This window comes from Vagococcus martis (assembly GCF_002026305.1).
GTDB classification, from domain to species: domain Bacteria; phylum Bacillota; class Bacilli; order Lactobacillales; family Vagococcaceae; genus Vagococcus; species Vagococcus martis.
On sequence record NZ_MVAB01000001.1, the window covers coordinates 403,700 to 461,370 of the forward strand.

General features: G+C 30.9%; 64 protein-coding genes, 1 tRNA gene and 1 pseudogene (2 of these 66 running past the window's edge). 8 read left to right on the plus strand and 58 right to left on the minus strand.

Translation table 11 applies throughout. From position 1 onward, the window contains the following. From holA to BW731_RS02060, 17 genes are all read right to left on the minus strand, one after another. Positions 1 to 318 carry the start of a DNA polymerase III subunit delta gene (gene holA / locus BW731_RS01980; RefSeq protein WP_079345236.1) on the minus strand. The gene continues 702 nt to the left of window position 1, outside the view, so only the first 318 of its 1,020 coding nucleotides appear in the window; it begins with the start codon at positions 316 to 318; the stop codon falls past the left edge of the window. A 49-nt stretch (positions 319 to 367) separates the two neighbouring features. Then, positions 368 to 2,671, minus strand: a complete 2,304-nt coding sequence (locus tag BW731_RS01985) for a DNA internalization-related competence protein ComEC/Rec2 (RefSeq protein ID WP_079345238.1) — start codon at positions 2,669 to 2,671, stop codon at positions 368 to 370. Further along, positions 2,664 to 3,140, minus strand: a complete 477-nt coding sequence (locus tag BW731_RS01990) for a ComE operon protein 2 (protein ID WP_071456551.1) — start codon at positions 3,138 to 3,140, stop codon at positions 2,664 to 2,666. Before BW731_RS01990 ends, BW731_RS01985 begins: the two co-directional genes overlap by 8 nt. 66 nt (positions 3,141 to 3,206) lie before the next feature. Continuing rightward, on the minus strand, positions 3,207 to 4,418 hold the full coding sequence (locus BW731_RS01995; protein ID WP_233120417.1) for a Y-family DNA polymerase: 1,212 nt from the start codon (positions 4,416 to 4,418) through the stop codon (positions 3,207 to 3,209). A 129-nt stretch (positions 4,419 to 4,547) separates the two neighbouring features. Next, complete coding sequence (gene ltrA, locus BW731_RS02000) at positions 4,548 to 6,410, minus strand: group II intron reverse transcriptase/maturase (RefSeq protein ID WP_079345242.1); 1,863 nt, start codon at positions 6,408 to 6,410, stop codon at positions 4,548 to 4,550. Between the two features lie 807 nt (positions 6,411 to 7,217). Further along, the gene (locus BW731_RS02005) at positions 7,218 to 7,598 is read right to left on the minus strand and encodes a hypothetical protein (protein ID WP_079345244.1); all 381 of its coding nucleotides are present in this window, start codon (positions 7,596 to 7,598) and stop codon (positions 7,218 to 7,220) included. Between the two features lie 81 nt (positions 7,599 to 7,679). Next, entirely contained in the window at positions 7,680 to 8,294 is a 615-nt protein-coding gene (locus BW731_RS02010) for a helix-hairpin-helix domain-containing protein (RefSeq protein WP_079345246.1), read from the minus strand. 48 nt (positions 8,295 to 8,342) lie between these two features. Then, on the minus strand, positions 8,343 to 9,368 hold the full coding sequence (locus BW731_RS02015; RefSeq protein WP_079345248.1) for a SepM family pheromone-processing serine protease: 1,026 nt from the start codon (positions 9,366 to 9,368) through the stop codon (positions 8,343 to 8,345). A gap of 13 nt (positions 9,369 to 9,381) precedes the next feature. Further along, positions 9,382 to 9,870, minus strand: a complete 489-nt coding sequence (coaD, locus tag BW731_RS02020) for a pantetheine-phosphate adenylyltransferase (RefSeq protein ID WP_079345250.1) — start codon at positions 9,868 to 9,870, stop codon at positions 9,382 to 9,384. Between the two features lies 1 nt (position 9,871). Then, positions 9,872 to 10,429 carry a 16S rRNA (guanine(966)-N(2))-methyltransferase RsmD gene (rsmD, locus tag BW731_RS02025; RefSeq protein WP_079345251.1) on the minus strand — a complete coding sequence of 186 codons (558 nt, stop codon included), beginning with the start codon at positions 10,427 to 10,429 and terminating at the stop codon, positions 9,872 to 9,874. A 67-nt stretch (positions 10,430 to 10,496) separates the two neighbouring features. Next, the gene (locus tag BW731_RS02030) at positions 10,497 to 10,829 is read right to left on the minus strand and encodes a YlbG family protein (RefSeq protein ID WP_071456544.1); all 333 of its coding nucleotides are present in this window, start codon (positions 10,827 to 10,829) and stop codon (positions 10,497 to 10,499) included. Beyond that, positions 10,816 to 11,247, minus strand: a complete 432-nt coding sequence (locus BW731_RS02035; protein ID WP_079345253.1) for a YlbF family regulator — start codon at positions 11,245 to 11,247, stop codon at positions 10,816 to 10,818. Before BW731_RS02035 ends, BW731_RS02030 begins: the two co-directional genes overlap by 14 nt. After that, positions 11,244 to 12,389, minus strand: coding sequence for a CAP-associated domain-containing protein (locus BW731_RS02040; protein WP_079345255.1), 1,146 nt, complete (start codon positions 12,387 to 12,389; stop codon positions 11,244 to 11,246). The genes BW731_RS02035 and BW731_RS02040 overlap by 4 nt, the downstream gene beginning before the upstream one ends. Positions 12,390 to 12,412: 23 nt before the next feature. Further along, a complete protein-coding gene (locus tag BW731_RS02045; protein ID WP_079345257.1) occupies positions 12,413 to 15,841 on the minus strand; it encodes a pyruvate carboxylase in 3,429 nt (1,142 codons plus the stop codon). 21 nt (positions 15,842 to 15,862) lie between these two features. Then, on the minus strand, positions 15,863 to 17,062 hold the full coding sequence (locus BW731_RS02050) for an FtsW/RodA/SpoVE family cell cycle protein (RefSeq protein WP_079345259.1): 1,200 nt from the start codon (positions 17,060 to 17,062) through the stop codon (positions 15,863 to 15,865). Positions 17,063 to 17,087: 25 nt separating this feature from the next. After that, the gene (locus BW731_RS02055; RefSeq protein ID WP_079345261.1) at positions 17,088 to 17,375 is read right to left on the minus strand and encodes a DUF1507 family protein; all 288 of its coding nucleotides are present in this window, start codon (positions 17,373 to 17,375) and stop codon (positions 17,088 to 17,090) included. Between the two features lie 127 nt (positions 17,376 to 17,502). Next, complete coding sequence (locus BW731_RS02060; protein ID WP_079345263.1) at positions 17,503 to 18,114, minus strand: superoxide dismutase; 612 nt, start codon at positions 18,112 to 18,114, stop codon at positions 17,503 to 17,505. 174 nt (positions 18,115 to 18,288) lie between these two features. On the opposite strand from BW731_RS02060, the gene BW731_RS02065 reads away from it, so the two are divergent. Continuing rightward, complete coding sequence (locus BW731_RS02065) at positions 18,289 to 19,086, plus strand: DUF1189 family protein (protein ID WP_079345265.1); 798 nt, start codon at positions 18,289 to 18,291, stop codon at positions 19,084 to 19,086. A 34-nt stretch (positions 19,087 to 19,120) separates the two neighbouring features. Here BW731_RS02065 and BW731_RS02070 read toward each other — a convergent pair whose 3' ends face one another. The 7 genes from BW731_RS02070 to mltG all read right to left on the minus strand — a co-directional run bounded on the left by BW731_RS02070 (position 19,121) and on the right by mltG (position 24,600). Beyond that, positions 19,121 to 19,408, minus strand: coding sequence for a HesB/YadR/YfhF family protein (locus BW731_RS02070; protein ID WP_079345267.1), 288 nt, complete (start codon positions 19,406 to 19,408; stop codon positions 19,121 to 19,123). 79 nt (positions 19,409 to 19,487) lie between these two features. Beyond that, a complete protein-coding gene (locus BW731_RS02075; protein ID WP_079345269.1) occupies positions 19,488 to 20,150 on the minus strand; it encodes a potassium channel family protein in 663 nt (220 codons plus the stop codon). Between the two features lie 29 nt (positions 20,151 to 20,179). After that, positions 20,180 to 20,812: a response regulator transcription factor gene (locus BW731_RS02080; protein ID WP_079345271.1), complete on the minus strand. Its 633-nt coding sequence runs from the start codon at positions 20,810 to 20,812 to the stop codon at positions 20,180 to 20,182. Further along, positions 20,805 to 21,881 carry a sensor histidine kinase gene (locus BW731_RS02085; protein ID WP_079345273.1) on the minus strand — a complete coding sequence of 359 codons (1,077 nt, stop codon included), beginning with the start codon at positions 21,879 to 21,881 and terminating at the stop codon, positions 20,805 to 20,807. The genes BW731_RS02080 and BW731_RS02085 overlap by 8 nt, the downstream gene beginning before the upstream one ends. Next, positions 21,878 to 22,609 carry a cell wall-active antibiotics response protein LiaF gene (gene liaF / locus BW731_RS02090; protein ID WP_079345275.1) on the minus strand — a complete coding sequence of 244 codons (732 nt, stop codon included), beginning with the start codon at positions 22,607 to 22,609 and terminating at the stop codon, positions 21,878 to 21,880. Before liaF ends, BW731_RS02085 begins: the two co-directional genes overlap by 4 nt. A gap of 134 nt (positions 22,610 to 22,743) precedes the next feature. Further along, the gene (greA, locus tag BW731_RS02095; RefSeq protein ID WP_079345277.1) at positions 22,744 to 23,214 is read right to left on the minus strand and encodes a transcription elongation factor GreA; all 471 of its coding nucleotides are present in this window, start codon (positions 23,212 to 23,214) and stop codon (positions 22,744 to 22,746) included. Between the two features lie 168 nt (positions 23,215 to 23,382). Beyond that, positions 23,383 to 24,600, minus strand: coding sequence for an endolytic transglycosylase MltG (mltG, locus tag BW731_RS02100; protein WP_079348521.1), 1,218 nt, complete (start codon positions 24,598 to 24,600; stop codon positions 23,383 to 23,385). Between the two features lie 242 nt (positions 24,601 to 24,842). On the opposite strand from mltG, the gene BW731_RS02105 reads away from it, so the two are divergent. Then, a complete protein-coding gene (locus BW731_RS02105; protein ID WP_071456530.1) occupies positions 24,843 to 25,181 on the plus strand; it encodes a zinc ribbon domain-containing protein YjdM in 339 nt (112 codons plus the stop codon). Between the two features lie 41 nt (positions 25,182 to 25,222). On the opposite strand, the gene BW731_RS02110 is transcribed toward BW731_RS02105, so the two are convergent. The 5 genes from BW731_RS02110 to BW731_RS02125 form a co-directional block, all read right to left on the minus strand. After that, positions 25,223 to 25,295: transfer RNA gene (locus tag BW731_RS02110), tRNA-Thr, on the minus strand. A gap of 165 nt (positions 25,296 to 25,460) precedes the next feature. Next, entirely contained in the window at positions 25,461 to 26,699 is a 1,239-nt protein-coding gene (locus BW731_RS02115; protein WP_079345279.1) for a tyrosine-type recombinase/integrase, read from the minus strand. 310 nt (positions 26,700 to 27,009) lie between these two features. Then, positions 27,010 to 27,150 carry a hypothetical protein gene (locus BW731_RS12575; RefSeq protein ID WP_158080138.1) on the minus strand — a complete coding sequence of 47 codons (141 nt, stop codon included), beginning with the start codon at positions 27,148 to 27,150 and terminating at the stop codon, positions 27,010 to 27,012. A gap of 63 nt (positions 27,151 to 27,213) precedes the next feature. Next, positions 27,214 to 28,272 carry an IS30 family transposase gene (locus BW731_RS02120; protein ID WP_079345281.1) on the minus strand — a complete coding sequence of 353 codons (1,059 nt, stop codon included), beginning with the start codon at positions 28,270 to 28,272 and terminating at the stop codon, positions 27,214 to 27,216. 84 nt (positions 28,273 to 28,356) lie between these two features. Beyond that, the gene (locus BW731_RS02125; RefSeq protein ID WP_079345283.1) at positions 28,357 to 29,004 is read right to left on the minus strand and encodes a hypothetical protein; all 648 of its coding nucleotides are present in this window, start codon (positions 29,002 to 29,004) and stop codon (positions 28,357 to 28,359) included. A 220-nt stretch (positions 29,005 to 29,224) separates the two neighbouring features. Between BW731_RS02125 and BW731_RS02130 the strand changes: the two genes are divergently transcribed. Then, a complete protein-coding gene (locus BW731_RS02130; protein ID WP_079345285.1) occupies positions 29,225 to 30,502 on the plus strand; it encodes an ISL3 family transposase in 1,278 nt (425 codons plus the stop codon). Between the two features lie 538 nt (positions 30,503 to 31,040). Here BW731_RS02130 and BW731_RS02135 read toward each other — a convergent pair. The 15 genes and pseudogenes from BW731_RS02135 to BW731_RS02215 all read right to left on the minus strand — a co-directional run bounded on the left by BW731_RS02135 (position 31,041) and on the right by BW731_RS02215 (position 42,691). Further along, positions 31,041 to 31,439, minus strand: a complete 399-nt coding sequence (locus BW731_RS02135) for a hypothetical protein (protein ID WP_079345287.1) — start codon at positions 31,437 to 31,439, stop codon at positions 31,041 to 31,043. 231 nt (positions 31,440 to 31,670) lie between these two features. Beyond that, entirely contained in the window at positions 31,671 to 31,937 is a 267-nt protein-coding gene (locus BW731_RS02140; protein WP_079345289.1) for a hypothetical protein, read from the minus strand. A 716-nt stretch (positions 31,938 to 32,653) separates the two neighbouring features. Beyond that, entirely contained in the window at positions 32,654 to 32,875 is a 222-nt protein-coding gene (locus tag BW731_RS02145; protein ID WP_079345291.1) for a hypothetical protein, read from the minus strand. A 3-nt stretch (positions 32,876 to 32,878) separates the two neighbouring features. Next, positions 32,879 to 33,838 (minus strand): IS30 family transposase, encoded by a 960-nt coding sequence (locus BW731_RS02150; protein ID WP_079344899.1) that lies wholly within the window; start codon positions 33,836 to 33,838, stop codon positions 32,879 to 32,881. An 83-nt stretch (positions 33,839 to 33,921) separates the two neighbouring features. After that, a complete protein-coding gene (locus BW731_RS02155; RefSeq protein WP_079345293.1) occupies positions 33,922 to 34,161 on the minus strand; it encodes a hypothetical protein in 240 nt (79 codons plus the stop codon). Between the two features lie 102 nt (positions 34,162 to 34,263). After that, positions 34,264 to 34,821, minus strand: coding sequence for an RNA 2'-phosphotransferase (locus tag BW731_RS02160; RefSeq protein ID WP_079345295.1), 558 nt, complete (start codon positions 34,819 to 34,821; stop codon positions 34,264 to 34,266). 60 nt (positions 34,822 to 34,881) lie between these two features. Further along, positions 34,882 to 35,328 carry a hypothetical protein gene (locus BW731_RS02165; protein ID WP_079345297.1) on the minus strand — a complete coding sequence of 149 codons (447 nt, stop codon included), beginning with the start codon at positions 35,326 to 35,328 and terminating at the stop codon, positions 34,882 to 34,884. A gap of 18 nt (positions 35,329 to 35,346) precedes the next feature. Beyond that, the gene (locus BW731_RS02170; protein WP_079345299.1) at positions 35,347 to 36,102 is read right to left on the minus strand and encodes a DUF1266 domain-containing protein; all 756 of its coding nucleotides are present in this window, start codon (positions 36,100 to 36,102) and stop codon (positions 35,347 to 35,349) included. Between the two features lie 27 nt (positions 36,103 to 36,129). Continuing rightward, entirely contained in the window at positions 36,130 to 36,549 is a 420-nt protein-coding gene (locus tag BW731_RS02175; RefSeq protein ID WP_079345301.1) for a hypothetical protein, read from the minus strand. Between the two features lie 85 nt (positions 36,550 to 36,634). Beyond that, a complete protein-coding gene (locus BW731_RS02180; protein WP_079345303.1) occupies positions 36,635 to 37,090 on the minus strand; it encodes a hypothetical protein in 456 nt (151 codons plus the stop codon). 170 nt (positions 37,091 to 37,260) lie between these two features. Continuing rightward, positions 37,261 to 37,590 (minus strand): annotated as a pseudogene (locus tag BW731_RS13110) (DUF6630 family protein); the annotation flags it as partial. A 24-nt stretch (positions 37,591 to 37,614) separates the two neighbouring features. Next, a complete protein-coding gene (locus tag BW731_RS02190) occupies positions 37,615 to 37,935 on the minus strand; it encodes a hypothetical protein (RefSeq protein ID WP_079345307.1) in 321 nt (106 codons plus the stop codon). 985 nt (positions 37,936 to 38,920) lie between these two features. Next, positions 38,921 to 39,748 carry a YwqG family protein gene (locus tag BW731_RS02200; RefSeq protein WP_079345311.1) on the minus strand — a complete coding sequence of 276 codons (828 nt, stop codon included), beginning with the start codon at positions 39,746 to 39,748 and terminating at the stop codon, positions 38,921 to 38,923. A gap of 608 nt (positions 39,749 to 40,356) precedes the next feature. Next, positions 40,357 to 40,566, minus strand: coding sequence for a YcxB family protein (locus tag BW731_RS12455; RefSeq protein WP_143592721.1), 210 nt, complete (start codon positions 40,564 to 40,566; stop codon positions 40,357 to 40,359). Between the two features lie 1,396 nt (positions 40,567 to 41,962). Then, positions 41,963 to 42,691, minus strand: a complete 729-nt coding sequence (locus BW731_RS02215) for a DNA alkylation repair protein (RefSeq protein WP_079345315.1) — start codon at positions 42,689 to 42,691, stop codon at positions 41,963 to 41,965. A 175-nt stretch (positions 42,692 to 42,866) separates the two neighbouring features. Between BW731_RS02215 and BW731_RS02220 the strand changes: the two genes are divergently transcribed. Continuing rightward, positions 42,867 to 43,925: an IS30 family transposase gene (locus BW731_RS02220; protein WP_079345317.1), complete on the plus strand. Its 1,059-nt coding sequence runs from the start codon at positions 42,867 to 42,869 to the stop codon at positions 43,923 to 43,925. 44 nt (positions 43,926 to 43,969) lie between these two features. Here BW731_RS02220 and BW731_RS02225 read toward each other — a convergent pair whose 3' ends face one another. The 12 genes from BW731_RS02225 to BW731_RS02280 all read right to left on the minus strand — a co-directional run bounded on the left by BW731_RS02225 (position 43,970) and on the right by BW731_RS02280 (position 52,272). Continuing rightward, on the minus strand, positions 43,970 to 44,350 hold the full coding sequence (locus BW731_RS02225; protein ID WP_079345319.1) for a hypothetical protein: 381 nt from the start codon (positions 44,348 to 44,350) through the stop codon (positions 43,970 to 43,972). Positions 44,351 to 44,477: 127 nt separating this feature from the next. Next, positions 44,478 to 44,774, minus strand: coding sequence for a DUF3784 domain-containing protein (locus BW731_RS02230; RefSeq protein ID WP_079345321.1), 297 nt, complete (start codon positions 44,772 to 44,774; stop codon positions 44,478 to 44,480). Between the two features lie 272 nt (positions 44,775 to 45,046). Next, positions 45,047 to 45,370: a hypothetical protein gene (locus BW731_RS02235; RefSeq protein ID WP_079345323.1), complete on the minus strand. Its 324-nt coding sequence runs from the start codon at positions 45,368 to 45,370 to the stop codon at positions 45,047 to 45,049. Positions 45,371 to 45,632: 262 nt separating this feature from the next. After that, complete coding sequence (locus BW731_RS02240; protein ID WP_079345325.1) at positions 45,633 to 46,139, minus strand: methyltransferase family protein; 507 nt, start codon at positions 46,137 to 46,139, stop codon at positions 45,633 to 45,635. A gap of 19 nt (positions 46,140 to 46,158) precedes the next feature. Continuing rightward, positions 46,159 to 46,578 (minus strand): cytidine deaminase family protein, encoded by a 420-nt coding sequence (locus BW731_RS02245; RefSeq protein WP_079345327.1) that lies wholly within the window; start codon positions 46,576 to 46,578, stop codon positions 46,159 to 46,161. A gap of 36 nt (positions 46,579 to 46,614) precedes the next feature. Continuing rightward, on the minus strand, positions 46,615 to 47,574 hold the full coding sequence (locus BW731_RS02250; protein WP_079344899.1) for an IS30 family transposase: 960 nt from the start codon (positions 47,572 to 47,574) through the stop codon (positions 46,615 to 46,617). Positions 47,575 to 47,789: 215 nt separating this feature from the next. Further along, positions 47,790 to 48,137, minus strand: coding sequence for a hypothetical protein (locus BW731_RS02255; protein WP_079345329.1), 348 nt, complete (start codon positions 48,135 to 48,137; stop codon positions 47,790 to 47,792). Positions 48,138 to 48,360: 223 nt separating this feature from the next. Beyond that, on the minus strand, positions 48,361 to 48,918 hold the full coding sequence (locus tag BW731_RS02260; protein ID WP_143592723.1) for a hypothetical protein: 558 nt from the start codon (positions 48,916 to 48,918) through the stop codon (positions 48,361 to 48,363). Positions 48,919 to 48,979: 61 nt separating this feature from the next. Then, on the minus strand, positions 48,980 to 49,729 hold the full coding sequence (locus BW731_RS02265) for a DUF1266 domain-containing protein (protein WP_079345333.1): 750 nt from the start codon (positions 49,727 to 49,729) through the stop codon (positions 48,980 to 48,982). Positions 49,730 to 49,754: 25 nt separating this feature from the next. Further along, on the minus strand, positions 49,755 to 50,594 hold the full coding sequence (locus BW731_RS02270; RefSeq protein ID WP_079345335.1) for a YwqG family protein: 840 nt from the start codon (positions 50,592 to 50,594) through the stop codon (positions 49,755 to 49,757). A 28-nt stretch (positions 50,595 to 50,622) separates the two neighbouring features. Beyond that, positions 50,623 to 50,880 (minus strand): hypothetical protein, encoded by a 258-nt coding sequence (locus BW731_RS02275; RefSeq protein ID WP_079345337.1) that lies wholly within the window; start codon positions 50,878 to 50,880, stop codon positions 50,623 to 50,625. A gap of 744 nt (positions 50,881 to 51,624) precedes the next feature. Further along, positions 51,625 to 52,272, minus strand: coding sequence for a DUF6998 domain-containing protein (locus BW731_RS02280; protein WP_143592724.1), 648 nt, complete (start codon positions 52,270 to 52,272; stop codon positions 51,625 to 51,627). Here BW731_RS02280 and BW731_RS12460 point away from each other — a divergent pair. From BW731_RS12460 to BW731_RS02290, 3 genes are all read left to right on the plus strand, one after another. Beyond that, on the plus strand, positions 52,263 to 52,472 hold the full coding sequence (locus BW731_RS12460) for a hypothetical protein (protein ID WP_143592725.1): 210 nt from the start codon (positions 52,263 to 52,265) through the stop codon (positions 52,470 to 52,472). The two genes, BW731_RS02280 and BW731_RS12460, sit on opposite strands and share 10 nt — an antisense overlap. 11 nt (positions 52,473 to 52,483) lie before the next feature. Continuing rightward, positions 52,484 to 53,260 carry a phosphonoacetaldehyde hydrolase gene (phnX, locus tag BW731_RS02285; RefSeq protein WP_079345339.1) on the plus strand — a complete coding sequence of 259 codons (777 nt, stop codon included), beginning with the start codon at positions 52,484 to 52,486 and terminating at the stop codon, positions 53,258 to 53,260. A gap of 361 nt (positions 53,261 to 53,621) precedes the next feature. Continuing rightward, positions 53,622 to 54,221 carry a P-loop NTPase family protein gene (locus BW731_RS02290; protein ID WP_079345341.1) on the plus strand — a complete coding sequence of 200 codons (600 nt, stop codon included), beginning with the start codon at positions 53,622 to 53,624 and terminating at the stop codon, positions 54,219 to 54,221. On the opposite strand, the gene BW731_RS02295 is transcribed toward BW731_RS02290, so the two are convergent. Both BW731_RS02295 and recJ read right to left on the minus strand, forming a co-directional pair. Further along, positions 54,184 to 54,696 (minus strand): adenine phosphoribosyltransferase, encoded by a 513-nt coding sequence (locus BW731_RS02295; RefSeq protein ID WP_079345343.1) that lies wholly within the window; start codon positions 54,694 to 54,696, stop codon positions 54,184 to 54,186. The genes BW731_RS02290 and BW731_RS02295 overlap by 38 nt on opposite strands. Further along, complete coding sequence (gene recJ, locus BW731_RS02300) at positions 54,693 to 57,002, minus strand: single-stranded-DNA-specific exonuclease RecJ (protein WP_079345345.1); 2,310 nt, start codon at positions 57,000 to 57,002, stop codon at positions 54,693 to 54,695. The genes BW731_RS02295 and recJ overlap by 4 nt, the downstream gene beginning before the upstream one ends. Positions 57,003 to 57,149: 147 nt before the next feature. Here recJ and BW731_RS02305 point away from each other — a divergent pair, with 147 nt between their 5' ends. Then, positions 57,150 to 57,671: the 5' portion of a polysaccharide deacetylase family protein gene (locus tag BW731_RS02305; protein ID WP_079345347.1), read on the plus strand. It continues 384 nt past the right edge of the window; the window shows 522 of its 906 coding nt (coding positions 1-522); the start codon lies at positions 57,150 to 57,152; the stop codon falls past the right edge of the window.

The following is a 57,671-nucleotide window of genomic DNA, read 5'->3' on the forward strand; positions in this document are numbered from 1 at the left end:
ATACTCAAGTAATGTGTTTAAATCATGTTCGACATCTGTTTTCTTTTTTTCACCCGTCAAAAAATAAGGCTCTTGAATGAAAATAATTTTCCTATCACCAAAAAAAGGAATCGTTTGTGCCTCAATCATAACATTGTCTAATAAATCTTGTTTCATATCGAATGTCATCAAATTAAAAGATTGTTCTTCTTCATTCATTCCAGACGCAACTAGTTGTTTTTTAAATTGTTTCGTTAAATAGCGTTCTTTTCCAAGCAATACATAAACGGAATCAAATTTTTTCTCTTTTATTTTTGCTAGTTCAGTTTGAAAACTCACTTCTACTCACTCATCCTTTTCATCTTCTCCTACTCATTTTAACAGATTTTCATTTCACTGACCGTATTTTTAACATGTCTTTTTTTAGTGGTAGCCATTTTTGATAAATCATGCCCTGTTCATCCGTTCTAAAAATCTGAATATTTTCTTGATTAAGTGTATCGAGTGTTTCAGGTGATGGATGTCGAAATCGATTTGCTTCTCCTACTGAAATAACTGCTTCTGCAGGATTTACTGCGTTAATGAATTGTAATTGGCTGGATGTTTTACTTCCATGATGGCCTATTTTAATGCAATCTGCTGCTAACTCCCTTTCCGAATATTTAGTTAACAATGCTTGTTCTCCCTCTTTTTCCAAATCCCCCATCAGTAAAAATGTTTTTTCGTGAATACTGAGTTTTAACACCATTGAATCATTATTTTGCCCATCCCCCATGGTATCGGGAAAAAGTATCTTCATATCGATTCCTGGAAATTGTATATTGGTTGCTGATGTTACTTTGTTAATCTTTTTTATCTTAGTGCCTTCTATTTTTCGTCTGACATTTTCTTGTTCATGTGTTCCTAGCGTCACTATTAATTGCTTAATGTTTATCTCTTTAGCTAAACGATCTATGTCACCAAAATGATCTTCATGGGCATGTGTGATAAAAACACCATCTAACCTTGATACTCCCTTACTCTTAAGAAATGGAATCAAGGTATAGTCCGCTTGTCGTTTTGCGTTTCTTTTTTGTTTCCATTCTTCTTGTGGGAAAGACAAACTTCCTCCTGTATCTATCACATAATTTCCTCTATGAAAAGGCAACTGAATAAACATAGCATCACCTTGTCCAACATCAACAAAAGCAATCATTCCCATTGGATTTAAATATTTAAAACTAAAACACAGACAAGGACTAACAAATAAAAATAATACACGAGATTTAGAAAATTTAGGATGACTTTCCCAATACATTAAACAATACAATTGTGCAGTGATGATAGCTAACAATATATAAATAGGAAACGTGCCTGTAGTAATCTTAAAAATCGTTAATTTTTCACACCATTCCGCAAGTAAATGAATGCTTGAAATAATCTGTTCCAATAGGTTAATCAAAATACTTGGTAATGTCATAGAAAACAACAGTGCCAAACACAATATTGGTAACAAACATTGAAATAAAATCGGCGTGAACAGCAAACTAAACACACTAGACAATACATTAAACTCGTAAAAATAATAACTTAATAATGGTATCGAGAAAAAGGTCAAAAGTAATTGAAATAAAATGAGTTGGCTAGATTCTTTTTTGTTCTTCAAAATCGGTTGAATGAACAAAATTAAAAAGCTTAGGTAATAGCTGAGCTGTCCACCAATATTAAATAATAAAGTTGGAACAAATAAACTATGACTAAACAACGTTAGACTCCAACAATCCAACGGGCTAAGTTTCCAACAATGGCGACTATTTGCTTTTTTAATGATGTGTTGGAGGCTTGCCCGGACTACTCCAATACTATATCCAGTTAGCCCAACGAAGACACATAAAAATACGACTTCAATAATCGATACCTTTTCTCTTGTCAAACCGACTCGTAATAGAATTGATTGAATCATGGATATAAAAAATGTCACATGTAAGCCTGATAATGCGAAAAGATGCGCTAAACTAAGTTTATTCCACACTTCTCGGTTATCACCATCACTTATCCCTAGTAATAAACTAGACATATAAAAGGATGTATAAGGCCCAAATGTTTGATTGATTTTTTTTAATAACCTTGTTCGAAAAGAGGATACCATCTCAATTGGGTGTTTAATAGTTAATGATTTTTCTGATACTTTTTCCACCTCTGTCAGTTTATAGACTCCTAAAATTTGCTTATTCTTCAAATAATCTGTATAATCAAACCCATTTAAGTTTCGTCTTGTTTGATTTTTGACTCTTTCTTGGTGACTCGTTACAATCAGAGTATTTTTTACATCTAGCAAACGATCTTTTTCCTCTTTTGTTTTTAATTTGTATTGAAGTAAATATGTTCGATGATGATTTTTAGCCTTAGCTTTAACAAAATCTCCATCAACTTGTATAGCGTCTGGTAATAGTGTCCACGTTTGTTTAGTGTCACTATTTAATGTGTTTTCTCTTAAAGGTTGGGTCACAAAAAAATAACCATTTGCTAGTAAAAAAGATACTAAACAAATCGTTATTAGTCGTTTATTTTTTGAAAAAACTATCCGAAATCCTATCACTAAAAAGAACACAGCTATGCCCCATAATGGCTTTAATAAATACAATAACCATAGCATATAAAATATAACGGGATAAAAAAAATACCCCTTGATAGAAGTATTTTTCTTATTCATTGTCTGTTCCAAAAGCTAATGTGTCAAAATACTCTTGTGATAGAGTGACTTGGTGAATCGTTGCACCAGCTTGCTCAATCAGTTTAATAGCATAATCATCATTACGATAATCTTTTAAATAGTGAATCTTTTTAATGCCTGCTTGCAAAATCATTTTAGTGCATTGAAGACAAGGAAAATGTGTCACATATATTTCTGCACCATCTGTTTCAACACCAAATTTAGCACATTGTAAAATAGCATTCATTTCTGCATGAATCGTGCGCACGCAATGGCCATCAACTAAATAGCATCCTTCATCAATACAATGCACATCTCCTGTAACAGAACCATTATATCCACCTGCAATAATTCGTCTATCTCTCACAATCGTTGCCCCAACGGATAATCTAGTACATGTACTTCTTAAAGATAATAGCATACTTTGGGCCATAAAATATTGATCCCATGGAATTCTTTCTCTGCTCATTTTCTGACCTCTTTTTCTATGAATTAAGTTTATTGTAATGGATTTTACTTGATTTAACCAGTTTATTTATGTCAATCCGTCCATTCCTCCAGCATGACCTCCTACTAAGTGACTTCGTTCAATCGCTGTGGCGCCTTCCAATAAACTCGACGCATGAACAATTGCGTCAAAGCCAAATCGTTTGCGAATCACATCAATCGTCTGATCTAGTAATCGGTCATTAAGTGTTGTCGTCGCTTCTTCAAATAGATTAAGTTGAATTGCTTGATTTCCCACTAGTTTTGAATAACTAACTGCAACACTACGAACAGCTTCACCGTTATAATGAGTATCAAATAGTTGTAAACAATGCATTACTAACTCTTTTGATGAATCCGTCGCATCAATGTTGATTTGTCGTCTAAACCCTGTGCTTTCACTATATTTTGAATACCCTATGGATAAAGCCACACATTCGGTTTGAAACGACTTTGCACGTAGCCTTGTTGCGACTTGTTCTGCTACTTCTCGGATAACAATTTTTATCTCATCTATTTTGGTATAATCTTTTTTTAACATTTGACTATTGCCAATACTTTTAGATACTGGTTTATAAGTTTCATTGATATTCGCTCGATCAATCCCCCAAGCATGTGCCACTAATTGTTGCCCAATTAGTCCTAAAGGATGTTTAATATGGAAAAAATCATAATGTGCTAAATCATAAATACTATAAATACCTAGTTGATTCAATCTTTTTTCCATCGCTTTATTGATACCCCAAAAATCTGTTAGCTTTGATATACGCCACACTGTTTTAGAAACATCTTGATAACGCCATTCTGCAATCATATTTCTATTGTTTTTTGCTTCATTGTCTAAAGCTAGTTTACTGAGTAACATATTATCTCCAATTCCAATTGTACAAAATAGACCTAATTCGTGATAAATCTCTCGTTGAAATTGAACGGCGAACTCATGTGGCGTCATATTGAATAGTTTTTCAGACGCGTCTACACGAACAAACGTCTCATCAATTGAATACACTAAAATATCCTCATCAGCGACATATTCTTTAAACAATTCGTTTATCTTTATATTTTTTTCAATGTATAAATTCATTCTGGGTGGCACAATCAATAAATCTGGATGATGGGGTATTTCAAAACGTCTCGATACATTGCTAATTCCTAATTCTTTTTTTGCCCTTGGAGAAGCAGCTAATGCTAATCCTCCAGGTGAGTCGGCTCCACTCATCACTACAAGTAACGTATTTAAAGGGTCTAGCCCTCTTGCCACACATTCAACAGAGGATACTGATAGGTAAGCTTTTGAAATAATCTCCAGCTTTTCCCCCAGTCCACACCGTACGTGAGACTTTCACCTCATACGGCGTTCCATCAAAGTTTACTAACAAATATCATACAGTTATAGATTCAGCGACAATTCACAATTTTTTGCTTTTTTACGAAACTGATTGATTATCTCAAGTTGAGAGCTAGTAATCCTCATTTTTTTCAAAAGAGGTGATGCTCTTTCTCTATTTTCCTCATGAATAAGTGAGTGTAGATCTCGATGAATGATAACTAAATTCTGAAAGTTATCCTTACCACCAAGATTTCTTGGAATAATACGATGACAGTATATATCAGGTAACTCTAAGAACTCTTTTGTTATCTTACATCTACCACGTTGTGATGAATATTTAGAAACTCTATTGTCTCTAAACTCAACGCTCTCATTTGGATTATTCTTATTCATGAGTTGATTAATTATATCGATTGGAAAGGTGAGGTATTTATGTATTAGTATACGTCCTTCGGGCGTATACTTACAGATTCCCTTCTTTGGTAACGATGTATGACTATGCTTGATAAATCCCAAAGGAATCATCGGATAGCCATTAATCCACCTTAGCTGCTTTGAGCGTGCATAGTTTTTCTTAACGAAGTCACTAGGTGGTTGACCAACTTTTTTAACGTCCAATCGATTTTTGATGATAATCATTATGCGTTGATTGATTCTAGGGCAGTCTACACTAATGTGTGTTGCCTTTTTATAATATTGATGAACTCCTACAACCATAGAATTATACTTAACTAATTGCTTTTGTAATTCTTCCTTATTAGGGGTATGTTGAATTACCTTTATTTGCTTTGCTAGATTATCCGAAACTTTTTTCATAGCTTTAGAACACATGTGGGTTTCAATGACAAAAGTATTTCTTTTCCGTACTAGTTTCATAGTAAAACCGAGAAATTCAGATTTTTGTTTTTTCAGATTAACCACTTTAGATTTTTCTAAACTAATATTGAGTTTTAAGCGCTCTTTCAACCATAGTTTAGTGGCTAAAAATATCTTATCTGCATCATTACGTTTTCTGCAAAATATTTTGAAATCATCAGCATATCTCACAACATAAATTTCTTTTAACTTTGAACTACGCAGGGCTCGATATTTATTGCCTTTATTCCAATAATCCTTCTCAGTATGATAACAGTCGTAGTTATGCCTTGTAGGGTGAGTTTCCCATTGGGACGATATCCACCAATCAAGTTCATTCAGAACAATATTTGCAAGAAGAGGAGAAAGTATTCCACCTTGTGGAGTTCCTTTTTTAGGATGTTCAATCCGCCCATCTTTATGAATGATAGGTGCTTTAAGCATTGCCCTAATTACTCCTAAAAGCCATTTATCTTGGATTCCTAATGACCATAATTGCTTGATAAGTTTTGAATGATTTACATTATCAAAGAAACCTTCAATGTCAATATCCACTACAAATGTAAGCTTAGATAATTGCGCTAATTTAACAGCCTGTGCAAATGCATGATGTGCCGACCGATTAGGTCGGAATCCATAGTTTTTATCATGAAATTTAGCTTCCATAATAGGTTCTAAAACTTGCAATAGACATTGCTGAATAATCCTATCCCAGATAGTTGGAATACCTAACGGTCGAGTTTTTCCATTTGGTTTTGGAATTTCGACTCTTTTTACTGGTTTGGGTCTATATTCGGAAAATTTGGTTTGTACTATTTTAATAAAGTTAGCATTAGTTATTTCTTTTAAATCATCTATATTCTTATTATCAACGCCTGGAGAGATACTTCCAGAGTTTCCTTTAATATTTCTATACGCTAATAGAATGTTACTTGGCGAAGTCACAATTTCCATGAGATTATGAAAAATATGATTATTGCAACTATTTTGGTATAAATTATCAAAGCTATCAATCATGCCATAATATTCCATATGACGGATTGAGTGTGAGGCTGATACATTTTCCATAGCACCGCCCCCTTTCGGATATCGGTGTTTATTTTGTCATACTCGATTCTATGGATTGCATCATAACTGTTAGTAAAACTAATTGACTTGTGGCTATCCCTCCACAGTTTATTATCACTGCTTCATAGGTACTGTGCCACTACTCTCACTAGTGTAAATGAGCTTATTATACTTCGTCTCAACCGCTTCAAAGGAGGTTAGTCCTCCACGTTCACTAGATTTCAACGTTCCAATGATTCTATCCATACATTTACTTTTAGGTACTCACTCTGAACCTGTGACTTTCCAGTGCCTGTAACACTGCACGGTCATTCATATCTACGATTCTTACTAAACCGCAAGTCACACCCTGTGTCACAATTTATAATTTGTGCGGGTAAGATACATTTCTATACCCCAAGCCTATAGATTCGTACATTCGCAAGTTCGTCAGTACTTTTGCACATTCTTACCATGAGTAATTTGTGGACTCCCGACCTATAGGTTACACTATCCACTTCTGGATAGTTTTCGATTGCAAGTAAATTTGCAATTACGGTAACTCTCAGCCGACTTCACCGAGCTTTTGACAATTTTATTCTAACCAAATAGGATTGCCAATCGGAGTATTAGAGGGAGCACTTCAGGTCGTTACACCTTCATTTCACTCCTCAAATCATTAGTTCTACACAAGAAAATATTGTGTGCCTAACCTTTTCAGTTAGGAACGTTTCGCACCATAAAAACTTTTCATATCAACGCATAAAATATCATCTTTCTTCTCTTTTGTGTAATCAAAAAATTGATTATTATTATAACTCATCGGCTCTAGTCTAACCCTTGATACCATTTCACTTCAGATGCTAATTCAATGTGTCGAATTAACGATAGCTCTATTGGCAATTCATCAATATAAATTGTCGTCTCTGTATAGCCTTGTATTTTCCCAAGTAATTCATTTGAAAAACTACCATTATCACTATTTGCAATATTTGGTTGAATGCGAACAGGAACTTGTTTTAAAATCGATTCATTAATGACTGAAAGAATCTCCTCAAAATCCATCATTGATTTACCAACATGATAGGTTGAATGCTTTTCATCCATATGATGTAATTCTCTTGTATGTTCAGATAGATAAAAACCTAAATATTTTTTTATCCCTCGATCATGATAATGATGATTTAACTCAATTGGTTCATTAGCCATATCATTTCATCTCACTTTTCTATTAACTCTCATTTCTTAAAACAATTATACGAACATATGTTCTAAAAGTAAAGAGAAAAATTAGACAGTAATGGATGATTTTAATTGTTCAAAGGTTTTTTCTCCTATTCCATCTACTTCTTTTAACTCCTCAATTGATTTAAAAGAGCCTTTTTCTTCACGATAACGCAAAATATTTTCAGCTTTTTTCTCACCAACACCATTTAATGTTTTTAATTCCTCAATCGTTGCTGTATTCAAATTAACTAGAGTATTTGTTGTTTCATCTTTTGATGACGCATTTTTAGAAGGAGTCACCTCAGCTAGTTCTTCTCCTTCTTTGGGTATATAAATTACCATTTGGTCACTCACTCGTTCGGATAAATTTACTTGTCGATCATCTGCCTCAGGTAAAAATCCACCTGCCATCTCAACGACTGTCAATACACGCATTGTTGCATTGACTTTGTAAATACCGGGCTTTACAACAGCTCCTTTAATATCCACATACATCTCATCACTCATCTCTTCACTTGATGTCACAGTTGAATATGTAGTCGAACTTTGCGTTGTCTCCATCACTAAATCCGGCTTAGGTTTAAACACGTTATAAAGCAGCATGATGAAGACTATTAACCCAAAGATTCCTCCTATAACTATATAGCCCTTTTCTTTTAATTTTTCTACGATGTCCATATCTTTTCTCCTTTCACAGATAAGATACGAAAAAAACACACAACTTTTTTAAGTCGTGTGTTTTTCTAAATAGCCGATAGCATCTTGAATAGTTTTAACTGGAACAATGGTTAAACTCAACTTATTTTTCTTAGCTGATTCTTTTGCTACTTCATAATTTGTTTTCCCATCAGTTTTATTATTAGGGGCAAAAAAGATAGTTGCCCCAGCTTTTTCTGCCGCCACCACTTTTTTATCAATTCCACCAATATCGCCTACTTCGCCTTTATCATTGATGGTACCTGTTCCTGCAATATTTCGTCCTTGTTTTAAATCTTTATGACTTAACATACTATATAATTCTAAACTAAACATCAACCCTGCTGAAGGACCACTAACACCTTTTGTATTAAATTCAATCTTTTTATCTGTATCAATGGTTGTTTGATCAACAACTGTTACCCCAATGCCTGGACGGTCTAGTTTAGGTAATTTAATAATTTTACCTTTAGTACTTTCTTCTTTTCCATCTCTTTCAAACCCAATATTAACTGAGTCATCTACTGATAATTTTTGCAATGATTGAATAAATTCATCTGATTGTAAAACTGTACGATTATCTAGTTTTTGGATCAAATCTCCTACTTCAAGTTTCTTATAAAAACTTGAATAATCAGCCACAGATAATACATAAATCCCTTTATACACACGTTTATACGGTATATCAGCTAACTCAAGTGCGATTTGAATCGCTTCATTTTTCGAATTTTCCATATTATATGTTTGAATTCGGTTATATTCACTTGAATCAGAGTCACCTAAAATATCTTGCTTAGGAACCAGTTCAGAATTTTTATTAAATTGACTTAGTAAAATAGTCAGGACATTGGCATTTTGAACTTGAACGGTGGTCATCATGAATGAGCCTTTCTCTGTATCTTTTTTACCATCTACTGTGATGATATCATTTAGCTTATCAGCACTACCTGGAGACTCAATATAATAAGGGAGGGGATAAACTAAAACGACAATACCTATTAATAAAACAATAAGTTTAAGATAAAATGATTTATTTTTTAAACGCTCTTTTTTCATGACTCTAACCTTCTTATTTAAATTTTAACTGTAATCCTTCATTCACTGTTTTCGGAACAAAGTCTGACACATCCCCTTTAAATTTTGCGATTTCTTTCACCATACTTGAGCTAATATGATTATACTGCTCATCAGAAAGTAAAAAAATTGTCTCAATGTTAGAGGATAAATGTTTATTTAATACAGCGATACTTTTTTCATACTCATAATCGAGTTGATTACGAATACCACGAACTAAATAATCTGCTCCTAGCTCATTGGCTATTCTAATAGTTAAATCATTGTCGCAAACACGAACAGATACATTTGCTAACGAATGAACCTCGTCTTCTATAAACTGTTTTCTTTCTATCGCAGTAAAAAGATTTCTTTTTGTTGTATTTGTAAACACCCCTACCACTACTTCATCAAATAATTTACTGGCTTTTTGAATCGTGTTGATATGTCCCATCGTCACTGGATCAAAACTTCCAGGAAATAACGCCACTCGCTTTTTAGTCATTTCAAACCTCCTTTAATTGATAAATTCTGACTTTCGTCATACCATATTGTTGTTCTTTTTGTAAAACTAATTGGTCAATTATATCTGGTAATATAACATGTTTATCCATCTCACAAATGATTTTTGCGTGTTTTTTTAATAAATTTAATGATTGTAAATCCACCATATTTTTTTCTAACTCTTCTTTAGCATAAGGTGGGTCTAAAAATACATAGTCACACAGCATACCTTGTTCAGATAAGAAATGAAGTGCTTTGGATGCATCTAATTTTTTTACAACAAAAGAATCTGGTTGTTTTGTCATTGCTACGTTTTCTTGTATGACTTTTACAGCGGGGAAAAAAACATCAAAACAATACGCTTTGTCCATACCGCGTGAAACACTTTCTACTGCTAAATTGCCACTTCCACTATATAAATCTAAACACACACCACCATCAAAATAAGGCCCAATCATGTTGAAAATTGATCCTTTTATTTTATCAGATGTTGGTCTAGTATTATCACCTTTTAATGATTGTAATTTTCTTCCCTTAAATTCACCTGCAATCACTCGCATGATATTTCTTCCTCTCTATATAAAACTGGCGATAAAAAAAGTATTTGTCTTATGTCAGACAAATACTTTAATCATCAAATTCTGCTAAGCGAATTTCTGTTTTTTGCTCTTCAAAATCTAACGGTTCATCGTGACAATCTTGGTTTCCTAATCTATTAGTAAAATTCATATTAATATCTGGTCTAAATGATTGCTCTACACTTCTAACAAAAAACTGTTTATTTAATTTTTCAATTGTTTCTTCAACAGACTCTTCATCTACGTATAAAACCACATATTTCATTTTTTTTGATACATAATAAACATAACCAAATCGTTTTAGATTTCTTAATTGTTTTAAACTATAAACCCAAACGACTAACCCACGTCTGGGTGTTAATTCTAACTCATTTGTTAACATGACATGTCCCTCCACAACCTTTTTTAGCAAATTCAAAAAAGGGATTTCCTGCATCAACTTTTATCGTGTCAGATATTGCTTGTGCGATATCTAGACTAATATAGTCTAACACATTTTGAACATTTGTTTCATTTACTTTGAACGTTGCGACTAAATCATTCACATCTAATGAGCGTTTGGCTCGTCGTAATGCTCGTCTTGTTTCTTTAAAATCTGGTGCGTATTTGCCATAAGGTTCAATTTTTTCAAATGCCTCTTTCTTAGCTATAAATTCTTCCATTAGCTCCGACACATTTTTACTTTTAGCCATATGTTTATACGACTCTATATAATCTTGAACAGTCTGACTACTAAGTACATCTTTAGCTACTTGACTGGCTTTATCTTCTAAATCAAATAATTCATCATTATAAATCATCTCTTATCGCTACTTTCAGTGGTTAATGACGTATCTACTGTCTTTTGATTAAATAAGACTAACACTTGATTTTTATTATAGGCTATGCCAATATACTCATCTTTTGAATCTTTAATTTCACGTTGATCAAAGCGATTGACAAACCAATTGGTGACAATAAATGGGACATCTCCCATACTTTGAACAAATAAACCATGTGTATTTTTATCCACTGGTTTCCCTAATTTTAACAAACGTTCCATCTCTTCATTAACTAAAAGGAAACTATCACTTGGATTACTTGATTCAACTTTTTCTTGCCATTGTTCAAACCGAGCCTCTTTTTTTATTACTAACTTAGGATCTTTATTGAATTCTGCTAAGGCTTTTTTACTTTCAAGTACAAGTTCAGTATCAAGTTTATAAGGATTTCGATTAATTCTTTGGCGTACAATATTTAAAATAGTCAATAATTGGTCTGTGTTGGCTTGGTTAAACTTTTCCCACTCATCATCTGTCAGCTCAACAGGTGGATTGGTTGTTTTCTCACTAAACTGATAAGGAATCATATCCACTAACGTGCTTTTACTAACGTATCTCACACCTAGTAACTTACCTGTATCATAGTTAAAATGAAGCAAAGCAAACGTGCCATTGTCAAACGAAATCAATGGTCGATAGTTCATATCGTCTTCTGTTAGTTCGATTTCATATGTTTTGTCTTTATAGTCAAATTCAAAAGTAGGATAGATTGTTGTGATTTCAGAAATATCACCTAAAGTCATTTCTAAATTAAACGGGGCAACATCAACTTGCGTTCCTAAAACAAACACGCTTGATACTTTACCTTTCGTCAGTTCAACTTGATAATAATCGGTTGCATTATCTCCATAAACCAACCACTTTCTATCAATCCCGACTACCCATTCATTTTTAGGGTTTGGCATTCTTTCTTTCAGTTCTTTTTCTGACAAACCAATAATAGTTGCCATTCCAGTCGCATTTAATTGATTATGTGGTGTCGATTTTGTTTGAGGTTTAACTTCATTAACCACTAACTCATCTACAGCTTTAGGAGATTTTTGTGACAAGACGACTGGTTTCATATAAAAAAATGTTAGTACAATAAAAAATACCACTATAAATTCTCCTACACGACGCATCTTGTCACCTCCTAATCTCTACATTAAATCGTTAATTCAACTAATAAATCTCCCGCTTGAATGGCTTCTTCATCTGCAACTAACACACGCTTCACAATCCCATTACGTTTAGCATAAATGGTTGTTTCCATCTTCATCGCTTCTGTAATCATAATTGGATCACCTTTTTGCAATGAATCACCTGGTGCTACTAACACTTTTAAGACAGAGCCTGGCATTGTTGCTGCAACGTGTGCATCATTTGTTGGCTCAGCCTTTTCTTTTGCCATAATAGTTGATTTGATATTACTATCTTTAATCACAATTTCACGACGTTGACCGTTTAAATTAAAGAATAAGACACGATTTCCTTCAAGGTTAGGCTCACCGATTTCATCTAAGGTGATAATCAATGTTTTTCCTTTTTCAATACGCACTTCAACTGTTTCTCCCACACGCATTCCTTGGAAGAAAGTTGGTGTATCAAGTAATTCCACATCGCCATAAGTATTATACATTGTCATATAATCTAGAAATACTTGTGGGTACATGATATAGCTGATTACTTCTTTATCTGTCGGTTCACGGTCAATTTTTCCAGCTAGTTCTTCTTTCACTTGATCAAAATCTACTGGTTCAGCTAAACTACCAGGTCTTACTTCGATAGATGGACGGCCATTTAAAATAGTTTCTTTTAATTTCTTAGGAAATCCTCCAGTTGGTTGTCCTAAATCTCCTTGGAAGAAACTAATCACTGACTCTGGGAAATTTAATTCACTTCCTCTTTCTTCTACATCTTCTTCAGTTAAATTATTTTGAACCATAAATAGTGCCATATCCCCTACAACTTTTGAAGATGGAGTAACTTTAACAATATCACCAAACAAATAATTAACGCGTTCATACATTTTTTTAATCTCATCCCAACGCTCGCCAAGACCAACTGCTTTGGCTTGTTGTTGTAAGTTAGAATATTGTCCACCTGGCATTTCATGTTGATACACTTCTGTTTGAGGAGCATTAATACCATTACCAAATGGTGCATAGAAAGCACGAACATCTTCCCAATAATGATTGATTGTTTGAACAGACTCAATATTAATATCTAAATCACGATCGCCATTTTCTAGTGCGTAATATAAACTACTCATACTTGGTTGACTTGTTGATCCACTCATGGCACTCATTGCCACATCGACAATATCAACTCCCGCTTTAGCAGCAGCAGAATAGGTAATAATTCCATTACCAGCTGTATCATGGGTATGTAAATGAATTGGCACATCAACTGTTGCTTTCAATTCTGAAATCAAATGATACGCTGCTTGTGGTTGTAATAAACCAGCCATGTCTTTAATCGCAATAATATGAGCACCCATATTTTCTAAATCACGGGCCATTTGTTTGTAATAAGCCATATTATATTTTGGACGACTTGGATCAAGAACATCCCCAGTATAACAAATAGCTGCTTCTGCAATTTTATCAACATCTCTAACATATTGAATACTTTTTTCCATTTGAGGAAGCCAGTTTAAACTATCAAAAATACGGAAAACATCAATACCTTCTCTAGCTGCTACCGTTATAAATTCTTTAATGACATTATCAGGATAGTTTTGGTATCCAACAGCATTAGAACCTCTAAATAACATTTGGAACAAGGTATTTGGCATTAATTTACGTAATTTTTTCAGTCTAATCCATGGGTCTTCATTTAAGAAACGATATGCCACGTCAAACGTCGCACCACCCCACATTTCAAGTGAGAATAATTCTGGTACAAGCTCACTTGTTTCTTTCGCGATACGTTTTAAATCAGTTGTTCTAACGCGAGTCGCCAGTAAACTTTGATGTGCATCTCTAAAGGTTGTATCTGTTACTAAAACAGATGATTGATTTTTAACCCAATCAACAACAGCATCCGGTCCTTTAGCATCCAAAATCATTTTTGGTGTTTCAATTCGTTTTTCTGTTGTTGTTATAATTTCAGGAATTCTAGGAGAAGAATGGTATTTTTTCTCATGTTTTCCAATTCCAGGGAAGCCATTCACTGTGACTTCTCCAATATATTTCATTGTTTTATTTCCACGGTCACGCATTTTAGGGAAATTAAATAATTCGTCTGTTGTATCAATAAATGTTGTTGTTGCTTCACCGCTCACAAATAAAGGATGAGACAATACATTATAAAGAAACGGAATATTTGTTTTAACTCCACGAATTCTAAATTCTTTTAATGCACGTAACATTTTTTGGACAGTTTGCTCAAATGTAATACCATGTGTACATACTTTAACCAATAAAGAATCAAAGAATGGGGTTACCATCGCACCAGCAAACGCGTTTCCTACATCTAAACGAATACCATATCCACCTGGAGAACGGTATGTATCAATTTTACCAATATCTGGCAAGAAGTTATTCAACGGGTCTTCCGTTGTAATACGACATTGAATCGCATATCCATGAATATGAATCCCGTCTTGTTTCGGTAAGCCAATCTCTTTATGTAAATCCTTACCCATTGCGATTTGTAATTGACTAGTCACAATATCAACGTCTGTAATTAATTCTGTAATGGTATGCTCTACTTGGACACGTGGGTTCACTTCAATGAAATAGAAACTATCTTTATCAACTAAAAACTCAACTGTCCCTGCATTTATATAACCAACATGAGCCATTAATTTTACAGCTGCTTGACAGATTTCTTCACGTTTTTCTGGTGACATTGACACACTTGGTGCTACTTCTACCACTTTTTGATGGCGACGTTGCACTGAACAGTCACGTTCAAATAAGTGAATGACATTACCATGCTCGTCCCCTAAAATTTGTACTTCAATATGTTTTGGATTCACAATGTATTTTTCAACATAAATCTCATCACTACCAAATGCTGCTTTAGCCTCACTCTTAGCACGTTCATATCCATCAAGTGCTTCAGCTTTATTGTGTGCAACACGCATACCGCGTCCGCCTCCACCTAAAGCTGCTTTAATCATAATTGGGTAACCAAATTCTTCCCCAAATGCGACAACATCATCTACGCCACTTACAGGTCCATCAGTTCCTGGAATAGACGAGATTCCTGCTTCTTGAGCTGCCAGTTTGGCTTTAATTTTATCACCAAAAATATCTAAATGATGTAAGCTTGGCCCAATAAATTTGATACCTTCTTCTTCACAACGTCTTGCAAAGTGAATATTTTCCGATAAAAAGCCATATCCCGGATGGATAGCATCAGCACCACATTTTTTTGCTATGCGGATAATATCTTCAATATCTAAATAAGCATCAATTGGTTTTTTCCCTTTCCCAACTAAATAGGCTTCATCTGCCTTAAAACGGTGAATGGAACGATCATCCTCTGTTGCATAAACCGCCACTGTTTGTAAATTTAACTCTGTACACGCTCGAAATACTCTGATAGCTATTTCTCCACGGTTAGCTACTAATACTTTCTTCATATTACATCCCCCACATTTTTATTACTCATTAAACATCAATAATAACTGAGATTCACTATACTCGCCATTATCAAATTTTTTACGTTTTTCATCAGCACTAACGTTTAGTGCAAATCCTACACCAATGGATAAAGTGACTAAACTAGACCCTCCTTGACTAAGAAACGGAAATGTCACCCCTGTTAAAGGAATGATTCCCGTAATACCTCCAAGATTAACAAATACTTGTATCAACATCATACCTGCAATACCAATACACATTAATGAATTAAAATTATCAGTTGAACGAATGCCTATTGTCATAATTCGTAAAATCAAAAAAAATAGTAACATTAATAATATTAATGAAATAAGTAATCCTAACTCTTCTACAACAATTGAAAACATGAAATCTGTTTGAGCATTCGTTAAAAAGCCCTTTTTTTGAATACTCTTACCAAGACCAAGACCAAACCATCCACCATTGTTCAGTGCAAAATAAGAATTAATCATTTGATGACCATCACCAAGTGGATCAGCAAATGGATTGGTAAATGTTTTAAACCGTTTATACACATACATCATTCTCTGTGGAAACAAAGAGCTACCAAATAAAGAAATAAACTGAATCACTAGCGTCGAAACAACAACGCCACCACCAACCACCAATAGAGTATATAGATATGGTATACCACTTGCCAACACCATAACTAATGTAATTAAAATCAAGATAGCCGCCCCTCCAGTATCAGGCTGGATTAAGACTAACAAAATTAAGCTACCAATTAAAATCATTGGTTTGAATATGGCATCCTTAAAATGACCTAGTATCATATCTTGTCGCCGCGATAGAATATAAGCTAAATACCAAATAATAATGATTTTTAAAAACTCTACAGGTTGAAGACGTATCGGGCCAATTTCTAACCATCCGTCTGCACCCCCACCACTAACACCTAAACTAGTAAATTTAGTCAATACAAGTAGGGCCCCAATAGTAAGGATTGCAGTCATAATAAACTGTTTATTTTGAAATACCTTTGTTTTCATTTTATAAATAAATAAAATAGCTAATAATCCAACTATAAAAAAGCCACCTTGTTTTATCGCTTCTAAAGCCAATCCTTGAGAATTAACAGAACTTGCACTATAAACCATCAAAATACCAACTATTGATAAAACTAGATAAGGTACTAAAATGAAATAGTCCAAAAAATATGTTTTCTTTATCTTTCTATGCACCGATCAAATAACCCCCACATCCCTTTTAGCATCCAGCATCCTTTTCTTCCTGATACACCATGTTATATACTTTATTTAACTCTTTCTCTAACTCAATAATTATATCAAGACCTTCTTGCCTATCAATCAAACCAATGGATTGAGCAAATTCAACTTGTTTTGAAAAGCCAAACATTTGTGTATCAACAACTTCTTCAAAGGCTTTACATTGGGCTATGCATTGATGATTTCTTTGGTTCGTTAATAAGTGTTTAATTTTATTTGCTTCAACTGTTAGTGCACTTAAAATCGATTCTTTTGATATTTCTAGCATATTAACTGCCCTCCCTTTTATTTTCGTTCATTATACCACATTCTTTTCGCTCATATGTTTAACTTTTTAAGTATACATCAGAATTTTTGTAAAAAAAAAGGAAAGCACACTCGCTCTCCTTAAAAACTTATTTTTGAACTGCTTTATAACGATTGTTTACTTCATCCCAGTTAATAACATTGAAGAATGCTTTCACGTAGTCAGGGCGAACGTTGCTATATTTTTTGTAATAAGCATGTTCCCAAACATCAATACCTAATAAAGGAGTTTTTCCTTCTGTTAATGGAGAATCTTGATTTGGAGTTGACATGATTTCTAATTTTCCATCATTATCAACTAACCAAGCCCAACCTGAACCAAAACGACCAGTTGCTGCTGCTAAAAATTGATCTTTGAAATTATCGTAGCTACCAAAAGCACTTTCAATTGCTCCTTTAATAGCGCCAGTAGGTTCGCCACCACCATTAGGTCCCATAATTTCCCAGAAGAATGCATGATTTGCGTGTCCGCCACCATTGTTTCTAACAGCCATACGGATATCTTCAGGTACGTCATTTAAATTAGTAATCAATTCTTCAATTGATTGTTGTCCTAATTCTGGATGCTTTTCAATTGCCGCATTTAAATTAGTTACATATGTGTTGTGATGTTTGTCATGATGTAATTTCATTGTTAATTCATCAATATGTGGTTCCAACGCATCGTATGCATATGGTAAATCTGGTAAAGTATAAGTCATAATAATAATGCCCCCTAATTTTTTTGATAATTATGAACAATTTCAATATACCACTGAAACAATACAAAAAGCAAAAAATAAAACCCGGAAACCTTCAATTTCTCGTTTCTTGTATTCATCTGTCAAAAGCGTTACAATAAGTAGTGATTCAATTTATACTACAAAGGAGTTATTATGCGAACATTTGACCTAATAAAAGCGAGCTTTAAGCAACCAACTTTGCTATTGGAAGGTAGGAATAAAAAAGGATTTCACGTTTTTTTATATTTATTATTACTAGCTGTTATACTCTCGCTACCTGTTATTTATCAAGCGACAGTAATTACTAAAACAATCCAAGATGATGGAAAAAAAATCATTCAAAAACTTCCAGAATTTTCGATTGAGGATAACACGCTAGTCACAAAGGAAAAAACTGATGGGTTTATCTATCAAACGGACTCAATTATCTTTACGTTTGACCCTAATGATAAAAGAACCAAAAAAGAAATTGAAACTGACGCAACAAGTAATGTCCTTGTTGTTGGATTACTAAAAAAAGAAATCATCATGATTTTACCTCGAGTTGGAACGACAACAGATATTATGGAAGATAATGTATTGACGATCCCTTACTCAATGCCACAAGCAAATATTTTAAGTAAAAATGTCCTTGAACAACTTTTTGCAAGCAATACTAGTCGCTCAATGTGGTTTAGTATCATGTTCTTTGTTACTTGGTTTATGGTGTTCTTTAATTTATTGATGGATATTGTCATTCTTTCTTTCTTTGCCAACATCTTTACTAAATTTAGATTAATTGGGTTTAAGTACAAAGATGTATTTAAAATCGTTGTCTACTCTGCAACACTACCTAGTATTTTAACGACTCTTTTACAATTTGTATGGCCTAGTATTTCATTTGGATCAGTAGGTGTTGCACTAACCTTATTGATTTATTTCAATGCTTTACCTAAACGAATTAAAAAATAAAAAACTGTAGAACGATTAATCGTTCTACAGTTTTTTATGCATATGTAAAGCTTGGTTCATTTAATTTATCATCTATATCAACAGTTAATACATAATCAGTAAAAAACCAATCATCTGCTTGTTCTGTAAAATAAGTGATGCCGTCAATAACAGTCGTTGTACGAGCGTCTTCAGGTTCTACAAGAGAAATACCCGTTGAAAAACCAACGTGAACATTCGTGCTACCACCATACTTTCCAAAAATACGGACAAAATTACCAGATTCAAGTCCAAGTTCTTCCACAAACCATTTGTGGGCGCTATCTGTTACAATAAGTTCCATTCTATCTTCCTCCAACTATTCGGATGTCGCACTTATTGTAACACAAACATTAAAATCCTTTTAATTTCATGCTCATTTGTTATTTCATTTTTGCATCTAGGTAATCCACATCATCATTATGACCAACAACTAATAAAACATCACCTTCTAAAATTACCTGCTCAGCAGGAGGGGACACAATCAAATCGTTTTTCCCACGTCTGATGGCCACAATCGTGACATTATAATGTTTTCTAAAATTAATTTCTTGAATCGTTTTATTAAAAAATTGTTTATAATTCACCCGAATCTCAACTAAAGAGTAATCCTCAGATAATTCAATAAAATCAATCATGTTTTTTGAGGTTAATTTATGCCCCAAACGATACCCCATATCACGTTCTGGATGGACAACTAAATCTGCCCCAACTTTTTCCAATACACGACCGTGGTACTCATTTTGTGCCTTAGCCGTAATATGTGGGACACCCATTTCTTTTGCCATTAATGTTACTAAAATGCTAGCTTGGATATCTTCACCAATTGTGACAATCACATGATCAAAGTTTCTTAATCCTAATGAACGTAACGTTGCTTCATCTTGTGCATTAGCTAAAACAGTGTGCGTTGCTATATTCATGTATTCATTCACACGGTCCTCGCAATTATCAATTGCTAATACCTCTTGGTTTGACTCAACTAACTCTCGACATACACTCCCACCAAAACGTCCTAATCCAATAACTGCAAATGTCTTTCTCATGTAAATTGTCTCCTTAAAGGTTTAATTAGTTATTTTACTATTCCATGCTTAAATGCATAAATCGCTGCTTGTGTTCGGTCGTCTACATCTAATTTAGATAAGATATTCGACACATGGGTTTTCACAGTTTTTAACGTGATAAATAATTCATCAGCTATTTCTTGATTACTTTTCCCTTCAGAAATTAGTAACAAAATCTCTTTTTCACGATTAGTTAAATCTTCATGCAAATCATGTACTTTAGGCTTAGATAAGCGCTCCATCATTTTACTGGTTACTTCAGGTTCTAACACTTTTTCTCCATTATATGCTGAGCGAATGGCATTAGCGATATCTTTAGCCGATGATGTTTTTAATAAGTACCCTGCTGCTCCTGCTTCAATTGCCGGATAAACTTTTTCATCATCTATAAAACTCGTTACAATTATAACTTTAGCTTCAGGCCACTCAGATAGTATTTTTTGCGTAGATTCAATACCATCCATAACTTCCATGACCAGATCCATCAAAATAACATCCGGTCTTTTCTCTAGTGCCTGTTCATATCCCATCAATCCATTTTCAGCCTCACCAACTACTTCAATATCCGATTGAATTGATAAATAAGATGACACACCTAAACGTACCATCTCATGATCATCTACTAATAGTACTTTAATCATCATGTTCCTCCTTTAGAATCGGCACTTTTATTTCAATACTGGTACCTTGTCCTTTAAAACTGACAATACGACAAGTTCCTCCCATTCCTTGAACACGTTCTCGAATATTTTGCAATCCATAACTACCTACCTTTTCTTCTTTTACATCAAATCCCACACCATCATCAACTAATCTTAATAAAACTGTTTGATCGATTTTTTTAAGATAGACTTCCAATAAATGGGCTTTAGCATGTCGTAAAGTATTAGACAGTAACTCCTGTGTGATTCTAAACAAATTATCTTCGATTGAGCTTGGAAGGGTAACATTTTCAATTTGCCACTTTAACTCTATATTAATCTTTGTTTGTAATTCTTTCAATAACATTTCGATTCCTTGTTGAAGTGTTTTTTCTTCCAAATTAATGGGACGTAAATGAAGTAATAACGCACGCATTTCTGACTGAGACGTATTAATGATAGAAGCCACTACTTGGAGCTGTGTCTCAATAACTTCAGGCACGTCCATTTCCTCAACCATCTCATTTAAAGTAGATAACATCATTGTAGCGGCAAATAACTGTTGGCTTACTGAATCATGCAACTCTCTTGCAATGCGGTGACGCTCAGACTTTATAATATCCTCTTTTGATTCTCCATCAACGTATTTAGGGATTGAACTAAGTTCTTGTAGTTCTTTAGACATTGATAACATTTTTGAACGAACATTTTGAACATCTTGCTCTAACTCATCCACTAGACCATCTTCTTGATATTTTTTTTCTTTATTTGAAAAGATAGTATGCTCGTAGTTACCAACGCTTAAAAAATGAAGTTGTTCTTCTATTTTCCCGTAAGTATATCGATTGACTAAATACAGAATAGAAAATACTATTCCACTAACAGCAATAGCTATTACAATAATATAGACAATAATTGGAACTTTAAATAAACGCGTTGTAATTAACTCAAGCATCCATTTCCGTTGATTATTCGCGTAAAAGTATGTATACAGTGTCAAAATTAATACAATAAAAGTTAGAAGAAATGTGTAAAAAAAGATAAGCGGTCGGCTCTTTTTAGACATCATACACGAATCACCTCAAGATCTCCAAACAATGTATTAGTAATCACTTTCAATCTTCTTGTTGACTCATCGTAATCTTCACTATAAAGTTTTAACGACTCATTATTTAAATGATACACTTCTTGATCAAAATGAACCGCCCCTCGCATACTGGAATGTTCTAATAAAATACCAATTCCTGTTGGCACCAAAATACGAGTTCGACCAAATCCTTTTCGAATAATCACGACATTATCTTCTTTTGGCAATAATGTATTACCTAAGTCAATAATCGTATCACCAATCATCAAAGAAAAATTAATATCATCCCACTCATATGTATCACTACCCAAACGCTGACTACCAATCCACGAACGTTTAAATCGTTTTCCAGCACGTTTACTACGACTTGTCGTTTTAATCATTTTAATTTGTTTTTTATTCCAAGGTGCAAAATTAAAAAAACGAACTTCTGAAATCTCTCCCATCACTAGACCAAAATAAATAACCGCTAAAATTAACATCAACCATACAGCCGGGCTATTGAGTAAACTTAATACCATGATAATAATGGAAGCAACTAGTTGAAACTGATTAAATGATGTTTTGTATTTTTTATTTAATACATAAAAAAGATTTACAACCGCAAACGTCAAAAATATAATAGCGGGGACATTACCTAATAATTGATATAGAGCCCACAAAAATAGTAATAACTCAATTACAATAAATACTCTCCATGAGCTGCGCATAATTAATCGGCTCCTTTTTATTTCGTTTGATTTATTATAACGTTTCTTTTAACATACATAAAACTTCAAAAGATTGAAACTTATCTAAGACTTAAGACCTATACTCAAAATAAAAAGTTATGCAATTGCATAACTTAAGAAATTTTTTTAATTTTTACATTCATGCTACCACCAGGTGTTTCAATCGTTACAGTATCATTTAGTTTACAACCTAACAATGCTTTAGCAATTCGTGAGTCATTTGAAATTTTCCCTTCAAATGGATCAGCTTCTGCACTACCTACGATTGTATACTCCTCTTCTTCACCATCTGGTAGTTCAACAAATGTCACCGTACGGCCTAATGAAACAGTATCTTTATCTGCACTATTATTATCGATTATTTGAGCAAAACGAATCATGTTTTCTAACGTTGTGATTCGTCCCTCCACAAACGCTTGCTCATCTTTAGCTGATTCATACTCAGAGTTTTCTGATAAATCACCAAAGCTTCTAGCAATTTTTATGCGTTCGACAATTTCTTTACGCTTAACTGTTTTTAGCATCTCTAGTTCTTCTTCTAATTTTAGTTTACCTTCTAAAGTCATAGGATAGACTTTTTCCATAGTACTCTCACTTCTCCTTAACTAATCTATATCAGTTTATTTCTTATAAAGGAATAGCTTTTCTGAAATCATCAGAAAAGCTTGTCCTATTTAATATACACAACACAATACCACGTTGATCGAAAAATGTAAACTCTTTATTTTATGAAAATTTTTTATCATTAAAAATCAATTGTTTTTATCATCTATATACTCTTTTTTATTCACTAAATGTTCATCATATGTTTTAGCATAGTAGACTTTTCCCGTCGACACATCGGCTAAGAAATATAATGCATCTGTCTCTTCAGGATTTAATACAGCTTCAATTGCCTGTTGGCTTGGATTATTAAATGGTCCCGGCCCAGTTCCTTTATTAATATACAAATTATACGGTGAGTCAACTTGTGTATCTTTTTCTGATAAGTGTACTTTATGCTCATCCATTGCGTATAAAATTGAAATGTCTGATTGTATTGGCATATCAATAGCTAGTCGATTTAAGAATACTTGAGCTATCTTACGTCGATCTTCAGGTGTGACCCCTTCTTTTTCTACTAATGAAGCAAGTGTTAAGACTTCTTGTACGGTCATTTTTTTGGCTTTGATTTGATCATAATAAGGTGCTAACACTTGATTTGTCTTATCCACCATTTGAGTAATCATGTCTTTAATTGGCACATCTTTATAGTAGTAATAAGTGGCAGGATATAGATAGCCTTCTAAACGGTATCGCGTATCCTTAGCATTTTTTGCACTTTCAAGCAATTCAGGATATTTCGTTGCTAACTCATTAAAGAATTCTTCATCCTTCATCACGTCTAAGAAATCCTCTTTAGGTAACTTTGTTTCTTTGCTAAATAATTCAGCAATCTGATCTACGGAATACCCTTCAGGAATGGTAATTTTAGCATCTGCTAATGAGACTGGTTCATCTGTCCCACCCTCTTGTAAACTATCTGTGATTGCCTCAAGTGTCATACTCGGTGACATTTGATAATATCCAGCTTGAAAATCAGCTTTATTGTTCATTTTTACATAATAAGAAAACACTAAACCACTTTTGATAATTTTATTTTTTTCTAATATTTGTCCAATTTGTTTACTACTACTTCCTTGCGGGATTTCAACTTGAATTAATTTTTCATTTTTACTATCTAATGGCTTCAAGCTAGAAGTAAAGTACTGATACGCAAAAAATCCAGCAATAGACAATGTCATAATCAATACAGCAACAATAATTAATACAATTTTTTTCACCATATTATTTTCTTTCTTACGTCCTTTGTAACTTGTTTGTTGCCTTCTATTTTGTGTTCTATCTCTATTTCTTTTTTGTAATTCTTGCTCACCAGGTATATGTTTAGACTGCTCTTCTTTTTGGTTTATAGTGTCATCCGACTTCATCGAATCTAACACATAGCCCCTTAGCTCTTTACCCGTTTTATGTTCTTGTTCACGATTAAAGTCATCATTTCTATCCGTCAAAAAAAGGGCCTCCTTTTATTTAAATTTGCTCTTACCATTATACATGATTATTATAAAATTCCAAATACCTTAAACAAATTATAGAGATATTTTTACGTTTTCTTCCTCTTTATTTTTCATACTAAATAAGATACAATAAAATAAATTGTCGAAAGGAGGGTATGACAGTGGAAACATTGCCAAATTGCCCAGAATGTAACTCATCATACACTTATGAAGATGGACTAATGTATATTTGTCCAGAATGTGCCCATGAGTGGTCAACACAAGACTCAGAAACCGTCGAAACTGTTAAAACAGATGCTTTTGGTAACCCATTAGCTGATGGTGATTCTGTCACAGTCATCAAAGACTTAAAAGTAAAAGGTGCCAGTCAACCAATCAAACAAGGAACTAAAGTTAAAAACATCCGTTTAGTTGAAGGGGATCATGACATCGATTGTAAAGTTGATGGATTCGGTCCAATGAAATTAAAATCTGAATTTGTTAAAAAACTATAAAAAAAATGTAACTGGGAATCTTCCTAGTTACATTTTTTTTAAGCCACCTGTCGGACTTGAACCGACGACCCCCACCTTACCATGGTGGTGCTCTACCAACTGAGCTAAGGCGGCATATTGGAAATACAAATTATATAATACTTAGTTTATCAACGTTTGTCAATAATGGAATAACAATAGGAGCACGATTATTTTTACTATATTGTGCTCTTATCTACCATCTTATCATTTTTGTTATCACTTTTACATCTTCTTTCTATATATAGAATGAATTTTTTACTAGCTAAAAATATAGGTATTAGATAACTCAGCTATCTCTTTTGAATTATCATCATCTATATAATAATCTAATGTTGTTTGAACTTTTTGATGACCAGCAATTTCTTTTACTAAATTTGGCGATACTTTCTTTTCTCTCATTAGTAAAGTTAAATACGCTTTTCTTAAATCTCTCAATGTTGGTTCCTTAGAAATTTTCTTCTCTTTTACCAATACTTTACAAAATTTAGCCCACTCCTTTGAGTAATATTGTATTTTGTACGGAGACCCATCAGGATATGCTACAATAAGTCTTCTTGCCACTTCATCTTTATCTATCCAGCTCGGAAAACCATGATTTATTTCATAATCATTTAATAGGTACTCTAAATCATAAAACAAAGGTACTCTTCTACTTAATCCGTTTTTTGTCGACTTAAACTCATAACCTTCATTATAGATTTTGTCATTTGATAAAGACTGTTTTACAATAATATTTTTCTCTTCAAAGTTGATATTAGGATATTCCAGTCCACAAACTTCACCTCGCCTCATACCAGTTAATATACTTATGTTAAAGAAAAGTTGTAAGTGGTCTGGTAATTTATGTAATTCTCTCAAGACTATTTTTAACTCTTCTTCAGATAATATGTTCGTTTTATTTAGATTATATTTTGGTCTAACATTTAAATTCGCCATTGGATTTAATTTTATTATTTTCAAACCATTTTTAGCGAATTCAAACACTTTTTCTATCGCTACAATATATTTATATACTGTATCCGTACTCACATTTCTTCCTCTTATCTTCCTAGAAACTATCTTTTGTTTTACGTTATTACAATCAATTCCTGTAATTAATTTTACTTTTTTCTTTCCAAATTCTGGATAAGATTTCACTATTCTATCTAGTATTTCCTTCTGACTTGATAGAGTTGACATAGCTATATCTTTTGCTATAACCTGATTTTCAAACCACAAATTTGCTAATTCTGAAAATAATATATTGCTATCAGAAACTAACTCATTATTTTCAAAATCTAATTGTTCTTGTTCAAACCTTTCTTCTACTCCTTTTTTCCATTTATTATAAATAGACTTTACAACAGCTACACCACCAGAATTATTTACTGTTTTAGTTTCCGTATAAAACTTTCCACCTCTACTTTCCGCTTTTTTTCTAAATCTAAATACATATTTAGACTTAGATACTTTGCTAATACCATTAAACTTTGTTCCAATTACTAATTTTTCACTCATTACAATTCCCCCTTTTTTAATATGTCTGTATATTACCTTCCTCCTAAATCCTTCTCAACCACTTTGTTATCTGATTTATTATTTTCATATAATTAAGCTAGCAAAGTAATAGTATAATTATAAATATCTACTAAAAACATATGTCATAAGTATTTACACTTTTTCAAAAAAATGAAAAAGAGGCTGACCCAAAAGTCTTAAAATAGAAAAAAACCATGAAATCCGTTAATTAAAACGTTGATTTCATGGGATTTCTATTTTGTTAGTTGGGTGATCTTTATTTAAAAAGTGACTTTTGGGTCAGCCTCTTTTAATGATGTTCTATAATATATGATAATTTTTCTACCGTTAAAAATAATTTTTCACTTACCAATAATAATACTTTTTCCTGTAATTCATTCTCAGATAAATTCTCTAGATTGTCTTTATTTTTCTTTTTTCTAAATTGCAATATTAAGTTAGCCACCTAGGTAAAAACATCTAATTTTTTGTGTTATTCTATTAAAATCCATCCTTACCAACATGTTTTGATTTTAAGCTTTTGAATTTCTTCTAAAAATAATGTAGCTGGTTGTCTATAATTTAAGATTTTACGTGGTAAAAGATTAATTTTTTCAGTAGCCAGTTGAATGAATTGTTTTGAGTAGTTGCAGATTGGAGTTCCTTTCGGAATAAATTGTCTTAATAAACCATTATGTCTTTCATTTGTACCTCGTTCCCAAGAAGAATAAGGATGAGCAAAATAGACATCCGTTATTTGTTGGAGAGTATCATGAAGCGAGCTAAATTCACTACCATTATCAGCAGTAATTGATTGAAACATCTTGCTAAAATTAACTTGTCCGAACTCAGATTTTAATCGATTAACAGTATAACAAACAGACTCTTCTGTATGATCATCTAAAACAACAGTGATCATGTAACGCGTTTTTCTTTCAACAAGAGTAAGTATAGCATTATCATCTTTAGATTTTGAACCAATAACGCTATCTATTTCCCAATGACCAAAGTTTTTTCTATCATCAACTGTACTTGGTCGTTCATCAATCGATTTTCCTAGTTCTTTTTTATGCTTACGACTTCTTTTCTTTTTAGGTGAGAGTCTGATCTTCATCTTGAGATGATGGTTTCTAATAGGTAAAAAGCCACTATCAATATAATTATAAAGTGTCTTAGTAGAGACAGTAGGTGTATTCCAGGTCCTCATGGACTTGGTAAAACCAACAATTGCATCTGGTGACCAATTAAAATCAATAATCTGTTTACAGGCATAATTAATAAAGTCAACAGCACTGGCTAGCTTAGAATTAGCACCACAACGCTTTCTATTTTCTATATATTTAGCTTGTCCTGTCTCAGCAAAATAGAGTTGTCTAGGCTTTTTATTTTCTTTGATTTGCGTTGTTGTACCACGTTTTAGCTCATTGTTTATTGTTTGATGGTGTCGACCTAATCGTTTACCGATTGCTCTATTAGAATCACCTCTATTATGCCAAACTTCAATAAGTTGTCTTTCTTCAAAGGAAAGATGTTTATAAGTCAATTTTTGTGTGGTATTCTGAATTTGCGCCATGATAAAAATTCCTTTCGTTGTTGGGTAGATACTTCAATGATACATGAATTTTTACCATGGTGTTTTTTTATTATTTTAGGGTGGCTAACTTGATTCTACAATTAACCTATTTTTCTTTTTTAATTTTTTATAAACTTTATTATATTCTGATATATAATACTCGTATAAACTTTTATATAAAACAGGTCTACTTCTAATATCTATAGACTGCTTGGTTTGTAACTTACCTTTGCTTATCGCATTTATCGACCCATTCTTCTTAAATTTAATTTTGTTCTTACCGCCACCTCTTAATTGTATATTTTTACAATTAATTTCTTTAAATATTTTCATACCTTGATTAAGTCTATAGCTATATTGTCTGTTTAACCATTTTTTCCTATCTTCAACACCTAGTAGTCGTCTATACTTAGTAGATATTGAACATTTTAATTCTTTATCATAGACAGCATATTTCAAAACAACTAAATTAGCTTTTTCAGATTCAGCTTGAGTTATACCTAACCTTTCTACTAATAAATGAGGGTTAAACCATAAATGTTTGATAGTATTTAAATTTCCGTTATTTTCATAACATTCTATTAAAAAATTTTGAGTTAGATTAAATAAAAAAGTTTTCATATTATTCACAATAACTGATTGACTAGCTATCCTTAAAAACTCTAATATTGAATATCTATCAAGCTCTATACTGATATCTAACTCAAAATAAGATAATAATAAAGAGAACAATTTGTCTTTCTCATATTGATTACTTTCAATAATGATTACTAGACAGATACACGAATAATTAATATACCTTGTTATTTCTTTTTTATTAGGCTGTACACTAAATCGTGTTGATAGATTAAATTCTGTCAATGCGATTTTTTATTTTAGACATAGAAAAAGGGGCATTCTTATTGGTAAAATTAAGTCGACTATAACTAACATTACAAAGGAGAATACCCCTATGGATAATAATACAAGAAAACTACTCAATTTAACAGATGATTCTCTTATTTTTAATGAGGATTGGTTGTCTCGCGAAGCGAGAAACAACCGCTCAGTTAACATGATTACAGGAAGATTAGTGAATAAAGATAAGCAATGCCAGAAATGTGGATGTTATCAATCCGTTAAAAACGGAACGTATCAAACCATTAGTCAATTGCCTGAAGTTGAACGTCACCCAACTTATCTTAAACTTCACAGAGAACGTTACCTTTGTAGAAACTGTGGATCAACTTTCAGTGCTTCTACTTCTCTAGTAGATGACTATTGTCAAATTTCTAAACAGCTTAAATACCAAATTGCTTTTGACTTAAAAGAGAATCGATCACGTAAAAAAATCGCAGAATGCCACAGTGTCTCTGAAAATACTTTTAAACGTGTGTTAGTATCATTTACGAATAATCAGCAACCTAATTTTAACTTCTTGCCCACGGCTCTTTGTGTAGATGAGTTTAGCTCTACTTCTGATTGTCATGCTGGAGTGAGCTTTATTTGTGCTGATGCGGCATCTAAAAAAATAATCGATATCTTACCTGATAAAAGATTGCATAAGTTGGTTTCTTACTTTATGAAGTATTCCAGAAAATCACGTTTAAAAGTAAGATTTTTGGTCATGGACATGAATGCAAGTTACGGTCAACTATTAAAAACAGTCTTTCCAAACGCCGAAATCGTTACAGATCGATTTCATATCATTCAACATATTAACCGCTCTTTCAACACCTTAAGAATAAAAGAAATGAATCAGCTAAAACGCCACAATCAAGAGGAAGGAAAGCAGTATCGAAGATTGAAGCGTTATTGGAAACTCCTTTTAAAGGACAGTTCTGAATTAAACTATAAACGCTTTTATTATCGTCCTTTATTCAAGAGAAATATGTCATCTACCGAATTGGTAGATGAGTTACTTTCTTATAGTTCTCTATTAACAAAAGCGTATCATTTTATCCAAGAATTGAAGTATGCTTATAGAACCAACGATTATGTCTTATTTTTAGAGTTATGTTCAAAGATACCTGTTGAATTACCAAAGTATTTTAAAGATAAATTCAAGATATTTGGTAAGTTCTCCCAAGGAGTCATGAATGCCTTTAAATACTCCTATTCAAATGGTTTCTTAGAAGGCATTAATAATAAAATTAAAGTGATTAAACGTGTGGCCTATGGCTATCGAAACTTTCTACTATTCAAACGACGTATCTTTTTGATTCAAAATCAAGTTTTTCAGGTTAAATAAAAAAGCGAGAGAATTTCTTCCCTCACTTCAATTAATTCTATTTCATTTTTGAGACTTTTTCATCAATATTATTGTCCATCAACACGATTTGACATAGAATATAAAAGATATCTATCGAAGGATTATGTTCCCTCAATAGATATCTTTTATATTCTATTCAGTTATTGTCTATCTCTTAAATATACATCTTGTTATGAAAGTATTTCTTCTTGAAGTATATTGCTAGTTCATTTCCTATACAAGACTTCCCAGTTATATTTTTATGTTTAAAGATAAATAAAATTACCCATCTCTCTACAAATATTATAACAAATTTTTCTCCACTCGTCTGGTATTCTCTATCTGCTTCTCTTTGTCACAAAAAACAAGCATATTTTATCAATTTTATTTAACATTTGACAAGTTTAACATAAATCATGTTATAGCTTTCAGTTTTTCAAGTAACCTACTAATATAAAACTGTAGCTATATTTTCAAGTTCGTAATGTTTGATTTTTTTCTATGATATCCATAGTACATTATATGGAATAAGTTTCACTTAATTCTCAATTTGAAAACAACTTATATTTAAAGTTAATCCTGTTTGATTTAATAATTTTATTATCTGTGAGGAAAAAGAAAAATTACATTGGTCTTTATAAAATATGCCTAGAGATAAATCAAAATTTTGAACACCACAGGATTTTAATATATCTATATTTTCAGATAATAGTTCTATAAAATTTATTAAATAATCGTCTGAAAATTTATCTTGGTTAGAAAAAGGTGATAAAGAAGCACTACCGATAATTGACAATGTATCTTTAAATTTTCCTATTAAAATTAAATCACCCACCTCTATCTTATTTTCGAATTTTAATTCGATTAATTTTTCAGCTTTATTAGGTGAAAAATCATTACCAGAGACATGACAACAAATATCAATTTCATATGACAATTAAATTTCTCATTTCTATAAATTTATTTTTACTGCAATGTTCCAAATATCTAAAAAAGCATAGATATGACTGATGATTATCTTATTTTTTTACGAAGAAAAATATCTAAATGTTAGTATTAAAAACTAAATAACTTGATATATTTTAAGTTATTTACAATATTTAAGCTATTCTATTAAGTTAGATTAAAGTATTGCTTACTTATAACTCAGTACTTTTTTTAGAGTAGACTAGTTCCAAGATTCAGAAGAAATTTTCAATGTATCTCTTTTTTTGATTAATTTTAACATCCTTTTTTTATGTTCTTTTACTATTATAACCTCTTTTGAATTCCCTGCTAAATTAAATTTACTATATGGACTATTTACTTTCAATTTCACATCTAAATATTTATCACAATAATCAATAAATAATTTATATTCTTTACATATTTCAGCTTTTTTTCTTCTTAATTTTGTATCATAAATTTTTAATCCTATAAATGTTTTACTATACATTTTCAAATTCATTTCCTTTTTATTCTATTTTGGGAAATTTTCACGTTCAACATCTATACTTATGCATCATAATCGAAAATAAATAGGTGTTAAATCTGGTAAAATATCTTTATCATAAACTAAATTAACTATTCCTGACTTTACATCCTAATCTATTGTTGTAAAATCAACATAAATATTTTTTCAATATTTCTTCATGATTTAGAAACTGTCTTCATGAACTGACTTTGTGTTAGTATGAATCAAAAAGAGGTACCTTAAATGGCTTAACCACCTGATTTACCAGATAAATAATGGTAGAAAATTCTATTCGTCTTACTTTTATATCTGTAATTATTAAGCAGTTTTTATTAAAAAAACAGCTTCTTAAAAAGATATTTACAATGTTGTCCATAAAATATACACTCTTTTTTATACATTAATTATATCATTGATTTACCTAAAAAAATACCTATCAAGGGATGATGCCCCTTAATAGAGACTTTTCATACTAATATTTAATTATTATATACTTATTTAAGTCACTTTTTATGTATGTATTCTTTTTAGTTTTATTTCTTATCAGTTTACTTATCTATATATAACGTCCTACCAAAAATTTATATGTTTAAAGATAAATACAATTATCCAACTCTCTCTCAACTTGTTTGCTACTTTTTATCTGCTTATTTCCTTCACAAGAATTAGGAATATTTCATCTTCTATTAAAAATAGTTTTAACATTCTGTTCCTTCAGTTAATAATTGTAATTCAGATGTTAATTTTAAGTATTTTTCAAACTTCTCACTTGTTTCCTTATCTAAATTTTTCACATCACTATTTTCAGCAATTTCATGAACTGAATCAACATATATCTTAGTTAATTTTTCTAATTTCTCAAACGTATTATCATAATAATAAAAATAATTTTTTCCATCTTCTTTTTTTACTAATTTCATTTGTCAAATTAAGCTAGACAAAATATCGTTGTCTACATAACTCAAAAATACTTCCAATGGTGTTTTATAGTTTAATGATTTTCTAGGAATATTATTTCTTTTAGAAGCGATAGATTGGATAAAAGATTCCTCAACTTTGTTGAAATCCATTTGTTTAGGTAATCCATCTTTACGTAATAACCCATTAGAGTTTTCATTTAAGCCACGTTGTGATGGTGTTCCTGGATCGGCAAAATAAATATCAATATCATTTAGATTGCTGATTGATTTCCAATTAGAAAATTCTTTACCACAATCGAATGTGATTGATTTAAATAGATGGCATGGAAACTTTTTAAACCAATTATTTAAACTATTTTCGATATCTATTGCTCGTCTGCCTATTGGTTTTAACGTAATAATCACTTTCGATAGTCTTTCAACGAGTGTGATAACAGCACTTTTATGATCTTTTCCAACAATTGTGTCACCTTCAAGGTGACCAAATTCATTATTAAAGAGTTGATAGTCCTTATTACGTTGATGGATGGTTCTTTTAAAGGCTTGTTTACCTCTTTTTTCTTTATAACCATTCGCTTTCCTTTTACCTTTCATAGGTAATGCGGTCAAATCAAACAGTCCTTGCTTAAATAATCTATAAAGAGTACTGATAGAACATGAGATAGGAAACTCAGCACGACCAATAATGACATCTGGAGTCCATCCTTGAACAACCTTCTTTTGAATGTATTCTGTTTCATTATCAGATAAAGAAATAGGACGCCTGCCACAATTCTTTTTATTATTTTTGTATCTTTTATAGTAATCTAGTGCAGATAATCCCTCATCAAAAGCTTTGTAAACATTATAGATAGTCTGTTTTGCTCGTTTCAATTGTTTCGCAACGTATGTTCCTTTTTTATTTTGATGGTAATAAGCTTCTATCAAAACTAGCTCGTCTGTAGTAAGATGTGTATAGGTCATTTGTGATCACTCTCCTTGTTTTCTTTGGTTGGAAATACAATTTGAGTGTATCACAAATGATTTTTTAGTTGTCTAGCTTAATTTTACAATCGGCGTAACATTAAATTTTCTTCTTTATTCGCTTTTATCCTATTACTTAATCCTTGTAACAAACCTAGTCTTTTCTCACCATTTTTATTAATCATCACTTTTTTCAATGATTTATCTTTATACAATTCATCCCACAACAAATCAAAGGTCGCACCGTCTTTAAACTTATCCTTTAAAATTACAGGTAACTTTTCTCTAATCATTTCTGTCGTACTAACTTCTTTTTTAACCATATCATCCATCCTTTTCTTTAAGTGTGTGGATGATACCTTCATTTTATGACTTTTTCAACTTTTCATTAGTTGTTTCTAAATCAAAACTGAATAAACAAACCACTATTCGGTCACAACATTTGTTAAACTATAAGGAATATAATCTGATAACCAAACCTTCTCATTTCCTCGATAAAAATTCATCCCATGTGATACTGCCTTTTCAGTATCAATCGCTAAAATTATCGGGGTTTCTGTTTTTCTTTTCCCTACCATTATTGCTGTATCAATATCTTCTGATAAGTGAACATATTGTCTATTCATAGGCTTAACACCTTGCATTTTTATTTGTTCCAAAGATTCTATAGATGTTCCATGATAAAGAATACTAGGTGGAGTTTCGGATAATTTTTTAATTTTTTGTGGAATAGAATGTCCATAAAATGCTCTTATTTTATTATTTATAATCTCGTGCCTTTTCTTTTCAGAATGCTCTATCATATAATCTAAATCTGCTAATCCGATAAATTCTTTCGACTTTTTCTTATTTAATGCATCCAACAACTGACTGACCGATACCCATCCTTCCTCATCTAATTCCAATTCAAATTCCCATGGGGCATGTCTCAATGCATAGGACACTTCCTTACTTAACTCATTATAGTTTATTTTTTGACCCATTTTTTCAATCACCTAATCCTTCTAATATTTTTATCAATTTCAATTATTAGTGTCACGCATCTATAACACCCACGGTAAACTAATTTCTAAATAAACTTGTATTAACGGACTAATTTTTTGATTTGTTTTTATAAAAATAACATCACTAACATCAAATATAATATTCTGTTTTTTAAGTCTAGAAACTTCATTAGTTAAATCAATGATTGTTTCATTTTCAGGAATCATTTTAATAACTTTTCCTACTACAAGATAGAAGCTAGCATATAAATGCTTCTTTCTACTATCCTCAAAAAATTCCATCACTTCATTTGCTTTTTCTGGATTAATACATAATTCTTTAAACAATTTATTTAATTCAGATGGAAATCTATTACAACAATAAACATAGTTTTGACAATAATCACATGGACATATTTTATTAACTACATCTTTTTTGTCATAAAATAACTGTGTTCGATATTCATCTATTCCTATAGTTTTTTCTCCTATTTGAATATACTTCAATTATCTTGTCTCCTTATATTATAATTGATAAGTCTCTAACGGAAACTGAACCCATGGACTTCCAAATTTAAAGGTTAAATTATAAATCGTATTATCTGTTTGTTTAATAGCCTTCTTTTCACTATTAATTAATCCATCTTCTCGTAGATAATCATCTCCAAACTCATCCCAGTTTTTATACCTTTTTTGAACATCAGGCAACAATTCTGAAAAAATCTTTAAAGACTTCTCTTTGGGCAACCCGTTAAACTCAACACCTGATACTAAAGTTGAGGCAGCTGCACTAAGTGACCATGCTGGTAATAATTTACCTTCCTTAAAACATATCAATTCTTCTGGTTGATACTTAGGTTTTATATTCTCTAAAGAATGTAATGAAATGCCTACACCTAATAAGAAACTTTGCGTAATAGACAACACATCTTCTTCATTCTCAATATCAAAACTTCCTTCTTGTTGATTCTTTAATCGTTCAATATCCGATTCATTTAATTCATCTAAGTAACCATATTTATACAGATGAACAGGTATCACATCTTCTTCTTTCAACTCTCTACTACTTTTAAAAAGACTAAACCAATCCATAAAGGCTGTCGTTCTAAATGGAGCGGCTAAAGAGGTACCAAATCTTTCTTCCTGTGATATTTCAGATAATTTATTTAAGACATCTATATTCCTATTTTTTTCCTTCTCTTGTTCTTCTTTTAATTCTTCTTTAGCTTCTTCAACGCCTTCTTGAAACGCTTCTTTTATTTCTTTTAAAAATTTAAACATTCATGACTCCTCCATTAATTCTCATTACTAATCTATAATAGGTGATTCAAAAGAAAGAGAGATTTTATTACCCGTAACAATTGATTTGATTACACTTATTTCTAGGTACTTCTTATTTTCTGTGAAGTATTTATATGTATAACTTACACCATCTTTACCATTTATTTTAGATTTTCTTATATTTAATTCATCTAAGCTTCTCATATACTCTTCCACTACTTCGTCAGGTATATCTTCGTAATAAACTATTTCCTTCAAATCATTATTATCAGCTTTTTTAGATTCTTTGAAATACTTTTTTAAAGGTTCTTTAAATTTATCATCGGGTATGTTATCTTTTATACTATCAGTTATGCTTATAATGTCGTTACTAGCTGGTTGATATTGGTTATATCCGACTACTAATAATAATAATATTATAAATATCAGTGCAATGACTTTTTTCAATGTGCAGCTCCTCTTTTGGCAATTATGTAATTTTTTATGAATAGTAGATTTCATCACTTATTTGATGGCTAATTATACCTGCTTGTCAATCATATTCTGTCAATAAATCGAACACTTTATCAAAATTACGTGGTTGTTTGTTCCCACCTACTATTTTTTTATTACCATTCTCAAATTTGATGACTAAAGACCATTCAGGCACACCAAAAATATTACTTTTATACTCTTTTTTCCAACGTAATACTCCTGAATGTTTAAATTTATCTTCATAATTTTCAATATTTTTAATTTTATATGTTTTAAATTGTTCGCTAGGTATCTTATCACTAGTCATTGGATTACCACCTTTTCTAGCATTTGGATTTTCATACTCTTTAGCTGTTCCAGTCTTCAAATCAACACATATCTCAGTTATTATGACTCCATAAGTTGACTTAGTATAACTAATTTCTTTGATTTTTTGAGATTCACTATTCCCCTTACTTTCATATATCTGAAAAAATAAAAATAAAACTATTATAAATATTATCACTTTTTTCATATTATTCTCCTACTTATTAAGTATACAAAACATCAAATGTTCTGCCACCTTTAAAATTACCCCTGAGAGTCTCTGATAACTTTTCTCTAATCAAATTCTATTGCACTAATGTCCTTTCGACTCTAGTTTATGAATGATAGCTTCATTACCAGTTATTCTCAATATTTCAACTACTTTTCTAGAATTAATTTTATCCCTTTATCATTAATTTCTTTTTCAAAACTATGAAATCTAATTCCTACATACTCACCTATTTTTTTTAGTCTCGAGTAATCATTATCCTTAATAATAAAAAGATGATAACAATCATTTTCTGTATTCCAATTTATTAAAGTAAAGTGTTTTTCTTTTAGATATTTATTAATTTTATATAACACTTCATCAGTAAAGTCATCATTCGAAATCACAACCTCTGAAAGGTTTAAATGATAGTTTTTTCGTCGAATACTTTTACTCAGACAATAAATTATGTCTTCAGCTTCCTCTTTCCAATCAATATATGCACCAAAATCAAATAACGTATCCTATCTCGTCAACCAATATGCTGTTATCAAATCTGGATGTTGAATAGTTGAAAAACCAATTTCTTCTAACCGTTCATCATACTTATAGTCAAATCGTTCAGGATGATTAACAAGTAATTTTATACTAGTAACTACGTCATCATCATTTTCTGTTAATATTCTAGTAATATCTATTAATGGTGAATAATCAGTGCTTGTTTCATTACTTATTTCATTACTTATGTTAATATCATGTATTACATTAATTTTATTAGATTTCTTGTATCTACTACGTATATATATCAGCAAAATTATAATTAACGCGACAATACTCACTTTCATATAATATATCTACCTTCCTTTTTAACTAGAGATTTACTTTGTTTTTTTATAAAATAATCCCCTAAAAAATTATATTTATTCTATTATTTCATATCCTAATATAGCAACTAAATTGAAATTTTTAATTAAATCTATAGCTATAAATCTTTATTTGTATAGCTGTCATCCATTTACTTAACATATTATCTTCTGATAAAATGATATTTATTCCCATCTACCAATCTATGAATCATACTTTTTAAAATCTTCCATATCAGTGAATCCTGATGTTATCAAAGAAACTTCGAGCCTATTATCATAATCTGTTGAAAAATGGAGTCCATTATTAGTTAATAATGCCTCACCATATACTTTGTGTTCATATACAGCACCTAAATCAGTTTCACAATTTTTATTATAGTTATACACTCCGATTCAAATAACTGATTCGTAGTAAACGAATCTAAATTAATATCATTTTCAAAAAAATTTTCTTTTTTTACTTTTTTGAAAATGAATATAAATGGTATCTATCTTGCGTTTCTTTTTTATAAATACTTACCATTGTGGAAAGTAAAATAGGTACGTCGTTTTAATTTAGTATGACTTCCTTAATTTTCTTGTACTTATTCTGTGCTTTTTTTCTTCGATACCCTGCATCAATTATATGAGAACCAACAAGAGTAGAATTATTATTTTTTTCAATTCTATAAACATAAATAATAACCTTATAAGGCATAAAAGGTGTTGAGAGTGGAGCGTGATTAAACCTAACCACCCCATTTTTCGTTCTAAAATGTCCACGTTTATAAATTTTTGTCAAACTTATTTTAAAGTTATGTTCAAACTTACTATATTTTTTTGTAAAGACAGGATATCCTATAATAATTAATCCTTCTTTATTTTTAACTGGATTACAAAATAAAATCATTAAAAAAAGTGGGAAAAGAACTATACTTAAAAATAATAATATAAATTACAAAATTAATTTCTCCTTCCCTAAAATTTAATAACAATCCCAATTATATAAAACATCAGAAAAATCCTTATTTTTTAATTTTTCATCATTAATAAAGAAATTACCCACTCCAGTATCACCCCACATAACGATATCATCATCCGAATTCAACTGAAATAGTAACGTATTGTATTCTTCTGATAACTTCGTATCATATCCTCTTGGGTCTGATTGCGTGAAGAATGGATACCCACCGATGCATGTATTTTCTATATTATTTTCAAAAATTAATTCTTCGAATTCATCTTGTTTATCTTCATCAGTAAATCTATCTTCAATGAAGTCATAATAGGACTCACCCATATATTGGGTGAACTCTTCCGTATCTAAAATAGCAATTGTTTCTGATAAATGCCCATTTAGTTTAGTTTCTTCAGAAATAATATTCAATAGTTCTTCTTCGCTATATGGTTCAAATAAAGATTGTTGTTCTGATATGCTATGATATTCTTCTGTTAAATCTTCCATATAAATTATTCTAAATCCAACTTGATTCGTTGGATTATAAAAATCCATCCCCGCTAAATCATCAAAATAATCAATATAAAAAGCTAATATTCCTTTTTGGGGAAAAGATTCTAAGGTAGGTAATTCTTCAAAATTCAACTGTGCTAGTAAAGATAATGGTTGATTATCCTCATTAGTTGGGTATGGTATAGACTTAGGTAAGTACCCATATCCTCCAATTTTACTGCTGTAAAGATTTGTTGGTTCATCTACTAAATCGAGTGAAATAAATTGACGTTTACTTTTCAAAATTTGTTTCACATCTTCTTCTGGTAAGTAATTATATAATATTTTTTCTAATTTCTTCATATTTCATTCTCCTCTTATATATAAATTGATTAGTTATCAAACCATAAACCATACATTATACATTTCTTCTAAAAATAGCTCATTTAATTGATATAATCACTTTCTGGTAGCACTGAATCTATCTTACAAAAAGGACAAAGAGCTGTATCATCATTGGTTCCCTAGACATATTCAATTATCTCGCTATATTTAAACAAACGGATACAATAAAAGCATTCACAGGGCTCTGACTCTTTTAATAAACTTTTATTATTTATAGATAATTTATGTGCTCTAGAATAGACTCCTCTCAGTCGTTCCCCCCTCCATTCTATAAAAATATATTCATTAGATTAGTGTTTCCCAGAAAAACATAAAACATTTAATCATTGATTTAACAACAATCTAACTATCTTCCTTTTTCAATTATTATTTTTATATCACTTATAAAAAGGTATTTTTTAAAATAATCTTATTCTTGGGTAGTTTCAAAATCAAATTAGCAATACTGAAATATATAAAAAACATCATAGTAAAAATTCACATATCATTGATTACTAACTCAACAATGAAAAGAATTTATACCATGATGCATCATTAAAATGTACAATTAACATATAAACTCTATATTAACAATCTAATGTTTTCATTTCGATAATACTATTATCATTTATTACATTCCTAATATGTTCAATCTCTTGTTCTGTCAAATTAGGTTTATATATTACAAACATATTTGTTTTTTTAACTGTTAAAAAATAAAAATCATTCGTTTCAAAAATAGAACCAATATCTCCCCATACATAGTAATCAAAACTACCAGTTGCAATCTCACTCATTATTCCAGAGTTAGTAAAAATACTATAACCTTTATATACCGTTCTTAAGCTCAGATTTTTTTTTATCTGACTTTTTGGAAAGGATGTATATGTATATGTATATATGAGAATGAAACCTAAGAAAAATATAGGCATCAACATAAAAAACATCCCATAGAGAGCACTTTTATTTTCATCTTTGTATGCAAAAAATAAAATTATAAAAAAACTAACAATAGAACTATTCCTGCAAATAAAACATTTTTTAATTTATTCTTCTCAGTTTTATCTACCTTAGTATAATATAATAGCAAGCCTTTAGCCATTAAATCATTAGATATTGTTGTCTCAATTAGCACTTATACCTTCTCCTTTATTATCATAATTAAAAAAATATAGTTAAATCCTGTTTTTAATTTTATAAATTTCACTGTCTCAATTTATCATTTTTTCTATCATTAACATAAAAAAACTAACACCCAAATTAAATTTCCATATCATATACCAACGACTCAAACTGTTACTAATTTTAAAAATCTCCTGAATCTTATATTTTCTGATTCATTTGATAGGCAGTTATATAGTATTTTTTCTTCCTTTATATTTCATTCTCCTAATTTATATAAAACGAATTATTATTGAACGACGTACTAAGAATCCTCCTAAAATAATCTCAAATAATTGACATATATAAAACCGTACCGTTCAATTATATCACTATTTTTAATAATATCAAACGAAAAAAGTGTTACAGAAACCTTTTATTATCAATGGTTTCAGCATGTCTCATTTTCCACAATAATACATAACAAGCTAATACTTTAATTTAAATCCTTGTATCCCATATATATCAAAGGTTACAGCATCTATCACCCCTAGTCTCTTTTTCAGCACTTATATTTTCCAGTATAAAATAAAGCGCTTAATCATTGATTTAACAACAATCTAACCTATCTTCCTTTTTCAATTATTATTTTTATATCACTTTATCATCCCTATAATAAAGGTATTTTTAAAGATTTTTTAAAGATATTTATATTTAAAAAAACACAAATAAACATTGATATAAAGGTAATAATATATAATAAAACCAAAAAAATAAGATACCCCTTTATCTACCCCTTGAAAAAGGTAAAATCGCAAGTATCTTACTATTTAATCATGTTATTTTATTTTTACCCAATACTATAAAACGTTGATTTAAAAGCATTTATCAATTTTAGTCTTATCTTCACTTTTAATAAAAACCAATTTCCACGAATATTTGTGATGGTGTCGAAGTTTCGAAGTTATTTTTTATTGACTTTGTTGATTTATCAACGTTTATCTTTTTTTGAAAAACTAATTTCTTCTTACTATTCTCACCATATTACCCAAAAACTACCCCTTTGAAAGGTATCAATCAAAGATTTCTCTCCTACTCTTCATTATTTGATAAATATTCTTTTCCCATTTTAGATGTTGATGATATAAGGCGCTCTCTACTTGGAATTTTTATCAAATTTTGTAATTCCTTTAATGCATCTTTCCCTACCCAAACATTTGATTTTTTAGAAGATTTGATAAATCCTTCTGCTACTATATACGCTTTTTCTTTTGATTCCTTACTTATCTTACCTAACTCCTTCAGAGACCAAGATACTGCTTTTTCAATAATGGGAGTGTTATCCACTTCATATTGTCTAATCATATCTAGAAAATAATCTACTTCTTTTTCAGTCAAATTTTTATGTACAGAGGTTGAGGCAATAAGTGAGAAAGCTCCTCTTTTTTCATATACTGATTCCCCATTTATCCAGCTTTCAATAAACTCTTTATAATCCTCTCTTTTCACTACTACTTCTTTACAGAACATATCACACAAATCCCATGAATGAATCATATTCATATAATATCTAATTTCTTCAATCGAATAATTTTCTGGTTCCATAATAAGAATAGCTATCATTTTACTCTCATGAAAACAGTAATACCACAACTCATCAACCAATTGCTCTTGTTTCTTATACTTCTTAGCTATTTTTCTAACATCTCCTGTAGAAACACCAATCGAATCTTTTTCAGGTATGCCCAGTTTAATGATATTTTCTTTATATTTTTGAGAAGAACAACTTCTTAATTCATCAATAATATTGTCACAATTCATTACTTATAAACCTCCTTTTCTAAATCTCTCATATATTTTTTTTGCATATTTTTTAAATTTAAAGAAAAGGTTAATTGTAGAATCAAGTTAGCCACCCTAAAATAATAAAAAAACACCATGGTAAAAATTCATGTATCATTGAAGTATCCACCCAACAACGAAAGGAATTTTTATCATGGAACAAACTCAGAATACCACACAAAAACTGACTTATAAACATCTTTCCTTTGAGGAAAGACAACTTATTGAAGTTTGGCATAATAGAGGTGATTCTAATAGAGAAATCGGTAAACGATTAGGTCGACACCATCAAACAATAAATAATGAGCTGAAACGTGGTACAACAACACAAATCAAAGAAAATAACAAACCTAGACAACTCTATTTTGCTGAAACAGGACAAGCTAAATATATAGAAAACAGAAAACGTTGTGGTGCTAAGTCTAAGCTACTCAGTGCTGTTGACTTTATTAATTATGCCTGTAAACAGATTATTGACTTTAATTGGTCACCTGATGCCATTGTTGGTTTTGTCAAGTCCTTAAGGACGTGGGATAAACCTCTTGTTTCTACTAAAACACTTTATAACTATATTGATAAAGGATTTTTACCTATTAGAAACCATCACCTCAAGATGAAGCTTAGGCTCTCATCTAAAAAGAAAAGAAGTCGTAAGCATAAAAAAGAACTAGGAAAATCAATTGATGAACGACCAAGTACAGTTAACAATAGAGAAAGCTTTGGTCATTGGGAAATAGATAGCGTTATTGGTTCAAAATCTAAAGATGATAATGCTCTACTTACTCTTGTTGAAAGAAAAACGCGTTACATGATTACTGTTGTGTTAGATGATCACACAGAAGAGTCTGTTTGTTATGCTGTTAATCGATTAAAATCTGAGCTCGGACAAGCTAGCTTTAGCAAGATGTTTCAATCAATTACTGCTGATAATGGTAGTGAATTTAGCTCGCTACATGATGCTCTCCAACAAATAACTGATGTCTATTTTGCTCATCCTTATTCTTCTTGGGAACGAGGCACAAATGAAAGACATAATGGTTTATTAAGACAATTTATTCCGAAAGGAACTCCGATTTGTCACTACTCAAAACAGTTCATTCAACTAGCTACTGAAAAGATTAATCTTTTACCACGTAAAATCTTAAATTATAGACAACCAGCAACATTATTTTTAGAAGAAATTCTAAAGCTTAAAATCAAAACATGTTGGTAAAAATGGATTTTAATAGAATAACATAGAAATTTAGATATTTTTGCCTAGGTGGCTAACTTAATATTGCAATTTAGGAAATTTAAAGAAAATAAAGAAACTAACCATATTATAGGATTTTTTATATCGATTTCTTCAACAAAAATTAATTTCGTTTTCGTACCGCACACTTCAAATTTTCCTACCCACATTCCTTCAAAAAATTTACTTTTCATATCAAAAGAATATTTTTCACCATATATTTTATCAATAATCCTAAAAGTGGTTTCACCCCCACCTTTGAAATATTCAATAAATTCAGTTGAAGTAATTTTTTTTAAGTTAGTTAAATCGCTACGCCATTCATAATTATCTAAATCTGTTACTACATTCCATATCTCTTCTATACCAATTTCAAATTCCCACTCAATTCTAGCTTTTCGTTTCATATACTATCCTCCTATAACATTTTAAATATCTTTTTAAATCCAAAAATTTCCAAAAAACTAATAAAAATTCCTAAAACATAAATTATATAAACCTTGATAAATTTTTTTCCAAAATAATGTCTAATACTTAGTCCTTTTTAGCTAAAACATTAGTGAAAATAATTGTCAAAATCAAACTAATAAAAATTATACTCGTAATAATAGTATTAATATCTGGAAAAATAAAACCAACTAATTCTAAAGCTGCGATAGTCAAACAAAATGAACCTATAATTTTTGACATAATTGGTATATTGACTTTTGATTTTTCTTTAGTAGAACTCATATTAAAACCAGCTATCAAAAAAAGCCATTTTCCCCTAAATATTTGGATACCAATAGTTAAGAAAATTAAAATTACAAATATATTTACAATGCTATCCATAAAATATACACCCCTTTTTTATACAATAATTATATCATTGACTTCATTTAAGTATTGTTTATTTCTTTCTAATATATTTTTATCCATGGTCTCCTTTGGATAACTTTTACTAATTATTTACCGATACAGTATTTCCTCTTAATCTTTATGTTTAAAAATAATTACAATTGTCTATTTCTTAAGTAATAGGTTTTATAAAACAAAAATAAACACACTTGATATTCACTTAAAATCATTTTACTTACTATTTTAAAAATTAAAATATAAATTTATTACTTGTAAACTTTTTCTATGATCCTTTCAATTTTTCTATCCATATGAGGTAAGTTTTGCACCGGAACTAATATTGTTTTTCCCCATCTTCTTTTCATTTGAAATATATCTTCGATTCCAAATAAAATATATGTTTGATGTTGTTCAGGGCATCTTTTAGACGCCATAGTCCTAGTAGCTATATCAAGAAGTACTATTTTTTTCTTATTTAAAGGAACGGTTGATTCTTTTTCAGTTTCATATCCTATCTCTATGACATAATTTTTTCTATTAACAATATCAAACGAATTCAATTTTTGTACAATCAATTCAGTCTGATACATCCATCTTTCTTTTTTCCATCACTTCCAATATATTTCCACTTATAATTTAAGTCTGGTAATTGAAACATTGATTTAAAGCACATTCCTTCTCCTTTTTTAGTTTAACTATCTATTATATAATTTCGTGTCATATTCAATTGATAATAGAAATTCTTTATTATCAATTATCTCAATATATATATCATTTTCCATACTATTACATAACAAGCTTGTACGCCAACAGAATCTCCTTATAATACTTTACTAGCTTCTTAGAATATATTTATAGATATCTTTTTACAGAACCCTTATAGCTTAAATAACTATCCCCATAAATTTCTTCACACCATCGTTCCTCAGATAAAATAATCCAATGTGCTGATAATTGAAATACCAAGAGCACTAAAAAATATACCCAAGAATCTAATAATAAGCTACATCCTAAGAAATAAACAAAATACCCAACATACATTGGATTTCTTGAATATTTATAAACCCCTTTGACTCTTAAGACACTATTAGATTTGTCCGAAAAGTGAATAATCGTGATTAAGACTAAAGCTATCCCCAGAATATACACTACCCATCCAAGATAACTATGAATGTTTATTTGATATAATAATGGCATGAAAACAAGTAAGACATTAGTAATCTGATACATAATATAAAAATATTTTTCTTTGTCCCTTAGTGGAGCAAAATAGTTAGCTTCTTTTACAGCTGAGTAACTTAACTTAGGCATTATCCAAAATCGAATAATTAATAATGGAAATATTAGTATTATCCCCATAGAATAACTCCTCCTGTCTTTATTTTAATCTATAATCTCCCCACCACTTCGGTAATAACTCCTGTAACGTCACTACTTCTCTAGTATTAAAATCAACCAAAACTTCAGTATTTTTATTGCTTGGTGAAAATTGCATAAGAGTTTCACGACAAATCCCACACGGTATGCCACCATTTTGATGGGAAGGTGGAACATCTCGGAAAGCAATTAATCTTTTAACCTGAGTTTCTCCACATTCTTGATACATATTAATCAAAGCCATTCTTTCAGCACATAAATTTATCGTACCACCTGTCCCCTCGATACAGTACCCAGTAAAAATATTTCCACTGATACTTTCTAAAGCACATACCACATGATTCGTATAAATAAAGCTGTTTACTTCTGTGGGGTGATAATGTTCTTTCGCTTTTAAATACAATGTTTCCCAAATATCCATTTCTTCTAACCTCCCTAGTTAATATTATTTCATTTGTCAAATTAAGCTAGACAAAATATCGTTGTCTACATAACTCAAAAATACTTCCAATGGTGTTTTATAGTTTAATGATTTTCTAGGAATATTATTTCTTTTAGAAGCGATAGATTGGATAAAAGATTCCTCAACTTTGTTGAAATCCATTTGTTTAGGTAATCCATCTTTACGTAATAACCCATTAGAGTTTTCATTTAAGCCACGTTGTGATGGTGTTCCTGGATCGGCAAAATAAATATCAATATCATTTAGATTGCTGATTGATTTCCAATTAGAAAATTCTTTACCACAATCGAATGTGATTGATTTAAATAGATGGCATGGAAACTTTTTAAACCAATTATTTAAACTATTTTCGATATCTATTGCTCGTCTGCCTATTGGTTTTAACGTAATAATCACTTTCGATAGTCTTTCAACGAGTGTGATAACAGCACTTTTATGATCTTTTCCAACAATTGTGTCACCTTCAAGGTGACCAAATTCATTATTAAAGAGTTGATAGTCCTTATTACGTTGATGGATGGTTCTTTTAAAGGCTTGTTTACCTCTTTTTTCTTTATAACCATTCGCTTTCCTTTTACCTTTCATAGGTAATGCGGTCAAATCAAACAGTCCTTGCTTAAATAATCTATAAAGAGTACTGATAGAACATGAGATAGGAAACTCAGCACGACCAATAATGACATCTGGAGTCCATCCTTGAACAACCTTCTTTTGAATGTATTCTGTTTCATTATCAGATAAAGAAATAGGACGCCTGCCACAATTCTTTTTATTATTTTTGTATCTTTTATAGTAATCTAGTGCAGATAATCCCTCATCAAAAGCTTTGTAAACATTATAGATAGTCTGTTTTGCTCGTTTCAATTGTTTCGCAACGTATGTTCCTTTTTTATTTTGATGGTAATAAGCTTCTATCAAAACTAGCTCGTCTGTAGTAAGATGTGTATAGGTCATTTGTGATCACTCTCCTTGTTTTCTTTGGTTGGAAATACAATTTGAGTGTATCACAAATGATTTTTTAGTTGTCTAGCTTAATTTTACAATCGGCGTTATAAAAATAAATTACTTCACGTTGCTATCTATCATCTCTTTAAAAGTATTTTCTAACTGATTAATGGCGGAGAAAAACTCATGAAGTCTGATGTCATTCTTATCCTCATTTGAAACACTTACATCACTATTTCCCATATTTCGTGAACTGAATCTACATATATCTTAGTTAATTTTTCTAACTTCTCAAACGTATTATCATAATAATAAAAATAATTTTTTCCATCTGCTTTTTTTACCATCATAATATTATCTTCTTTATTTGCTTTTATCCGATTACTTAATCCTTGTAACAACCCTAGTCTCTTCACACCTTCTTCATTAACCATCACTTTTTTCAATGACTTATCTTTATACAATTCATTCCACAACTCATCAAATGTTGCACCATCTTCAAACTTGCTCTTCAAAATTACAGGTAACTTTTCTCTAATCAATTCTGTTGCACTAACTTCTTTGTTAACCATATCATTCACTCCTTTTTAAGTGTGTGAATGATAGCTTCTTTTTATTTTATATTCAAGCAATTTTTATACCTAACATATAATGGGTTTTATACTATCAAATTTCAATAATATGAATTTAAATTTTAAAAAGTAAGAAAAACGTCGTCGATTAACTACTCACTTAATTAGGTTAATAAGAAAATAAAAATAAGAATCTATCAAATTTATACTCTTATCTAAATTATTATCCATAACTTTCCAATATAAGATTTACATGATTACTTTCTCCCCAAAATATTTTGTAATCATTAACATTACTACCTTTACTTACATAGATTTTCGATAATTCACTACACTCATTTTGATACTCTCGTTTATATTTATTAATATAAACTATAGTTTTTTCATATATATCACTATCAACCAAAAGCTTATACTCTTCTTCGTTTACGCCAATAAGATGTAAAAAATTATTGAAATCAAAGATATTTCTAATTTTTTCGTATTGAATAAATCTATTTAATTCACTCAAATCGCTTTGTTTATAAATCCAGTTATTTCCCATCACATCACAAGATATAAAAGCTCTAACATTTTCTATATAATTATCATATGTATCAAACCTCTTTACCTCACCCTTTAAACTATTATAATCAGGAGTGAAATTTAGAAGGATTTCTATAAATTTTTTATCTATTTTTGAAATTTCATTACTATCATTTGGAATATTAATTGAATAATTAGCAGGTATTTTATATCCTTCGTCTCTACCTTTAGTGCTTAAAAAAACTTTTTTAAACATGTTCCACATTTAAGAAAACCAACTTTCTCTTACTTATTACTCCAATTTTATTATCTTATTACTAATATCTTTCTAGCGGAAACTGAACCCATGGACTTCCAAATTTAAAGGTTAAATTATAAATCGTATTATCTGTTTGTTTAATAGCCTTCTTTTCACTATTAATTAATCCATCTTCTTGAAGATAATCATCTCCAAAATCATCCCAATTTTTATATATTTTTTGAACATGAGGCAACAATTCTGAAAAAATCTTTAAAGACTTCTCTTTGGGCAACCCGTTAAACTCAACACCTGATACTAAAGTTGAGGCAGCTGCACTAAGTGACCATGCTGGTAATAATTTACCTTCCTTAAAACATATCAATTCTTCTGGTTGATACTTAGGTTTTATATTCTCTAAAGAATGTAATGAAATGCCTACACCTAATAAGAAACTTTGCGTAATAGACAACACATCTTCTTCATTCTCAATATCAAAACTTCCTTCTTGTTGATTCTTTAATCGTTCAATATCCGATTCATTTAATTCATTTAAGTAACCATATTTATACAGATGAACAGGTATCACATCTTCTTCTTTCAACTCTCTACTACTTTTAAAAAGACTAAACCAATCCATAAAGGCTGTCGTTCTAAATGGAGCAGCTAAAGAGGTACCAAATCTTTCTTCCTGTGATATTTCAGATAATTTATTTAAGACATCTATATTCCTATTTTTTTCCTTCTCTTGTTCTTCTTTTAATTCTTCTTTAGCTTCTTCAACGCCTTCTTGAAACGCTTCTTTTATTTCTTTTAAAAATTTAAACATTCATACTCCTCCGTTAATTCTCATTTTAATAACAATCCCAATTATATAAAACATCAGAAAAATCCTTATTTTTTAATTTTTCATCATTAATAAAGAAATTACCCACTCCAGTATCACCCCACATAACGATATCATCATCCGAATTCAACTGAAATAGTAACGTATTGTATTCTTCTGATAACTTCGTGTCATATCCTCTTGGGTCTGATTGTGTGAAGAATGGATACCCACCTACACACGTTCTTGATTGGATATCTTCTAATATGTTAAATTTCAATTCTTCAAATTCATCCCTTTCTTTATATCCTGAAATTTTACTTTCAATATATTCATAATATGGGACTCCTGCTATTCCTTGAAAATCAACAGTATCTGTTATTGAAACTGTTTCCGATAGTCGACCATTTAATTTAGTTTCTTTTGAAACAATTCCCCACAATTCTTCATCGCTATAATGTCCAAACAAAGATTGTTGTTCTGATATACTATGATACTTTTTTGTTAAATCTTCCATGTAAATTGTTCTAAATCCAACTTGAATTGTTGGATTATCATCATCTAGTCCGTACCATACATCATCAAAGCAATCAATATAAAAAGCTAATATTCCTTTTTTGGGAAAAGGTTCTAGGGTAGGTAATTCTTCAAAATTCAACTGTGCTAATAAAGATAATGGTTGATTATTCTTATTAGTAGGGTAGGATATAGACTTAGGTAAGTACCCATACCCTCCAATTTTACTGCTGTAAAGATTTGTTGGTTCATCCACTAAATCAAGTGAAATAAACTGACGTTTACTTTTCAAAATTTGTTTCACATCTTCTTCTGGCAAGTAGTTATATAATATTGTTTCTAATTCTTTCATGTTTCATTCTCCCTTTTATATAAATTGATTAGTTATCAAACCATACATTATACATTTCTTCTAAAAATAGCTCATTTAATTGATATAATTCACTTTCTGGTAACACTGAATCTATCTCACAAAAAGGACAAAGGGCTGTATCATCACTTATTCCCCCAATACATTCAATTATATCACCATATTCAAACAAACGAATACAATAAAAGCATCCACAGGTCACTGACTCTTTTAATAAACTTTTATTATTTACAGATAATTTATGTGCTCTAGAATAAACTCCTCTCACTTGTTAACCCCTCCACTCCATAAAATAATATATTTATTAGGTTAGTATTACTCTATAATATTTTAACAAAAAAGTAGTGTCAGAAACCCTTTATTATCAACAGTTTCAGCGTGTATCATTTATCATACTATTACATAACAAGTTAATACCTTAATTTAAATCCTTGTATCCTATGTATGTCAAGGGTTATAGCATCTATCATCCCTAGTCTCTTTTTCAACACTTATATTTCCCAGTATAAAATAAAGCGCTTAATCATTGATTTAACAACAATCTAACCTATCTTCTTTTTTTAATTATTATTTTTATATCACTTTATTTTCCCCATAATAAAGGTGTTTTTAAAGATATTTTAAAGATATTTATATTTTTAAAAACACAAACAAACGTTGATATTAAAGTAATAATTTATAATAAAAACAAAAAAATAAGATACCCCTTTATCTACCCCTTGAAAAAGGTAAAATCGCAAGTATCTTACTATTTAATCATGTTATTTTATTTTTACCCAATACTATAAAACGTTGATTTAAAAGCATTTATCAATTTTAGTCTTATTTTCACTTTTAATAAAAACCAATTTCCGCGAATATTTGTGATGGTATCGAAGTTTTAAATTTATTTTTTACTAACTTTACTGATTTATCAACGTTTATCTTTTTTTGAAACACTAATTTATTCTGACTATTCTCACTATATTACCCCAAAAATACCCCTTGATAACATCATAGTCTAAGATATCTCTTAGTTATTTTTTAATTGTTTGATGATATCATTTCCTAACCCTCTGGTCGTTTTTAAATTTCCATTCCCATTATTAATGTCTACCCCCATTTTTTGAGCTATCTTTCTAAGTACTGGCTTGACTGGGGTTACTTCTTTACCGTTTTCCAATAATACAATTGTACCACTTTCTAATTTTTGAATAGTAAATAATTCATAATGTACGTCATCCATAACTACCTTTTTTATCTTATTTGATTTAGATTTTGTTAATAGCTTACTTTGCGATAGATTATATTGACTGCCATCTGACGTTTCTACCATTAACTGTTTTGCCTCTTCAATAGGTGCATCATAAATAATTTGTATAGTTAATTCTTCTACATTTATATACACGATAACCACTCTATCTACCTTATTCAAAGTTGTTTTATTAAATCTAAAATGATGTGTCCCTTTGTTACTTGTTGTGGACTTCACACTAATATGTTCTCCCTGTTCAGATACCACATCGTAACCTTCTTGATTCGTTTTACTAGCCATCTCACCATTAGTCATGATAGCTGTGTATAATTCGCCTAGTCTTCCTGTAATAAATGTTAATTCTCCTCTATTTGTTCCCCAATTCGTTTCTTGTTCTAACCAACATAATAAATTGGATGAAGACAATTATTGCCACATTTGAATACCCAAGCGATGATTTTTCATTTGAAGAGATGTATGAATTTGTAAAAAAACGCGGATATGCAATTTATCCTGGTAAATTATTAAATATGAATACATTTCGCATTGGAGTAATAGGTGAAATCTATGAAGAAGACATTAATAAATTGATTGATATTATGAAAGAATACTTTGAAAGTAAGTAGGGGGAAATGATATGACAACGATAGAAGGAATTATTTTTGACTGGGCAGGTACAACAGTAGATTACGGATGTTTTGCACCTGTTCAAGCGTTTAAAGAAACATTTTTAAACTTTGATATTAATGTAACAATGGATGAAATTAGAGAACCGATGGGCACACTAAAATGGGACCATATTAAAACAATGTTATATATGCCAAAAATTAATCAACAATTTCAAGATAAAAATGGGAGAAATTTTACTGATAAAGACGTTGATGCATTTCATAATGAATTTGTAAAAAAATTAGATGTTAGTTTAGTTAGTCATACAGAACTAAAACCAGATACATTAGAGTGTATGAAACGTTTGAGAAGTCAAGGAATAAAAATTGGCTCGACAACAGGTTTTACAAGTGAGATGATGGCTGTCATTCCCAAAGAAGCTAATGCACAAGGATATACGCCTGATGAAGTTGTAACGCCGGATCAAGTAGGTGGATACGGAAGACCATATCCTTATATGATTTTTGAAAATATGAAAAGATTAGAATTAAAAGAAACACATAAAGTAATTAAAATTGGTGATACTATTTCTGATATACAAGAAGGTGTTAATGCAGGAGTAATCACAATCGGCATTCTTGAAGGAAGTTCTATGTTAGGATTATCTATTGAAGAATATAATCAATTATCTGAAAATGACAAAAATGAAAAGTTCGCTGTTATTTCTCAAAAATATAGAGAAGCTGGAGCTCAGTATATTGTTAAAAACTTGCTTGATCTAATAGAGTTAATTAGTTACTTGTAATGCGTCACACCGTTACCAATACCTTTTTAATATTTAATAAAGGCATAGCATGGAATCGTATTAAAATTTTTATATACTTAAACTAATGAGCTTAGGTATATAAAATGATAATTTCAAATTTATTGTTTTTTTAGTTAGATTTAAGAGAAATATTACACTCATTAAAAGATTATCCAGTACTGTTAAAAGTCTTTTTAAATTCTGTACATATTCTATTTATTCAGTGATATTTTATTATAATCATTCACCTATATAGAAATATAAATATTAGTTTTATTACGATACTCTTTATTTTAATTGAAAAAAATCACTAATTATTGTACGATATGTGTAGAACAATTGACTGGAGAATAGATACAGGATGAAAATACGAATTATCGGTTATGCGGGTAGTGGTAAGACGTCGCTTACTATAAGGCTGCAGGAAAAATATCGAATTCAAGGAATTGCCTTAGATGATTATTTAAAAATTAGAGATAAAAATCAACGTTATAACCAACTTAGTGAACGTTTACAAAAATTATCTAACTGGATTGTAGAAGGTGTTCAAGTCAGTCGGTGGACAGAAAAAAGCACGAGTGATGCTGATTTAATCATTATTTTAGATTATCCTTTATCTCTTTGTCAATATCGTGTTACAAAAAGAGCTATAACACAATGCTTTCAAAAAACAAAAACTTTTGCTCAAAGAAAAAAAATAATAAAACGTATGTTTAAACTCTATAAATGGAATCGTAGATTTAAAAAAAGATTACCTGATATCAAACAAAATTTATACATGGATCACGGAAAGCTTCTCATTCTTGAATCTCCGAAAGATGAAAAACGTATTCATCGAGAAATAAAATCTGATCGTAGTAAACTAAGTAATAATAATAGAAAAAAAGCAGCAAGAAATGAAAAATTTCTCGCTGTTTTTTTATTTAAAAGTCCATTAAAGCTAGCATATCATAGCCTTTAATTTTTTCACGGCCATTTAATTCATTTAACTCAACTAAAAAGGCACAACCAACTACTTCCCCACCTAATTGTTCAACCAATTCGATGGTTGCAGCAATTGTTCCTCCAGTTGCTAATAAATCATCACAGATAATCACTTTTTGTCCTGGTTTAATTGCATCTTTATGTAGAGTTAATGTTGCTTTACCATACTCTAATCCATAATCAACTTCAATTGTTTCACGAGGTAATTTTCCTTTTTTACGAGCTGGAGCAAAGCCAATTCCTAATTCATAAGCGACTGGACAGCCAATAATAAATCCACGAGCTTCAGGTCCTACAACCATTTCAGCACCACGTTTTTTTGCATATTCCACAATTTGATTAGTTGCTTCTTGATAAGCAGCCCCATCGCCCATTAACGGTGAAATATCTCTAAAAACAACTCCTTCTTGCGGATAATTAGGGATACTAGCGATATAATCTTTTAAATTCATCTGTTTTCCTCCTGTTGCGATATCCATTGACGAATATCGGCTACATTACTATATAAAAATAGTTTTTCCATGTCAATTTTATGTAAGTAAGCTTGATAAACGTCGCTTTCTTCTAAAGCTTTTTCACTCGGATTAGCAACCTTGCTCATCAAACCATCTTCTATTGTAACAAATCCTAAATCAAAAAACACTTTTATGATAAAAATTAAATGATTTTTAGATATTTGTAAATAATTAGATAATTCATCTAATTTATAACGCACATCAAGATTTCCTTGAGCATGTAATAATTTAAATACTTTACCAAATTGTTCCCTTGTTGGAATGCCTGATAGATAGTGTTCCGTTGTAATATTTAACCACAAATATAAGCGTTCAATGTCACAGCTAGAGACCAGTTTAGATACAACTTCTAAGTCATATGGGCAATCAACAAAAACCAATTCCTTAAAACCGACTAACTTATCAACATCTTGTAATTCATGAATATAGCAAACTTTATCTTGCGGCAATGAATCCACTTTTGTTTCCTTATTAAACACAATGAAAATAGGATGAATCGCTAAACGATCAAATTCATCTAACTTGCCACCACGCATATCAAATATTTGAACTCCTGACACACGGTAATCTTCAAGCATTAATTGTGCTTTTCTAAACCCATTCCACTCATTTATGGATAATTTTCCAACGACATCGAGTAAGCCTCCTGTTGTCATTTCACCAATTTCAGCCCCCTTGCCAAAAGCAATACAATCTAGCTGATGACTTTCTTGTACGAGCTGACCTTTCAAATGAGTACCATCTGCTCCGATTTTTTTCATTCCTTCAGCCTTAACATCAGACACCATCACAACAGGCGAAGGATTATCTGTTCCAAAAGGCGCCAGTTTTTTCATTTCTTCTATCACATCTACTGAAACGTCTTCAATCGAAATATTTGTTTCAATGTCTAAACTGTCTTTTGAACCACCATCTATCAAAGGATTCACAATTGATATAAGAGACTGTCTTACTTCATCTAAATTATCACGTTCAAATGATAATCCTGCTGCCATATGATGACCACCAAACGAAGCAAATTTTTCTTTTACTTCAGACAGAACATGGAACAAATCGATATCCGCGATACTTCTACCTGAACCTTTCAATAGTTCGCCGTCACTTGCCGTAGTCATAATAATCGCAGGACGTTGCGTTTGTCTTACAATGTGACTGGCAACAATCCCTAAAACACCTTCATGCCAATCATCTTTTTCTAAAAGATATATAGGTTGGTCACCCATCTCCTCAACCATCTGAAGAGCCTCTTTAGTAATTTCTTTTACTAATTGTTGTCTTTGACTATTGGTTTCTTGAATGTCCTTTGCGATAACCATCGCTTCTTCATCATCAAATGTTGATAGCAACTCAACAGCTGGCATAGCACTTTTTAATCGCCCCATCGCATTAATACGTGGTCCAATGCCAAATCCGACCGTTTCTTCATCCGCTGTTGCTAAGTCAATGCTTCCAACCTCTGCTAACGCATGTAAACCAACACGTTCTGATTGATTTAAAATCTTTAGTCCTAAACTAACAAGTGCTCGATTTTCTCCAGTCAAAGAAACCAAGTCAGCAATCGTCCCAATCGCAACTAAATCTAAACTTTCCATCGGCAACTCACCTAAAAGAGCCGTCGCTACTTTAAAGGCAACTCCAACACCTGCTAAATCTTTAAATGGGTAGTCTCCTAACGGGTGCCTTGGATGAATAATAGCATAAGCTTCCGGTAATTCATCAGGTAATTCATGATGATCTGTTACAATGACATCAATCCCTTGTTCTTTAGCATACACTAATGCGGCATGACCACTCACACCATTATCAACTGTAATAATTAATTGAATGCCTTGTTCGATAAAGTACTTATACACATCTAAATTTGGACCATAACCATCAGTAAAACGATCAGGTAAATAATACTCTACCTCACCACCAATTAATTCGATGGCTTCTTTTAACACTGTCGTACTCGTCACACCATCAGCATCATAATCTCCATAAATTAACATCCTCTCACCTGATGCAACTGCCTCTTGTATTCGTGCCACCGCTTTTTCCATGTCATACATTAAAAAAGGATCGTAACAATCTTCTAAAGAAGGATTTAAAAATGCATTAACCTCATCTATTGTCGTTAGTCCTCTATTCACTAAAAGGTGACTCATTAGCGGAGATAGGTTTTGTTGTTTAAACTCTTCAACTGCAGTTTGCTGCTCGTCAGTTAGTAATTTTTTTTCCCATTTAAATTGAGATTGTTTCACCCAAACACTTCCATTCTATTTCATTCATTTTATTTTAAATTTCTGAAATCTCACCTTTCACAGTTTAACATAGCTCAATTCTTTCAACAAATACTTGCCAATATAAATAACCCTTTGATACTATAGAAAAGACAAGGAGGCTCTCTTATGAAGAAAAAAGCACTATGGACTATCATTATTTTATTATTAATTGAAATGATATTAGTTGGTGTTTACTTTACTAAAAACACTAGCCAAAACCAAAAAATAAAAACGGAAGAATCATCTAGTCTAGCCAAATCATCTAGTCGTGAAATTAAAGAAACAACGACTACCTCGCAAGTCAAACCTGGTGAAATTGATACAACGGATTGGCTAACAAGTGACACTGATATTTCATTTCCAATACTAATGTATCATAGTTTAACTGTCAGTAATGACGGAAACACACTGAAACTACCACCTGAAGAATTTAAGGAACAAATGGAATGGCTGAAAGAAAATGATTACTACACATTAACACCTGAAGAGGCATATATTGTCCTAACTGAAAATAAAAAACCAAAAGAAAAAATCGTTTGGATAACATTAGATGATGGTTATCTTAATAACTACACAGACGGCTTTCCTATTTTAAAACAATTAAAACTAAATGCGACAATTAACTACATTACCTCAAAACAAGACAAT

Bases quoted from the DNA above. Each gene is read 5' to 3' on its own strand.
- BW731_RS01985 (WP_079345238.1), bottom strand. From the start codon at position 2,671: ATGAATAAGAAAAATACTTCTATCAAGGGGTATTTTTTTTATCCCGTT.
- BW731_RS01990 (WP_071456551.1), bottom strand. From the start codon at position 3,140: ATGAGCAGAGAAAGAATTCCATGGGATCAATATTTTATGGCCCAAAGT.
- ltrA (WP_079345242.1), bottom strand. From the start codon at position 6,410: ATGGAAAATGTATCAGCCTCACACTCAATCCGTCATATGGAATATTAT.
- BW731_RS02005 (WP_079345244.1), bottom strand. From the start codon at position 7,598: ATGGCTAATGAACCAATTGAGTTAAATCATCATTATCATGATCGAGGG.
- BW731_RS02010 (WP_079345246.1), bottom strand. From the start codon at position 8,294: ATGGACATCGTAGAAAAATTAAAAGAAAAGGGCTATATAGTTATAGGA.
- BW731_RS02015 (WP_079345248.1), bottom strand. From the start codon at position 9,368: ATGAAAAAAGAGCGTTTAAAAAATAAATCATTTTATCTTAAACTTATT.
- coaD (WP_079345250.1), bottom strand. From the start codon at position 9,870: ATGACTAAAAAGCGAGTGGCGTTATTTCCTGGAAGTTTTGATCCAGTG.
- rsmD (WP_079345251.1), bottom strand. From the start codon at position 10,429: ATGCGAGTGATTGCAGGTGAATTTAAGGGAAGAAAATTACAATCATTA.
- BW731_RS02030 (WP_071456544.1), bottom strand. From the start codon at position 10,829: ATGTTAACAAATGAGTTAGAATTAACACCCAGACGTGGGTTAGTCGTT.
- BW731_RS02035 (WP_079345253.1), bottom strand. From the start codon at position 11,247: ATGATTTATAATGATGAATTATTTGATTTAGAAGATAAAGCCAGTCAA.
- BW731_RS02040 (WP_079345255.1), bottom strand. From the start codon at position 12,389: ATGCGTCGTGTAGGAGAATTTATAGTGGTATTTTTTATTGTACTAACA.
- BW731_RS02045 (WP_079345257.1), bottom strand. From the start codon at position 15,841: ATGAAGAAAGTATTAGTAGCTAACCGTGGAGAAATAGCTATCAGAGTA.
- BW731_RS02055 (WP_079345261.1), bottom strand. From the start codon at position 17,375: ATGCTAGAAATATCAAAAGAATCGATTTTAAGTGCACTAACAGTTGAA.
- BW731_RS02060 (WP_079345263.1), bottom strand. From the start codon at position 18,114: ATGACTTATACTTTACCAGATTTACCATATGCATACGATGCGTTGGAA.
- BW731_RS02065 (WP_079345265.1), top strand. From the start codon at position 18,289: ATGCGAACATTTGACCTAATAAAAGCGAGCTTTAAGCAACCAACTTTG.
- BW731_RS02070 (WP_079345267.1), bottom strand. From the start codon at position 19,408: ATGGAACTTATTGTAACAGATAGCGCCCACAAATGGTTTGTGGAAGAA.
- BW731_RS02075 (WP_079345269.1), bottom strand. From the start codon at position 20,150: ATGAGAAAGACATTTGCAGTTATTGGATTAGGACGTTTTGGTGGGAGT.
- BW731_RS02080 (WP_079345271.1), bottom strand. From the start codon at position 20,812: ATGATTAAAGTACTATTAGTAGATGATCATGAGATGGTACGTTTAGGT.
- BW731_RS02085 (WP_079345273.1), bottom strand. From the start codon at position 21,881: ATGATGTCTAAAAAGAGCCGACCGCTTATCTTTTTTTACACATTTCTT.
- liaF (WP_079345275.1), bottom strand. From the start codon at position 22,609: ATGCGCAGCTCATGGAGAGTATTTATTGTAATTGAGTTATTACTATTT.
- greA (WP_079345277.1), bottom strand. From the start codon at position 23,214: ATGGAAAAAGTCTATCCTATGACTTTAGAAGGTAAACTAAAATTAGAA.
- mltG (WP_079348521.1), bottom strand. From the start codon at position 24,600: ATGAAGTCGGATGACACTATAAACCAAAAAGAAGAGCAGTCTAAACAT.
- BW731_RS02105 (WP_071456530.1), top strand. From the start codon at position 24,843: ATGACAGTGGAAACATTGCCAAATTGCCCAGAATGTAACTCATCATAC.
- BW731_RS02115 (WP_079345279.1), bottom strand. From the start codon at position 26,699: ATGAGTGAAAAATTAGTAATTGGAACAAAGTTTAATGGTATTAGCAAA.
- BW731_RS02120 (WP_079345281.1), bottom strand. From the start codon at position 28,272: ATGGCGCAAATTCAGAATACCACACAAAAATTGACTTATAAACATCTT.
- BW731_RS02130 (WP_079345285.1), top strand. From the start codon at position 29,225: ATGGATAATAATACAAGAAAACTACTCAATTTAACAGATGATTCTCTT.
- BW731_RS02140 (WP_079345289.1), bottom strand. From the start codon at position 31,937: ATGTATAGTAAAACATTTATAGGATTAAAAATTTATGATACAAAATTA.
- BW731_RS02145 (WP_079345291.1), bottom strand. From the start codon at position 32,875: ATGAAATTAGTAAAAAAAGAAGATGGAAAAAATTATTTTTATTATTAT.
- BW731_RS02150 (WP_079344899.1), bottom strand. From the start codon at position 33,838: ATGACCTATACACATCTTACTACAGACGAGCTAGTTTTGATAGAAGCT.
- BW731_RS02155 (WP_079345293.1), bottom strand. From the start codon at position 34,161: ATGGTTAAAAAAGAAGTTAGTACGACAGAAATGATTAGAGAAAAGTTA.
- BW731_RS02160 (WP_079345295.1), bottom strand. From the start codon at position 34,821: ATGGGTCAAAAAATAAACTATAATGAGTTAAGTAAGGAAGTGTCCTAT.
- BW731_RS02170 (WP_079345299.1), bottom strand. From the start codon at position 36,102: ATGTTTAAATTTTTAAAAGAAATAAAAGAAGCGTTTCAAGAAGGCGTT.
- BW731_RS02180 (WP_079345303.1), bottom strand. From the start codon at position 37,090: ATGAAAAAAGTGATAATATTTATAATAGTTTTATTTTTATTTTTTCAG.
- BW731_RS02190 (WP_079345307.1), bottom strand. From the start codon at position 37,935: ATGAAAGTGAGTATTGTCGCGTTAATTATAATTTTGCTGATATATATA.
- BW731_RS02200 (WP_079345311.1), bottom strand. From the start codon at position 39,748: ATGAAGAAATTAGAAAAAATATTATATAATTACTTACCAGAAGAAGAT.
- BW731_RS12455 (WP_143592721.1), bottom strand. From the start codon at position 40,566: ATGAGTGAGATTGCAACTGGTAGTTTTGATTACTATGTATGGGGAGAT.
- BW731_RS02215 (WP_079345315.1), bottom strand. From the start codon at position 42,691: ATGAATTGTGACAATATTATTGATGAATTAAGAAGTTGTTCTTCTCAA.
- BW731_RS02220 (WP_079345317.1), top strand. From the start codon at position 42,867: ATGGAACAAACTCAGAATACCACACAAAAACTGACTTATAAACATCTT.
- BW731_RS02225 (WP_079345319.1), bottom strand. From the start codon at position 44,350: ATGAAACGAAAAGCTAGAATTGAGTGGGAATTTGAAATTGGTATAGAA.
- BW731_RS02230 (WP_079345321.1), bottom strand. From the start codon at position 44,774: ATGGATAGCATTGTAAATATATTTGTAATTTTAATTTTCTTAACTATT.
- BW731_RS02235 (WP_079345323.1), bottom strand. From the start codon at position 45,370: ATGTATCAGACTGAATTGATTGTACAAAAATTGAATTCGTTTGATATT.
- BW731_RS02240 (WP_079345325.1), bottom strand. From the start codon at position 46,139: ATGGGGATAATACTAATATTTCCATTATTAATTATTCGATTTTGGATA.
- BW731_RS02245 (WP_079345327.1), bottom strand. From the start codon at position 46,578: ATGGATATTTGGGAAACATTGTATTTAAAAGCGAAAGAACATTATCAC.
- BW731_RS02250 (WP_079344899.1), bottom strand. From the start codon at position 47,574: ATGACCTATACACATCTTACTACAGACGAGCTAGTTTTGATAGAAGCT.
- BW731_RS02255 (WP_079345329.1), bottom strand. From the start codon at position 48,137: ATGGTTAACAAAGAAGTTAGTGCAACAGAATTGATTAGAGAAAAGTTA.
- BW731_RS02260 (WP_143592723.1), bottom strand. From the start codon at position 48,918: ATGTTTAAAAAAGTTTTTTTAAGCACTAAAGGTAGAGACGAAGGATAT.
- BW731_RS02265 (WP_079345333.1), bottom strand. From the start codon at position 49,729: ATGTTTAAATTTTTAAAAGAAATAAAAGAAGCGTTTCAAGAAGGCGTT.
- BW731_RS02270 (WP_079345335.1), bottom strand. From the start codon at position 50,594: ATGAAAGAATTAGAAACAATATTATATAACTACTTGCCAGAAGAAGAT.
- BW731_RS12460 (WP_143592725.1), top strand. From the start codon at position 52,263: ATGAAGACAATTATTGCCACATTTGAATACCCAAGCGATGATTTTTCA.
- phnX (WP_079345339.1), top strand. From the start codon at position 52,484: ATGACAACGATAGAAGGAATTATTTTTGACTGGGCAGGTACAACAGTA.
- BW731_RS02290 (WP_079345341.1), top strand. From the start codon at position 53,622: ATGAAAATACGAATTATCGGTTATGCGGGTAGTGGTAAGACGTCGCTT.
- BW731_RS02295 (WP_079345343.1), bottom strand. From the start codon at position 54,696: ATGAATTTAAAAGATTATATCGCTAGTATCCCTAATTATCCGCAAGAA.